The organism is Actinomycetes bacterium, from assembly GCA_035506535.1.
Lineage (GTDB): Bacteria > Actinomycetota > Actinomycetes > DATJPE01 > DATJPE01 > DATJPE01.
Map to the genome: position 1 here is coordinate 1 of DATJPE010000036.1, position 56443 is coordinate 56443.

The window sequence follows — 56443 nt, forward strand, 5'->3', positions numbered from 1 at the left end:
CGCCGCGAAGACCTTCGCCTCGGACACCGCTATGAGGGTGACGACGGATGCGGTGCAGCTCCTCGGTGGGTACGGCTACGTCAAGGACTACCCCGTCGAGCGGATGATGCGCGACGCGAAGATCACCCAGATCTACGAGGGCACCAACCAGATCCTGCGCCTCGTGATGGCCCGCGGCCTCCTGCGCTAGCGCTGATGTCGGCGGACGGTGGCAGGATCCCGAGTCCGTGAGCCGCTTCGCCGGTCTGCTGGGTGTGACCCTGCTCGCCCTGACCGGGTGCACGGTGACGTCCAGCGTCGGGCAGCCCTCGTCGTCGCCAGCGCATGCGCACTCCAGCCGCTCCGCCCCGGTGCGCGTCAGCCGCTCGTCACGCGCCAGCCGCTCGTCGCGGGCCAGCGGCTCGTCACGCGCCAGCCGCTCGTCGCGCCCCGCCGTGGCGCCGGGGGCTGCGTCGGAGGTGGCGAAGGCCCGGGCGATGCTGGCCCGGATCCGGATCGGGTCCCTGTCGTGGGCGACCTACCGGCGCACCGCCGACTTCGGCGAGGCGTGGCTCGACGTCGACGGCGACGGCTGCCGCACGCGCGACGACGTACTGGCCAGGGACCTGACCGTCACCGCGATGCGCAACCGCTGCGTGGTCACGGCCGGCGTCCTGCGCGACCCGTACACGGGAAGACGGATCGAGTTCCACAAGTACGCCGCCGACGAGGTGCAGATCGACCACGTGTTCCCCCTCGCCCTCGCGTGGCGGCTCGGTGCCGCCGGCTGGAGCCGAGGTGAGCGCGTCGCCTTCGCCAACGACCCCGAGGAGCTGCTGGCCGTGGACGGTGCGGCCAACCAGGACAAGGGCGACTCCGGGCCGGACGCCTGGCTGCCGCCGGACCGCGCCTACCGGTGCACCTACGTGATCCGGTTCACGCGCATCGCCTACACCTACGACCTCGAGCTGACCAGATCCATGCGCGACGCGATCGCGCGGCAGCTGGACTCCTGCTCAGGCGTCGTGGGAGACCCGGCCGGCCTGCGGCCCCTGCCGGCCGCGCTCTGGCCCCGTGCCGCCGCTCTCGGCTGACCGGGGCCAGAGCGTGACCCGTGTCAGCTGCAGACGTTGTCGGCGGCGGTACGGGTCTTGATGGTCTGCGCGGGTGTCGCCGACGTGGGCGCCGTGGCCCGGGAGAGCACCGGCCTCGTCACGCCCTTGTAGTCCGAGCCGAGGACGACGAGGACGCTCGCTCCTCGACCGCTGTCCGCGACGAGCTTGGCGCCCGGCAGCGCGGCCTCGACGGTCCTGACCGCCTGGCTGTACCGGGGGTCGTAGTGGATCTCGGTCTGCGTGACGTTGGTGGCCGAGTTGTTGCCCGGTGTCGCCATCGCGAAGCCGACGGCGGCGAGCGCGTTGCTGGCGCTTCGGGCCAGCCCGCTCGTCGTCGTGCCGTTGAGCACCTGCACCTGGATCTGACCCGGCGGCACCGTCGCCTTCGTCCCGGCGGAGCCGACGGTCTTGGGCTTCGCCGGGTTGACCGGCTTGTCCGCCCTGAGGCGGGAGAACAGCAGGTCGGCCTTCGCCGCGTCCCACTTCACCGTCGACCCGAGACCGGGCGCGTCGTAGTTGTTGTTCGCGATCGGGACGGTGACGAACTGAAGGTTCCCCGCGGCGAGGCTGCGCAGCCGGGTGGCGAGGGCCAGCATGTCGGCCTTGCTCAGGTGGTTGTCGACGGTCACCGACGACAGCGCCGCGCCGAGGAACCGGTTGAGCTTCAGGGGGTTCAACAGGATCTGGCGTTGGGTCGCCGCCTTGAACAAAGCGGCGATGAACTGCTGCTGGTGGTCGATGCGCGCGAGGTCCTGGGTGGCGAAGGCGTGCCGGGCGCGTACGTAGGCCATCGCCTCCGTCGAGTCGAGGACGTTCTCGCCCTTCTTGAGGTGCAGGCCGGAGTCCTTGTCGCTGACGGCGGTCGGGCTGCACACGGTCACCGTGCCCACGGCGTCGACCATCTTCACGAAGCCGAGGAAGCTGACCTCGACGTAGTGGTTGATGGTGATACCGGTCGCCAGCTCGATGGTCTTGATGGCCAGCGGGGCCCCGCCGAAGGAGAACGCCGCGTTGAGCTTGTTCTGGGAGGCCGCGTGCCAGTGTCCGCTCGAGTCCTTCCAGCGGGGGATCGTGACCAGTGAGTCACGAGGCAGGCTGACCACGGTCACGCGGTTCCGCGTGGCCGAGATGTGGACCAGCAGCATCGTGTCCGAGCGCTGGCCCGACGCGTTGTCCGCCGTCGCATGCCCGACGTGGAGCTCGTCGATCTGCTTGCGGGTCAGGCCAGCGCGGTTGTCGGAGCCCACGACGAGGAAGTTCTGCGCGACGTCGTTGATCGCGGCGTGCTGCACGGTGACGCCGACGTCCTGATGGTGGATCTTGCCCAGGTAGTGACCGATGCCGACGTAGCCGAGCCCGCTCACCAGCAGGACCATGACCGAGACCACCGCGGCGAGCACCGTCCCCACCCCGACTCCGGGGCGCTTCGGGCCGCCCGGACCGCGGCCGGGTCCGTGCGGGTCGAGCTCCGGAGGCAGCGTGAGCGTGGGGGACTCGCTCATCGGGCTCCTTCGGTCGGGGGCTGGGGCGGCTGAGCATCGCCCGTACGGCGGATCGCGGTCGGACCGTTCCTCCTAGTGTGGACGACCGGCGAGCCTGCGGCGTTGCACGACACCGGCGGGTGTGCAGCAGGTCACACCGGCGAGCGGGGGCGAGGCGCGCCTACCCTTGACGTCGATGAACGCGGACCTGCCCGGCGTCTCGTGCGTGATGCCGGTGCTCAACGAGGCCCGCCACCTCCGGGAGGCGGTGCACGGGGTGCTCGCCCAGGACTACGAGGGTCCCGTCGAGCTGGTGCTCGCGCTCGGCCCGTCGAAGGACGGGACAGACCAGGTTGCCGCCGAGCTGGCCGAGCAGGACCCTCGCGTGCGCTTCGTGCACAACCCGCAGGGGCGCACGCCGGTCGGTCTCAACCTGGCGATCGCCGCCAGCCGCTACGGCATCGTGGTCCGGGTCGACGGCCATGCGGTCCTGCCCAAGGAGTACGTGCGCGTCGCGGTGGAGACCCTGCAGGCCACAGGGGCCGACAACGTCGGCGGGATCATGGCCGCCGAGGGGGTCACCGACTTCGAACGGGCGGTCGCCTGCGCCATGCGCTCCAAGCTCGGTGTCGGCAACGCGCCGTTCCACACCGGTGGCAAGGCCGGTCCCGCGCCGACGGTCTACCTGGGGGTGTTCCGGCGCGAGGCGCTGCAGCGGGTGGGCGGCTACGACGAGGAGTTCACCCGGGCCCAGGACTGGGAGATGAACCATCGCCTTCGCGAGAGCGGCGGCCTGGTGTGGTTCACGCCCGACCTGCAGGTCTCCTACCGGCCTCGCTCCAGCGTCAAGTCGCTGGCTCGTCAGTACCGCGACTACGGCCGCTGGCGTCGTGCGGTGATGCGCCAGCACAGGGACACCGTGTCGCTGCGCTACCTGGCTCCACCACTGGCCCTGCTCGGCTGCGCCGTCGGGCTCGCCCTGGCGCCCCTTCGACCCTGGACCCTGGCTGTCCCCGCGTCCTATGCGGGGCTCGTCGTCGGGGGCGGCCTTGTCGTCTCCCAGGGCGAGCCGGTCCGCGTGCGACTGCGGGTTCCTGTCGCGGTGGCGACGATGCACATGTCGTGGGGCTGGGGCTTCCTCACCAGCCGCGAGCGCACCGGCTGAGCCCCGCGCCGGCCTCGGTCAGGCGAGTGCGGCCAGGAAGCGCGGCGCCTCCTCACGCCAGTCGAGGTGGTCCCGTGCGGCCGCGAGGCCGGCCCGCGACAGGTGCTGGCGCAGGGTGGGGTCGTCGCGCAGACGTCGGACGGCGGTGGCGGCCGCCTCGACGTCGTCGAAGGGGACCACGATCCCGGCGCCCGCCTGCTCGACCAGCGAGCGCGCGACCGGCAACGGGGTGGTGACCACGGGAACGCCCCTGGCCATGTACTCGACGACCTTCGTCGGGAGGGAGTGCCGGTAGTTCGGGAGATCCCGCAGCAGGGACAGCCCCGCGAGCGCCCCCTCGACGCGGGCGAGCGCGACGTCGTTCGGGAGCGGGCCGAGCCAGTCGACGTCGCCGCTCGCCTGGGCCGCCTGCAGCACGGCTCGGGTCTCGGCGTCCCGCGCGGCCCCGATGAGCTCGACGCTGATCGCGTCGGCCTTCAGACGTCGGCCGAGCTCGGCCATCTCAGCGGCACCGCGCTCGAGGGTCAGCGAGCCCACGTAGACCACCCGGTCCGCGCCGGGCGGCGCCGGGTCGGTCACCGGCACGACCGGGAGGTTGCGGACCACCGGGTGCTGGTCGTGGAAGCGCCCGGCGTAGGCCTCCTCGGCGAGCACGAGGCGCACCCGGCGCTCGGCCGTGAGCTCGGCCCAGCGAACGGGGCGCGCCAGTGGCGCGCGCAGCCAGCGGGGCAGCCAGGGCTTGGCGACCAGGGTGGCGGCGGTGTCCTCGTGGACGTCCCACACCCGGACCAGCCCGGGCCGCGGCCGGGGCAGCGCGAGCAGCAGCTCGGGGTCGTGGACGACGATCACGTCGGCGGTGGGCGCGAGGCGGCGCAACGCTCGCCGGGCAGCCAGGAGGGCCCTCACCCGCCGCCGCCCGACGGCTCGTGGTACGTCGACGACCGTGACGGCCTCCGGGACGGAGGCCCGGCCGGTTGCCGACCACGGTGCGACATAGGTGACCGTGTGACCGGCGTCGAGGAGCGCGGCGATCTCACGGTGCAGGATGCGAGCGTCCTGGGGGTCGTGGACGACGGTGGCCACGACGACGTGCATCAGGTCGTCTGCTTCTCGGCGCTCTTGGTGTACAGCTCGGCGACCTCGTGGACGTCCCCGTCGGCGAGGATCTTGCCCTGGTCCATCCAGATCCCTCGGGTGCAGCTCTCGAGGATCGAGGGCAGGGAGTGGCTGACCACGAAGATCGTGCCGGCCTCCTCGCGCAGCCGCTTGATGCGGCCCTCGCTCTTCCTGCGAAACGCCGCGTCACCGGTGGCCAGCGCCTCGTCGACGAGAAGCACCGGTGGCGTGCGCGACGTCGCGATCGCGAAGCGCAGGCGCGCCCCCATGCCGGAGGAGTAGGTGCTGAGCGGGTTGTCGATGAACTCACCGAGCCCGGAGAACTCGACGATCTCGTCGTAGAGGTCGTCGATCTCCTTGTTGCTCAGCCCCATGGCGAGGCCGCCGAGACGGATGTTGCGGGCCCCGGACAGCTCGGGCATCAGGGCTGCGCCGACACCCAACAGCGTCGGCTGCCCGAGGGCGTACACCCGGCCCTGGGTCGGCGGGTGCAGGCCGGCGACGACGCGCAGGAGGGTGGACTTCCCGGAGCCGTTGCGGCCCATCAGCCCGATCGACTCGCCCTGGTAGGCGGTGAAGGTGACACCGCGAACGGCGTGCACCTCCTTCATCCGACCGGGGCCGGACGCGATCAGCCGGCTGCCGCGGGTGGCGGCGCGGGAGCGCTCGGTCTTGACCTTGTAGACGACATGGACGTCGTCGACGATGACCGTCGGCCGGCGCTCCCCGGGCCGGGGCGCGGCCGCGAGACTGGTGGCCGCCTCACGCGTAGCCATAGCGCTCCTCGGCCCGCCAGAAGACGACCGTTCCGATCGCGAGGAACACCGCCGCCCAGACGACCGCCCAGAACAGCACCAGGTTGGAGATCGGGATCGACCCGAGGAACGCGTAGCGCATGATCTGCAGGTACACCGCGCCCGGGTTGTAGTAGGCGAGCACCTGGATGAAGTGCGGGGCGTGCGCGTAGCGCACGTGCACGTTGAAGAAGATGCCCGTGAAGTACATCCACATCCGGAGCACGAACGGCAGCAGGTCGCCGATGTCCCTCCACCGCGAGGTGGCCCACGCGGCCAGCATCGCGGCCCCGGAGCAGAACAGGCCCATGAGGGCCAGGCACGGTGGGGCGAAGACCCACTGCCACCGCACGCCCTCGCCGGTCAGCAGGACCACGACGATGATGACGGGCAGGCTCGAGAAGAACGCGATGGTCTGCCGCAGCACGACCGAGACGGGAAGGATGATCCGCGGGAAGTGCAGGGACCGGACCAGCGCGCGGTTGGCGGTGACCGAGCCTGCCCCACGCCGGATGCTGCGGTTCAGGAACCACCAGCTGAGCATCCCGACGACCAGGAAGCCGAGGAAGTTCTGGCTGTCCCGGTGGGTGCCCAGCAGCAGGCCGAAGGCCAGGTAGTAGACGATGGTCAGCAGGAGCGGGTTGAGCAGCTCCCACAGCGTCCCGAGCCGGTTCTCGGCGGTGGATGCGATGACGCTGGACTTGGCGAGCTCGGTGGCGAAGTGCCGCCGCCCCCAGGCTTCCTTGACGTAGGCCTTCAGCGGGGGGCGCGTGCCGACGGGCTGGAGCCCCCACCGTTCGGCAAGGGCTGCCGGATCCGCGCCGGTGGCGGAGCGCTGGGTCGACATGGTCGTCACAGTCTGGCCACTCCCTCGCCGACAACCTTGCCACGCGTGTCGAACAGGCGCCTGGCGGTCGCGGCAACGAAGTCCAGGTCGTAGGCCGTGTGGTTCTGGAGCAAGACGCTGAGGTCTGCCTTGGCCAGCTCGGTCTCCAGGTCGTCGGCGCGGGTGACGGCCACGCCGTTGACCCGCCATTCCTGGACCAGAGGGTCGTGGAACACCACGTCGGCTCCCTTGGCGAGAAGCTGCGCGGCCACGGGCTTCGCGGGCGACTCCCGCTCGTCGGCGATGTCGGGCTTGTACGTCACCCCGAGCAGTAGCACGCGCGCACCGCGCAGTGCCTTGGACTCCTCGTTGAGCAGGTCCTGCATGCGGCGCACGACGTAGTCGGGCATCCCCGCGTTGATCTCCTGCGCGAGCTCGACGAACCGAAACGGGTAGCCGAGCTTGGCCCGGACGTTGTAGGAGAGATAGTTGGGGTCGATGGGGATGCAGTGGCCACCGACGCCGGGCCCGGGGTAGAACGCCTGGAAGCCGAACGGCTTCGTGCGGGCCGCCTCGATGACGTTCCAGAGGTCGATGTCCAGCTCGTGGCAGAAACGGGCCATCTCGTTGACCAGGGCGATGTTGATGTGCCGGTAGGTGTTCTCCAGCAGCTTGGCGGTCTCGGCCTCACGGGTGCCCTTGGTGGGCACGACCGTGTCGACGAAGCGGCGGTAGAAGGCGACCGCCGCCTCGGTGCACGCGGGCGTCTGGCCACCGACCACCTTGGGGGTGTTCCGCATGCCGTAGACGGGGTTGCCCGGGTCGATGCGCTCGGGGCTGAACGCGAGGTGGAAGTCCCGCCCGGCCACCAGCCCGCTGGCCTCGAGGGCGGGCCGCACCTCCTCGTCGGTGGTGCCCGGGTAGGTCGTCGACTCCAGGACGACGAGCATGCCCCGGTGCAGGTGCGCGGCCAGCGTCCGGACCGCCCCGTGCACCGCGCTGAGGTCGGGCCCGCCATCCTCGGAGAGGGGTGTCGGCACGCAGATCACGGCGACGTCGGCTGAGGCGAGGACGGCCGGGTCGGTCGTGGCGCGGAACCCGCCGGCGAGCATCTCGGCGATGTCGGCGTCGGAGAGGTCGTCGACGTGCGAGTGTCCGGCGTTGAGCCCGTCGACGACGTCGCCGCGGACGTCGTACCCCGCCACCCGCAACCCTCGGCGGGAGGCCTCCTGGGCCAGCGGGAGCCCGACGTAGCCGAGCCCGATGACGACAAGATCCATGAGGGCCTTTCGCTGATCGGTGGCTTGTGGAGCTCCGCGCACGAGCGTCACGAGACCCCGAGCGAGGCGTAGGCGGTCAGGTATCGCCGGACCAGTGCCGACCAGGTGCGCTCCTGCCGGACCGTCGTGCGGGCAGCCCGGCCGAGGCTCTGGCGGCGATCCTCATCGTACACGAGCACACCGAGGGTCTCGGCCCACGACGCCGCGTCCCCGGGGGTCGCGAGGAGCCCCGTCTCGCCCTCGCTGACGATCTCCTCGAGGGCCGGGAGCCGGCTCGCGACCACCGGGCGGCCGGTCGCCATCGCCTCGAGCGGCTTCAGCGGCGTCACCAGCCTGGTGACGCGCGCGTCGATGCGCGGCACGCAGAACACGTCGATCGCGGCGTGGTAGGCGCGGACGGCGGCATGGGGCACCCGACCGGTGAACACCACCCGCTCGCCGAGGCCGAGCTCGACCGCCCGACGCTGCAGGGCGGCCCGCTCGGTGCCGTCGCCGACCACGAGGGCGCGGACCGGTACGCCGGAGTCCGCCAGCAGGCGCACGGCCTCCAGCAGTGTCCCCACCCCCTCGTAGGCCACCAGGTTCGACACGAGCCCGACGAGGACCTCCTCGCGGGAGACGCCCAGTCGCGCGCGCAGCGCGGCCGGGTCCGGCGGCTCGGCCAGGAACGCCTCGTCGACCGCGTTCGGCACGACGAGGACCTTGTCGGCTCCGACGCCTCGCCCGACGATCTCCTCACGCATCACCTGCGCGAGGGTGACCACGAGGTCGGCCCGCAGCATGCAGTCGGTCTCCACCTCGCGCGCCATGCGGTACCGGTCGGTTCCCTCCAGGTGCTCACCGTGGCGCGAGAGCCAGGTCTCCTCGAGGAAGCCCCTGACCTCGTAGACGACCGGGACGCCGAAGCGGTCGCGCAGCTCGAGGGCGACCTGGCCGTTCAGGTGCTTGGTCGCCGCGTGGAGCAGCGCCGGCCGCAGCTCTCGCACGAGCTCGGATGCGGCCGCCGTGTGCGCGCGCAGGTGGACGTCGTCGGGCCACGGGGCCGGACCCCACGGCAGCAGCCGGTGGTAGGGGACCCCCTCCACGACGTCCTGCGCCCGCGCCGTGGGGTGCCCCTGCTCGACAGGGAAACCCAGGCGCGTCGCCACGTGTGCGTCCAGCCCCGCCTCCCGTTGCGCCCTCGCCAGCGCCTGGGTGCGTACGTTGTAGCCGGCGGAGCTCCACGGCAGCGAGTTCGTCACCAGGTGCAGGACGCGGCGCTGGACCGGCGCGTACGTCGGGTCCGGTGACAGCGTCCGGCGGTGGGGTGACAGGACGGCCACCTCGCCGGCGAGCCGGCGGGCCACCCGCCGGTTGCGACGTCCCTGCGACCCTCCGGCGCCGGCGGGCGACCCGGCGAGCTCCACGGCGTCGCGCAGCCGACCCTCCCGCCACGCCACGAGCGCGGCCAGGCGTGGCCGGGCGGGGTCCAGCGCCGGCAGGCCGGCGAGGAGCTGGCCGGCCAGGACCGGTCGGTCCACGGCGACCGCGAAACTGACCAGCCGGCGACGCGTCGCGGGGCTTGCCGTGGCACCCGAGACCAGGGCCATCGCCTCGGAACGGCGGCCGGAATCCCAGAGCAGCACGGCGCGCACCGCGGGCAGCCGGTGCTCGGGCAGGCGTCGGAGCAGCGCGGGTACGGCTCGCGCCTTGACCCGCTCCGGCAGCACCCGCAGACCAAGCAGCGTCGCCGCGATCGGGTCGTCGCGCAGCGACCGCGCGGCGACCGAGCCCGCGAGGGGGAGGTTGCGCGCGAGGCGGACGGACCGCTGCACCCACCCCTCCTCTAGAATCCGGGCGACATCTGAAGCGAGAGGCCAGCATGCCCGACCCCTCGACCCCGACGCGCACCTCGGCCGGACCGGTCGTCCACGTGACCGGGGCCCGACCCAACTTCCCCAAGGCCGCCCCGGTCATCAGTGCCCTCGACAAGCTCGGCGTCGAGCAGCTCCTGGTGCACACCGGTCAGCACTACGACGCCCGGATGTCCGAGGTGTTCTTCCGGCAGCTGGGCCTGCCGGAGCCGGACATCAACCTGGAGGTTGGGTCCGGCACGCATGCCGTCCAGACGGCGGCGATCATGGTCGGCCTTGAGGAGCTGTTCCTCGCTCGGCGCCCCGTCCTGGTCGTCGTCTACGGCGACGTCAACTCCACGGTGGCGGCGGCACTGGTGGCGGCGAAGCTGCTGATCCCGGTCGCACACGTCGAGGCCGGGCTGCGCAGCTTCGACATGACCATGCCCGAGGAGGTCAACCGTCGCCTCACCGACCAGCTCTCCGAGCTGCTCCTGGTCACCAGTGCGGACGCCGTCGGCCACCTCGCGAACGAGGGGCTGGCCGTCGAGCGCATCCACTTCGTCGGCAACCCGATGATCGACACGCTGCTCGCGAACCTCGACCGTTACGACGCCGCGGCGGCGAGGGCCTCGCGCGGACTCGTCGGGCCGTATGCCGTCGCGACGCTGCACCGCCCCTCCAACGTCGACGCCGAGGAGGCGGCCCGCGACCTCGTGGCCGCGCTGCACGGCGTCGCCGACCTCGTGGACCTCGTTCTCCCGCTGCACCCGCGAGGCCGGACCATGCTCGAGAGCGTGGGGCTGCTCGACCACCCCCGGCTGCACGTCGAGGAGCCCCTCGGCTACGTGGAGTTCATGGGTCTCGTGCGTGGCGCGGCGCTGGTGCTCACCGACTCCGGGGGTGTCCAGGAGGAGACGACGGTGCTCGGCGTCCCGTGCCTGACGATGCGACCGAACACCGAGCGGCCGGTGACCATCACGGACGGGACCAACCGACTCGTGCGGCCCGAGAATCTCCTCGAGGCCGCGCGCGAGGTGCTCGCCCGACCGCCGGGGGAGCGGTGGCCGGTGCCCCCGCTGTGGGACGGCCACGCGGGCGAGCGCATCGGCCGGGTCATCGAGCGCTGGCTCGCCGACCGGACGTGACCGCGGACGCCTCGCCCGAGGCGGTGCGCTCGGCGTGGGTCGCGCAACGTCGTCGCTCCGGCCGGCTCGGCCAGCTCCGCCGGGCCGCGGCGCGGGCCCGGGCCGGTGACGTGCGTCAGGCGGTGCCGCGCGCGTTCGCCGCGATCGCCCACCCGGCGCGGCCGGCACCTCGAACCGTCCGGGTGGACGACCTCGTGCTCCCCGTGCTGACCCCCGAGGCGATACCGCCCCGCCGCCGCGACATCGCCGCCACGGTGCTCGACGCTCGCGCGGCCGCCTCGCTGCGCCCCGAGTGGGAACAGCTCGACCTGCTCTCCTCGACGTGGCGCTCGCAGCTGGCCCCTCGGCCCGCGCTCGTGCTCGTCCAGGCCTCCGCCGCCTCGCTCTGGCCCCCGGAGGAGCTGGCCGGCCTTCGCGCGTGGTGCAGTCGCGACGCCATCCCGTTCCTGCTGTGGGCGGACGAGGCGGTGCCCGAGTCCCTGGCCGCCGACCAGGTCGTCGTCCTGGGGCCGTGGGCCCAGCCCAGGCTGCACCGGCCCGTCCTGTGGGGGCCCGGCCGCGTCTACGCCCTCGCCACCGATGACCCGCCGCCGCGCGAGCTCGCCCCGCTGCTGGCGGGCGCGGCGGGCTTGGCGCCGGTGCACCTCGTGCCGGACCGGCACCGCCTTGACGCGCAGGCCAGCGTCGCGGTCCACCTGCACGCCGGGGCGCCGCAGCGACTCGTCGAGCTGGCCGCTGCCGCCACCCCTGTGCTCACGGTGGCCGAGGCGGACGCGGAGCGGATCCTGGGTCGCGATCTGGCCCAGGTCGCGACCACCCCCGAGCAGGCCCACGAGGTGCTGGCCGACCTGCTCTCGGACGCCGACGCGCGCGACCGGCTCGGCCACCGGCTGCACCGCCGGGTCCTCGACACCCACACCGCCGGCCACCGCGTCGAGGAGCTGCTCGAGGCCGCCGGCATCGCGAGCGCCGCGTCGACGCCCGGGGTGAGCGTGCTGCTCGCGACCAACCGGCCAGGGCAGATCGACCACGCCCTGGCGCAGGTGGCCGGCCAGACCTGGCCCAGCCTGCAGCTCGTCGTCGCCCTGCACGGTCCGATCGCCGACCCGGAGCAGGTGGCGGCGCGCGCGCGGGCCGCTGGCGTGGACGACGTGGTGGTGGTGGTCGGGGATGCGACATGTTCGCTGGGTGCCGTCCTCGACCTCGCCCTGGACGCGGCGGACGGCGACGTGGTGGCCAAGGTCGACGACGACAACCTCTACGCCCCGGCCTACCTCACCGACCTCGTGCGCGCCCTGGACTGGTCGGATGCGCACGTCGTGGGCAAGTGGGCCCATCACGTCTGGGTGGAGGGCGAGCGCCGGCTGCTGCTGCGCTTCGCCGGGTCCGAGCACCGGTTCACCGACAAGGTGCAGGGCGGCACCCTGCTCGTCCGCGGGGACGTCGCTCGCAGGCTGCGCTTCGACGACCTGCCCCGTGGCGTGGACACGGCGTTCCTGCGCCGCTGTGACGAGCTGGGCCTTCGGGTGTACTCCGCCGACCGCTGGAACTTCGTGTCGGTCCGCCGTGCCGACCCGAGCGACCACACGTGGCCGGCCACTGCGGAGCAGCTGCAGGCGGGCGACACCGTCGTCGTCGCCTCCGGTGCCGACCTCGACCCGCTGGCCGTCGTCAGCGTGTGACCCCAACCAGGCGCGCTGTCGACCGGGCGCAGCCAGCGACCTGGCGCCGCTGTGGCTAGGAGCAGATGTTCTGGCTGGCGGAGCGACCGCCGAAGCTCGACGTCGGGGAGGGGCTCGCCGAGCTCGTCGGGACGGTGATGGTCACCTTCGAGGCGCCCGTGAAGTCCGGGCCGACCACCAGCTCGACGACCTGCCCCAGGCCGCTGACCTCCTCGGTCGTGGCCCCGGTGGCCGCGGCGAGGGTGCGGGCCGACTCATCGCGCGGGGCCGACCAGCGCACCACTGTCGCGCTCACGTGCTTGGTGTCGCCGACACCGACCACGTTGTAGCCGAGTGCCTTGAGCTCGGCCGCCGCCTTGGCTGCCGCCCCAGCGGTGCCGACGCCGTTGAGGACGCGCACGCTGATCGTCGACGGGGCGGCGACCAGCGGAGAGGCGGTGGGCGACGCCGTCGGAGACGGCGTCGCACTCGAGGCGGCCTTGGCCGCGGCCGCCGTCCCCGGCAGCGGCTCGTCGTTGGCGAGCAGGTCCCAGAGCGTCTGGGCGCTGGACGCCCACTGCAGCCGGTTGTGGTCCGGCGGGTAGGGCACGGTCGGGACCGTGACGAACTGGATCCGGCTCAGCCCGATGGTGCGGACCTGCTCGCCCAGGGAGGCCAGCTTCGACGGGCTGCCCAGTCCCTTGTCGGTGGTGAGCGACTTGGTGGCCGCGTTGAGGAACTCATAGAGCCGAGTCGGCTGGAAGAGCATCTTCGTGCTGGTCACCTGCTGGATCAGGGCGGAGAGGAAGGTCTGCTGGCGCGAGATGCGCTCGAGGTCGCTGCCGTCCCCGATGTGACGGACACGCACGTATCCCAGGGCCTGCAGGCCGTCGAGCTTCTGCTTGCCGGCGGGCAGGTCCAGGTGGATGTTCGGCACGTTGATGGCCTGCGGCAGGCACACGTTGACCCCGCCCAGGGCGGTGACCATGCTGCGGAAGCCCTCGAAGTCCACGACGAGGAAGTGGTCCAGCCGCAGGTGGGTCAGCTGCTCGACGGTGTCCCGCGCGCAGACCGGCCCGCCGATCGTGTACGCCTCGTTGAACATCCCGAGGTGCGCCGGGATGACCGCTCCGTTCGAGCCCTTGCAGTTGGGGATCTGCACCATGGAGTCGCGCGGGATGCTGACACCGACGGCCCACTTCCGGTTCGCCGACAGGTGCAGCACGATCGTGGTGTCCGATCGGCCGGCTCCCTGCTCGCCGCCGATGAAGCCGTTGGTGCCGTTCCTCGTGTCCGAGCCGAGGATCAGGACGTTCAGCGCCGTGTGCTTGACGTGCCGGTCCGCCGACGGGGTGGGGGAGGCCGACGGCCGGACCACGCCGGGCGCCGACTGGTCCGAGATCGTGGTGATGTTGCCCTTGAGGTGGTAGTACGCGTACGCCGCGCCGCCGGAGACGAGCAGGATGAGCACCACCAAGACGGCGAGGCCGGTGCGCACGACGGTGCGTCGCCGACGGTGCGCCGGCGGAGGCGAGGTCGTGGGGGTCGGGAGGTCGGGCGTCCCCTGGCTCTCCTCGGACACGCCTCGGCAGGTCCTCTCATCGGTCGGGGCGCGCGGCGGGCCCCAAGGGCCTGCGGTGGCACAGTCTAGGTCGTCTCAAGGAGAGACGATCGAGCGGCCACAATAGTTGCCTTCGACCCTTACAGATCTCTGTGAGCGGCCCGGTCCGGGGAACTCTCGGTCCCCCGAGCGCTCCTCAGGTCGGCATCAGCCCGACCCATCGCATCAGTTCGGGGCCCAGACGACCGTCGCGCGTTCCTCGGCCGCCAGCTCGGCGAGCCGGCCCGGGTCCGCGGTCCCGGTGACGAGCACGGTGGAGCCGTCGTCGAGCAGCGGCACGAGGGTGATCGCCAGCAGCCCGCGCGTGCGGTGCGCGGGGTGCGCACTGAGCAGGACGGGACGGGCGCCGAGGGCCGCGGTCCAGGTCCGGGCGGCGGCCACCAGGGCGTTCTCGCGCTGGCGCGCCTCCGGGTCGGCGGAGGGTGCGGCCGGCGGGGGGAGCTCGTCCGGCCCCTCGCGCAACGCGGGCGCGAGGTCCGCGAGCGGCCAGGACGGCTCGTCGTCGAAGGGCAGGCCGAGGGGGTGCAGCCGGCTGATGTAGGTCTGCTCGGCCAAGCCCGACGCCCCCGCGTCGGGGCCGACGACGGCGACCGAGGTGGCCGGGGCCGGCTGGTCCGAGACCACCACCTCGTGACCGGCGTGCCACGCACCGAGGGCCAGGGCCCCGACGAGCCAGTGCGTGGGCACGCCGAGCCGGACGCCGCCGCCCGGCTTCGCCGAGGAGAACAGCGACGACGCCTTCGCGACGGTGTTGGCCAGGCTGATGGCCGACAGCTCCACCCGGCTGCCCAGGGCCTCGTCCCGGTGCACGAGGACCGGCCGCGCCGCGCTGCCGGCGACCCGCCCGACGAGCAGGTCGTGCACGAGCTCAGCCAGCGAGTCGGCCACGACGCCACCATGACAGATCTCGCTGCGGTCTGGACACCCTCGCGGGGACGGGGCCCGATTCGTCCGGATCGTCCCGATCCACCTTCCGCGGGCGGCTTAGGCGCGACTAGGGTCCGGCCGATACCCCTCCTGGGTCCGTGACCACGTCGGGTGAGTGTGGCCGGCCCTGACCGCCACCCGCCGGGCCGACGCCCACGCCGGAAAGGGAGCCGTTCCCCCGTGCCCCCCGTACTGCGCCAGCTCACCTCCGCACTCGTGCTCACTCTGCTCGCGACGGTCGCCGTCGTGGCCCTGCCGACGGTGACCGCCTCAGCCGCCGACCCGCACCCGGTCGCCCCCAGGATCCACACCATCGCCCTCGTCGGGGTGGACGCCACCGCGCTGAGCGCGGCGCGGCGTGCCCCCGCCGCGGTCGCGGACTCGACGGCGGCGTGGACCCGCGACTCCGAGGAGGCACCGGCGGTGCTCACCGGCCAGCTGCGGACCCCGGCGTTCAGCGCCGTCGGTGTGACCTGGCGAAGGCCGGCCGGCGCGGCACCGGACCTGCGGGTCGCCGTGCGCACCTTCGACGGGTCGTGGCAGCCGTGGACCACGCTGGAGGCGGACGCCGACGTGCCGTCCGCGTCAGGAAACGGCCGGGCCGGGACCGACCCCTACTTCGCCGGTCCCTCGACCGGCGTCCAGGTCCGCGTCGACCTCGTGAGCGGGCGCCTGCCCGCCGACCTCCGGGTGGACCTCATCGACCCGGGGACGTCGGCCGCCGACGCGCACCTGGACGCGACCGCGCCGTCGACGGCCGCGGCCGCCACGTCCATGCCGCAGATCGTCACGCGGGCCCAGTGGGGGGCCGATGAGTCGCTGCGCAGCGGCTCCCCGGTCTACGACAGCACGGTGAAGATGGCCTTCATCCACCACACGGCGTCCTCGAACTCCTACACGAAGGCGCAGGCCCCGGCGGCGGTCCGCTCGATCTACGCCTACGACACCGAGGGCCTCGGCTGGTCCGACATCGCCTACAACGTCATCGTCGACAAGTACGGCCAGATCTTCGAGGGGCGCGCCGGCGGCCTGGCCCGGGCGGTCCGCTCGGCGGCCACCGGTGGCTTCAACCCCTCCACGTTCTCGGTGTCGGCGCTGGGCACGTACACCTCGGTCGCCCCCAGCGCCGCGATGCTGCGCAGCATGGAGCGGATCCTCGCCTGGAAGCTGGGGCTCTACCACGTCGACCCGCAGGGCAAGGTCACCCTCGTCGCCTCGAGCGGCGCGGGGACCACCTCCCGGTTCCCCGACGGCACCGCGCACACCTTCAACGCCATCTCCGGGCATCGAGACGCCGGTCTGACGCAGTGCCCGGGCAACATGCTCTACGCCAAGCTGCCGGCGATCCGGTCTGCGGTCGCCAAGATGATGGGGGCGGCGATCCTGTCCCCGCACATGTCCGGATACGTCCTCGCGAAGGGTTCGGCGAAGCCGGTCACCCTCACGGCGAAGGCGTTGGCGGCCCAGCACTGGCAGCTGCAGGTCGCGAACCCGGCCGGGCACCCGGTCCGGACGATCACCGGAACGGCAGCGGCGGGCGGTGCGATCAGCGCGGCCTGGGACGGTACGGCCACCGACGGCGAGCGGGTCCCCGCCGGGGTCTACTCGCTCAGCCTGACGAGCTGGACCTCTGACGCCGCGGCGGTCCCGTTCCTGGCCAAGGTGGCCGTCGACCCCGACCCCGACACCTTCGAGCCGGGCGTGGACGGCTCGACCGTCAAGCTGCAGGGGCTCGGGTACGGCCACGGGCGGGGGATGTCCCAGTTCGGCGCCGCCGGCGCGGCGATCAAGGGCCTGACGGCAGCCCAGATCCTGGCCTTCTACTACCCGGGGACCACCCTGGAGACCGCGCCGAGCACCACTCGGGTGCGCGTCGACCTGCTCGGCCGGGTGCGCAGGGTCGCCGGGGCTCCCGACGTGCGCGTCAAGGCCAGCCCCGGGCTGTTCGTCTCGGACGCCACCAGGGTGGCCGCGCTGCCCTCGAAGCTCGGCGGCGCGAAGGTCACCGTCTGGCGGGCACGCCTGAACTCCCACGGTCACCTCGACCTCTACGGGGTGCATGGGAGCACGTCCACCCCGCTCAAGGGATGGACCGGGCTGAGCGGTGCGCTGCGCTTCACGTCCACGCCCGGGAAGGCGTTCACCGCGCCGCCGGGCGCGCCCTCGACCAGCCGGGTCTCGGTGTACGACACGGCCGGCAGGCTGCGGACCTACCGGGGGACCATCGAGGCCACTCCCGACGCCTCGGGCACCTCCCTGGCCGCGGTCTCCGACGTCCGCCTCGACGACTACGTGCGCTCGGTCGTCTCCGCCGAGCTGCCCGGTGGCTGGGAGCCGGCGGCCTACCAGGCGCAGGCGGTCGCCGCGCGCAGCTACGCCCTCTACAAGAGCCAGCACGCTCCGGCGTCCGCCCGGTGGGACCTGGTCGACAGCACCGCGGACCAGGTCTACGGCGGGTACTCGGGAGAGACCTCCCCCGAGGCGGCGGGCTCGACCGCGACCGCCGGTGAGTACCTCGCCTACCGGGGGAAGGCAGCCTTCGCGCAGTACTCCTCCGCCGACGGCGGCTGGACCGAGGCGGGCAGCCAGCCCTACCTGGTCGCCAAGGCCGACCCCTACGACGCGGTCCTCACCGGCAGCGCCAACTGGGGCCACTCGTGGTCGGGGAGCGTGCGCGCCTCCTCGGTCCAGGCCGCCTGGCCCTCCGTCGGCGCCCTGACGTCGGTCACCGCCTCGGCCCGCGACGGGCACGGGAGCTGGGGCGGTCGGGTCACGCAGGTGACGGTCGTCGGCCGCAAGGGCCAGGTGACGGTCTCCGGAGTGGCCTTCCGCACCGCACTCGGCCTGCGCAGCGACTGGTGGCGCGTCGTGCCGACGCCGGCGCAGCCGCCGTACCCGCAGGTGTCGTCGCCGGTGACGCCGGTACCACCGTCGACCCGCTCGGTGTCGACGGTGCCGACCGCGGTCACCGTGGTGCCGCGGGACCGCAGCGCGCTGCTGAGGTGGGCCCCCCCGGCGAGCTCCGGCAACTCCGCGATCACCGAGTACCAGGTCAGGCTCAACCCGGGCGCCCGGTCCTACCGTGCCGGGCCGACGGCCCGCTCGCTCGTGCTGCCAGCGCTGATCAACGGGTCGACGTACACGGTCACCATCGGGGCTCGCAACGCCCTCGGCCTCTCGGCGACGGTGACCGTGCGCGTCACACCAGGCTCGGCCTGGTCGACGTACGTGCCACTGCCCACACCGACCCTGGCGACCGTCCGGCTGAAGCCCGGCGTGGCGACCCAGGTGCGCGTGAGCGGCACCCAGGGCATCCCCAGCACGCTGGTGGGCTCTGTCTGGCTCCTCGTGTCGACCGGCCGGGCGGCAGCGGCCAGCACGGTGACGCTCGCCCCGTCGGGGCAGGCGGCGGTCGCACCGATCCTGGACCTCGCGCCGGGTTCCTCGGGGGTCGCGTCGACGGTCGTCGCGCCGGGCCGCAACGGGTCGGTGACGCTGGTCTCGCCCCGCGCGCTCAACGTCAGGGTGCGGGCCCTCGGGTACGCCACGCAGGCGGGGGCGGTCGGGCAGCGGCTGGTCACCCTCACCCCCACACCGGTCCGGGGCGGTACGGCTAGCGCCGCCTCGCCGCTCTCGCTCCCCGTCGCCTCCGCGGGCGTCCCGTCGAGCGCGACAGGGGTCCTGCTCGCCCTCACCGCCCGCGCCTCGGCGAGCACCACGCTGCAGGTCGCCGGTTCGGCCGGCGGGCCGTTCGTCCCCCGTCTCGTGCTGCCGGCGGGAGCGACGCAGTCAGCGACGGTGTTCGCGCCGCTGACCGGCGGGGCCGCCGAGGTGGCGGCCGGCGGGTCGGCCACCGTGTCCGCGGTGGTGCTGGGCTACTACCTGCCCGACGACGGTCGCCAGGCGCTGGGTCGCTTCCGCTCCCTCGCGCAACCGGTCCGCGTCGTCGACACCACGGGAGGCTCCGGGCTGGTCGCAGGGAAGGTCCGGCACCTGTCCCTGCTCGGACAGGGGGGACTGCCGGTGAATCGTGTGCGCGCCCTCCTGCTGCAGGTCGACGTCCTGACGCCGACGAGCGTCGGCTTCCTGAGCGTCGGCGGGCACGGCGACAAGGCCACTCGCGTGCTCGCCTACCAGGCCGGCCACGACGCCCGCACCCTGGTCGTGGTCCGACCGGGGACCGGCGACCTGGTGGACCTGATCGCCTCCCGGGGGCGCGCCGACGTGGCGGTCGAGGCGCTCGGCTGGTGGGCCGGATAGGGCCGCTCGTCGGCCCGGCCCCTACCCTCGGGGCATGGAGGCCGTCCTGCTCGTCGGGGGGCTCGGGACGCGGCTGCGGCCGCTGACCCTGCGCTGCCCGAAACCGATGCTGCCCGTCGCCGGGGTCCCGTTCGTGGCCCACCAGCTCGCGCTGGCGGCCGAGGCGGGCGTGACCCGGGTCGTGCTCGCGACGGCGTACCGGCCGGAGGTGTTCGCTCGGCTCGGTGACGGTTCGGCGTGGGGCGTCGAGCTCGTCCTCGTCACCGAGGAGGAGCCGCTCGGGACCGGGGGAGCCATCGCGAACGCGGGCACCCGCCTCGAGAGCGGGGCCGAGGACCCCGTGGTGATCCTCAACGGCGACGTGCTGTCCGGCCATGACCTGCGCGCCCAGCTGCGGATGCACCGGGACGTCGGTGCCGACGTCACGCTGCACCTCGTCGAGGTCGAGGACGCGCGCCCGTTCGGGTCGGTGCCGACGGACGCGACGGGCCGGGTCACCGCCTTCCTCGAGAAGTCCGAGAACCCGCCGACCAACCGGATCAACGCCGGCTGCTACGTGTTCCGTCGGTCCGTCGTGGCCGCCATCCCTTCGGGCCGGGTCGTCTCGGTCGAGCGGGAGACCTTCCCCGGGCTGCTGGCCGGCGGAGCCGTGGTGCAGGGCTACGTCGAGACGGCGTACTGGCTCGACCTCGGCACGCCGGCCGCCCTCGTCCGCGGCTCCTGCGACGTCGTCCGCGGCGTCCTGCACTCACCGGCCCGGCCAGGCCCGGCCGGTGAGTCGCTGGTGCTGGAGGGTGCGCGCGTCGCGCCCGGCGCGAGGATCACCGGCGGGAGCGTCGTCGGTCCCGGCGCCGTCGTCGAGGGCGACGCGATTGTCGACGGCTGCGTCGTCGCCTCCGGTGCCGTCGTGCGGTCGGGTGTGCGCGCCTGTCGGTCCGTCGTCGGGGTCGACGCGGTGGTCGGCGAGCGGACGCGGCTCGAGGACGCGGTCGTCGGTGACGGGGCCTTCGTCGGGGCCGACTGCGAGCTGGTCGCCGGTGCACGGGTCTGGGCCGACGTCCACCTGCCGGACAAGGCCGTCCGCGTCTCCAGCGACGCCTGAGCGTGGGTGCCGCGACGCTCGAGGGACTCTCCCGCACCTGGTCGCCGGGACGTCCGGTCGACCTTGCCGCCACGCTGGGTCCGCTGCGGCGCGGGAGCGGCGACCCGACGTTCCGGGTGGCGAGCGACGGGCTCTGGCGGGCCGTCCGGACACCCGACGGCCCCGGAACCCAACGCCTCGCCGTGCTGGCCGACGCGGTGTCGGCCACGGCCTGGGGTCCGGGTGCCCGGTGGCTGCTCGACACCCTGCCCCGCCTGCTCGGCGCCGACGACGACATCGCCGACTGGGAGGCCCGCGTGCGGGCCGACGACGCGCACCCGCTGATCCGCCGGACCTGGCGCTCCCGCCCCGGCTGGCGGGTGCCGCGCAGCGGGCGGGTGTGGGAGTCCCTCGTCCCGGCGATCCTCGAGCAGAAGGTCACCGGGCTGGAGGCGCGCCACGCGTTCCGCCGCCTGGTCCTGCGCTTCGGCACCCCCGCACCCGGGCCGGCGGGGGTACTTCCCGCCGCGCTCACGGTCCCTCCCGACCCGCGTACGTGGGGCCTGATCCCCTCCTGGGAGTGGCACCGGGCCAGGGTCGGCCCGGAGCGCTCCCGGACGGTGGTCGCGGCGGCGGCGCGGGCGGCCGCCCTCGAGCGGACCCTCGCCCTGCCGCACGTCGAGGCGGAGCGGGCGCTGCGCTCGCTGCCCGGCGTGGGGGTCTGGACCGCGGCGGAGGTGCGCCAGCGGGCGTACGGCGACCCGGACGCGGTGTCCCTCGGGGACGCCCACCTCGCCCAGCAGGTCGTCTACGCGCTCACCGGCGAGATGGACGGGGACGACGCCCGCCTGCTGGAGCTGCTGCAGCCGTACGCCGGGCACCGCTACCGCGTGGTGCGGATGGTCGAGCTGTCCGGGGTGTCCCGCCCCCGCCGTGGCCCGCGCTACGCCCCGCTCGACCACCGCGGGCGCTGAGGCGCGACCGCCTCGGGCACCCCTCCCTAGCGCAGCAGGGTGAACGGCTCGGGGTCGGGGGCTGGCCGCTCGGCGGGGGGTTCGGCGGGGCGGCCCACCGCGACCGCGCCCATCGGATCCCACGCCGGGTCGAGGTCGAGCACCTCGCGGACCACGTCGCGGCAGAACATCGTGCTGGACACCCAGGCCGACCCCAGCCCCTCGGCCGAGAGCGTCACGAGGAGGTTCTCGACGCCCGCTCCCATGGCCGCGACGAACAGCTCCCGCTCGGCCTGGGCGCGCCGTGGGTCGGGATAGGGGTGGAGGCGTTCCGGGACGAGGCAGGGGATGACGAGGTACGGCGCCCGGCGCAGGACCTCGCCACGCCTGAGCCGTCGCCCGACCTGCTCCTCGGTGAAGCCGTCAGCGCGCAGGTCGAGCGCCCACTGCTCCGCCATCGCGTCGAACAACCGTTGCCGCGTCGAGGAATTCTCGACCAGCACGAACCGCCAGGGCTGCGTGTGGTGAGGCGCCGGGGCGGTCACCGCGGCGGCCACCGCGCGCAGCACGTCGGCGCGGTCCACCGGCTCGTCGGTGAAGAAGCGGACGGTGCGTCGGGCCAGCAGGGTCTCCCGGTGGCCGTACCTGAACATGTCCTCCGCCGGCGGCCGCACGTACGCCGCCGCGCCCGGGCCGTCGGGTGCGCCGACCACCCCCGGCAGGCCGCGCACGACGGCGGCCGGGATGCCGGCGAGCTTGCCCTTGACCAGCTCGGCCGCGGCCGCGACCTCGTCGGCCAGCGCGGTCACGGTGACCCCGAGCTCGTGGCCGAAGGCGTCGCGCATCCCACGATGGTCGGCCAGGGGTGCCAGTCCGGCGACGCCGACGGCGACGTCGGTGAGGCCGTAGCGCCACGGCCGGCCGAAGGTGTCCGACACGACGACGGCGACATCGACGCCAGGGCTGTCGCGCAGCGCGGCGCGCACCCGGCGGGCGGAGGCGTCGGGGTCCTCCGGGAGAAGCACGACGCTGCCCTCGGGGGTGTTGCTCGCGTCGACCCCGGCGGCGGCGAGCACGAAGCCGTGCCTGGTCTCGACGATGCGCGTGTCTCCCCTTCGCGCGAGGACGCGAACGGTCTCCTCGTCGATCGCCGACTCCCGGTCCGGGCGCAGCCGTCCCTCGGCCTTGCCGACGACCTTGCTCGTCAAGACGAGCACGTCCCCGTCGCGCAGGTCCGAGAAGGCGGCCGAGACGAGCGCGGCCAGGTCGTCCCCCGGCCCGACCTCCGGCAGACCCAGGACGGGCAGGACGGTCAGCTCGACCGCCGGAGTCGTCACGTCGCCACCTCCGGGGCCAGCTCCAGGGCCAGGTCGAAGGCGGCCCGGGCGAGGGCTCGGGTGGCCTCCGCAGAGCTCATGAGCAGTGGCCGCGCCCGCAGCGTGATGCTCGGCGCCACGACGGTGCCGGCGTCCTGCTCGGCCACCAGCCAGCCGTCGAGGAACGGCTCGTACAGCCGGGCCACCACCTCCGCCGACGTCGGCAGGCCGAGGGCCGCCAGGCAGGCGTCGGCCATGCCGTGCACCGGGGCGGTCCCGATGATCGGGGACACGCCCACGACCGGCGCGGGCGCGCCGAGGAGGGCATCGCGCACCCCCGGCACGGCGACGACCGGACCGATGGAGACGACCGGGTTCGACGGCGGCAGCAGGATGACCTGGGCGCGCTCGATCGCCTCCAGCACCCCGGGAGCCGGCCGGGCGTCCTCGATCCCGACGGGCGCGATGGCCGAGGCGGGCTCGGCGGCGCGCAGGCGTACCCACCACTCCTGGAAGTGCACGGCCCGCCGATCCTCGCCGGAGCCGATCGTCACGTGCGTCTCGACCCGGTCGTCGCTCATGGGCAGGAGGCGGACGCCCGGTTGCCACCGGCTGCACAGGGCCTCAGTGACCGCCGACAGCGGGTAGCCCTGGTCGAGCATCCGGGTCCGCACGATGTGGGTGGCCAGGTCCCGGTCGCCCAGCCCGAACCACTGCGGCTCGGCCCCGTAGGCGGCGAGCTCCTCCTTGACCACGAAGCTCTCCGACCCCCGCCCCCAGCCGCGGTCCTCGTCGATGCCCCCGCCGAGGGTGTACATGACGCTGTCGAGGTCCGGGCAGACCCGCAGCCCGAACAGCGTGATGTCGTCGGCGGTGTTGACCACGACGGTGATCTCGGCCGGGTCGGGCCCCTGCGGGCCGTACGTCGGATCGGCCGCGAGGTCGTCGCGCAGGCCGCGCAGGAAGCGGGCGCCGCCGACTCCGCCCGCCAGCGCCGTGATCCGCACCCGGTCATGCTGTCAGGCGCGGAAAGCGCTCGGAATGGCGCACCTGTGGATATCCCGCTGGACATCCGTCCAGGGGAACCCGCACTTGACGCGCGTCCGTCGACGCGCATGTAATTCCACTCATGTCGTTTCGGGCCTCGGTCCTCCTGCCCGTTCCTGGGGCGCGGACCTGGGCCCGGGGACCTGGGTCGAGGAGGGTCGCGCGATGAGCGTGGTCGAGCTGATGATCTCCCCGCGGAGCCGGTCGATCGCCGGGACGTCCGAGGACGCTGCCCCGGAGGAGGAGGCGGCGCTCGACGGCAGGGTCGCCTACCTCGGGCCCGAGGAGCTCGGCGCGGTCGAACCCGACGAGGGCGTGCTCGGCTGGCAGGAGCGGGCGCTGTGCGCGCAGACCGACCCGGAGGCGTTCTTCCCCGAAAAGGGCGGCTCCACGCGCGAGGCCAAGAAGGTCTGCCTCTCGTGCGAGGTCCGGGCGCAGTGCCTGGAGTACGCGCTCGCGCACGACGAGCGGTTCGGCATCTGGGGCGGCCTGTCGGAGCGGGAACGCCGCCGGCTCAAGAAGCAGGCGGTCTGAGCCACCTCGCGTAGGGTGGGCCGCCGCCGGAGCGACCGGCCGCGAGCCCCCACCACGTGACGTGACCCAGATCCCCCAGAACACCGCGAGCGCGCCGGCGTCGGACTCCCTCGACCCGCTCGTCCCGGGCGCGCTCCTCGACGACGAGGTCCTCGAGGACCTCCGTCGAGCGGAGCGGCTGGAGGCGCAGCGCCTGGAGGGCCGGCTCACCCGCCACGACGTGACGGCGGTCCTGGTCAGCCACAACGGCGCGCGCTGGCTGCCGTACGTGCTCACCGCCCTGGCCGATCTCACGCTGGCGCCCCAGCGGGTGGTCGCGGTCGACACCGGGTCCACCGACGCCAGCCGCCGCCTCCTCGCCGACTCACTGACCGAGGCGGGGCTCATCGACGCCGGCCCGTCGACGCCGTTCGGGGCCGCGGTCGGCGAGGCCGTCCTTGCCTACGCCGGCGCGCCGGGGCTGCCCAGCCCCGAGGTCGACGCCCCGCGCGTCGGGTGGGTCTGGGTGCTCCACGACGACTGCGCTCCCGAGGCCGACGCGCTGCGGCACCTGCTGCTCGTCGCCGAGCGCAATCCGCGGGCCGGGGTGATCGGGCCCAAGGTCAGGGGGTGGCACGAGGGCCGGCGACTGCTCGAGCTCGGGGTCAGCGTGGGGCGGGGTGGCCGCCGGGAGACCTGGCTCGAGCGCGACGAGACCGACCAGGGCCAGCACGACCACCGCCGCGAGGTCCTGGCGGCGGGTTCGGCGGGGATGCTCGTGAGACGAGACGTCTGGGACGAGCTCGGCGGCTTCGACCCGGCCTTCCCCATGTTCCGCGAGGACGTGGACCTATGCTGGCGGGCCTGGCGGGCCGGCCACGAGGTCGTCGTCGCGCCGGACGCCGTGGTCCACCACGTGGAGGCGGCGGCCCGCGGTCGCCGGCACGGCGAGGCGAGCTTCGCGGAGCGGCCGCACCGGGCCGACCGGCGCTCGGCCCTCCTGCTCCTCCTGGGGAACCTGCCCGGGCGGCTGCTGCCCTGGACCTACCTGAGGCTCTTCCTCGGGTCCCTGCTGCGTGCCCTCGGCCTCGTCCTCGCCAAGGCGCCCGGCGAGGGGCTCGACGAGCTCGTCGCGATGGCGGCCGTCCTGGCCCGCCCGGACCGGGTCGTGCGGGTGCGGTCGCGGCGCAGAGGCTTGCGCGCCCGTCCCTGGGCGGAGATCAGGCCCCTGCTCGCACCGACCGGCCTGCATGTCCGCCAGGGGGTGGAGGCCGCCTTCGGCCTGCTGAGCCTTGGCGGCACTGCGGGCTCCGGCAGCGCCTTGGAGACCGGCCCCTCGGCGGACGGCGAGGAGCTGGTCGAGGCCGGGTCGGGTCCCTCCGCGCTGCGCCGCCTGTTCTCCCGCACCGGGACCTGGCTCGCCCTCGGCCTGCTGGCGGTCACTCTGGCTGCCGAACGCCGCCTGCTCACCGGCGGCGCGCTCCAGGGCGGCGCCCTGCTCCCGTCACCCGCCCGCGCCGCCGAGCTGTGGACGCGCTACGAGCAGGCCTGGCACGAGGTCGGTGTGGGGTCCTCGACGGCAGCGCCGCCGTACCTGGCCGTCCTGGTCGCCCCGTCCTGGTTGGTGTTCGGCCACGTCGGCTTCACCGTCTCGGTGCTGCTGCTCCTCGCGGTCCCGCTGGCGGGGCTGAGCGGGTACGTCCTCGCGAAGCGGCTCACCCAGCGTCGGCTGGTCGCCGTCTGGGCGGCGGCGACGTACGCGCTGCTGCCCCCGCTGACCGCCGCCGTCGCCGCCGGCCGGCTCGGGACGGCCGTGCTGGGCTGGCTGCTGCCCCTCCTGGTGCTCTCGGTGCTGGCAGCCCTGCGCGGCGGCAGCCGCTGGCCCCGCACCTGGGCCGCTGTGCTGCTGCTGACCGTGGGCGCAGCCTTCGTGCCGCTGCTGTGGGTCGCGAGCCTGCTGATCGCGGTAGCGGTGCTGCTCGTGGGCGCGATGCGGCGTGGCGTGCGCTCCCTCTGGCGTGGCCGGGCGGCGACCTCCCGGCTGCTCGTCTTGGTGCTCGTGCCACCGCTGCTGCTGCTGCCCTGGTCGGCGACCCTGGCGGCCCACCCGACGCGGCTGTTCCTGGAGGCGGGAGCACCCTCCCCCGGCACGGTCGACCCGACCCTGCCCGCCTGGGCCCTCGACCTGGTCCAGCCGGGAGGGCCGGTCGCGGGGCCGCGATGGCTGTTCGCCGCGCTGGTGCTCGCCGCGCTCGCCTCCCTGCTTCGGCCCGACCGGCGGCGCCCGGTCGTGCTGGCCTGGGGGGTGGCCCTGGTCGGCCTCGGGCTGGCCGTGGCGGCCCTCGTCGTGCGGGCCCACGACGCCGACGGCGCCGCGACGGTGATCCCCTGGCCCGGGGGCGCGACGCTCATCCTCGGCGGCGGACTGGTGGCGGCAGCCGTCGTCGGTGGCGATGGCCTGCGGGAACGGCTCGCGGCGCGCACCTTCGGCTGGCGGCAACCACTCACGGTGCTCCTGGCCCTGGCGGCCGTGCTGACGACCCTGGCCGCAGGGGTGGCCTGGGTCTCGCGTGGGGCCGGCGACCCCCTCACCCGCGGGCCTGCCGAGCTGCTGCCCCCGTACGTCTCGGCTACCAACGCCGGCCCGCGGCACCCGACCGCTCTCGTCCTCGAGGCCGGAGCCGATGGGCAGGTGGCGTACTTCCTCGAGCGCGCCGAGGGCCCCCGGCTGGCCGACGCGGAGCTGGCCCCCTCGGCCGGCGCAGCGGGCGGACTCGACGAGCTCGTCTCCTCTCTCGCCGCGGGCGTGGAGAACAACGACTCGTCCCAGCGGCTGCTCCGCTACGGCGTCGCGTCGATCGTGGTGCTGCGCCCCATGCCGGCGACGGTGGTCACCGCGCTGGACGAGACGCCGGGACTGGAGCGGCTGGCGTCCACCCACCACGCCGCGGTGTGGCGGGTCGCGGGACAGGCAGGGCGCGCGCTCCTGGTCACCCCCGGCGCTCCCGCGTCGAGCCTGCTGCTGAGCACGTCGACGCCGGAGGGACTCACGGCGAGCGTGCCCGACGGCCCCGCCGGTCGGTCCGTCGTGCTCGTGGAGGCGGCGGACCCCCACTGGCGGGCCACCCTGGACGGGGTGGCGCTGCGGCCCGTCGACGCGGGGTGGGCCCAGGGCTTCGCGCTCCCCGAGGGCGGCGGGAGCCTCGTCGTCGGCTACGACGCCTCCTCGAGGAACCGGGCGCTGGTGCTCCAGGGCCTCGGCGTCCTCGTCGTGCTCGTGCTGGCCTTGCCGGCGCGGCGGCGGCGCGAGGAGCCCGACGACGACCTGCCCCCGGAGCCGCTGCACGCGGCGCGACCCACCGGGGTGGCCCCGTGAGCCCCCGTGGCCGGGGCCTCGCCCTGCTGGGCGGCGCGGTGGCCCTCGCGACGGCGATGACGGCCTACGGCGCCACCGCGCGGCCGGCCCCGCCGACACCGGCGACGCCCACGACGGTCCCGGTGGCCGCCTCCGTTCGGGTCTGCCCGACGACTCCGCCCGTGACCGCCCCGGTGTCGGTGACCCACCTCGCCGCGGCGACGCTGCCTCGCCCCCTCCTTCCGGCGCCGGTGTCGGCGGGCACGGCGGTCCTGACCCCGCTGTCCGGGTCCCGGAAGCCGTTGGTGGCCCTCGACGCCCCCGGGGCTCAGGGCAGCGTCGCGTCCACCGCCCACGCCGGGGTGAGCGTGCCGTCGGTGCTGCGCGCCCAGGGGTCCCTCGCCCCCGGCGCGGCGGTCAGCCAGGTGCGCTACGTGCGCACCGGCCCGCAGCGCAGCCTCACCGGGGAGCTGTGCCCCGCTCCGACCGGCAACGCCTGGTTCGTCGGGGGCTCGGGTGCGACGGGCCGGCTCACCACCCTCGAGCTGGACAACCCCGACGCGACGCCAGCGGTCGCGGACGTCCTGGTGTACGGCGAGCACGGCGAGGTGCCGGCCCCCGCCGGTCGCGGCGTCACCGTGGCGCCGCACGGGCACACGACGCTGCGGGTCGACATCCTCGCGCCCGGCCTGGCCCGGGTGGCGCTGCACGTCATGGTCCGCGCCGGGCGGCTGGCCATGACCGTCACGGACGCCCAGACGGCGGGCCTGCTCCCGCGCGGGGCCGATGTCGTCCCGCAGACGGCGGGCCCGGCGCGTCGGCTCGTGATCGCCGGTGTGCCCTCAGGCCTGCGGGGCAGCCGCAGCCTGGAGATCCTGGCGCCGGGGGACCAGGACGCCCTCGTCCGCGTGCAGGTGATCACGCGCCAGGGCCGGTTCACCCCCGACGAGCTGGCCGCCCTCGACGTCCCCGCGCACACGCTCACCCAGGCCCAGCTGATCTCCCAGGTCGGCAACGGCTCGGCCGGGCTGCTCATCACCTCCGACGTCCCCGTCGTGGCGGCGGTCCGCAACGTGCTGGGCGCGAAGGGGGCCGCGCCCGACGTGACGTACTCGGTGGCCTCGCGCGCCCTCAGCGGGCCGGTCCTCTCGCCGGGCATGTACAGCGGCCGGCGCTGGGTGAGCCGGCTGTTCCTCACGGCTGCGTCGACGACCGGGGCGGTGCGGGTGACGCTGCTGCGCCCGGACGGGACGAGCCGGGCCACGACCGTCTCGGTCACGGGCGGGACCTCCCTCGAGCTCGTCCTCGGCGGCGCCGACCAGTTCGCCGCGACGGTGGCCCCCGTCGCCGGCACGGGGCCGGTCCAGGCCGCGGCCTGGCTGGAGTACGACGACCCGCTCGGCCAGGTGGCCACCCAGTGGCCGCTGGTCTCCAGTCCGCTCACGGACACCCTCCCCCCGGTGAGCCAGGATCCCGCCGTCGGCGTGCCGGACGGCTGATCCGGCCGCATCGGGTGCCCGTCACCTCGGCGCCTCAGTCCTCGCCGAGGGCGTCCGGGTCGACCTCCTCCGGCTCCATGCCCAGGAGGTCGGCGACGAGGCCGACCACGACCTGGTGGACGAGGTCGGCACGCGGGCGGACCGGCCGGGCCCGCGTCTCGATCGGTCGCCGGTAGACGACCAGGCGGGCGGCCCTGGACCGTGTCCCCGGCTCCGAGCGGCCCAGCGGTATCGGTCCGCCGGCGTCCCTCGGCTCGTCCGGCGGCACGTCCTCGACGAGCACCTCCACCCCGAAGAGCTGGTCGCCGAGGCGCTCGGACAGCCGGTCGAACGCGTCGACGACGAGGTCGTCGAAGTGCTGCGAGCGGGTACGTCCGAGCGGGGCCCCCCGGGGAGCCAGCGGCCCCCGGACCCCCCGGTCGTGGCGGTCCCGACGACGTCGTCTCGAGGCCCCGCCGGCTGCGCCCACCGCTTCAGCGTAGGACGCGGCCGGCCCCCGCGCGGCGTGGCGACACCGCCGTGGGGCGCTGGGTGGGTACGGTCCGCGCGTGAGCCTGATCCGACGCTGCTCCCGCACCGCGTGCGGGCGCCCAGCGGTGGCGACGCTCACCTATGTCTACGCGGACTCGACGGCGGTGCTGGGCCCGCTGGCGACCTATGCCGAGCCGCACTGCTACGACCTCTGCCACGAGCACAGCAGCCGGTTGACCGCTCCTCGCGGGTGGGAGGTGCTGCGCCTGGCGAGCGACCCGGAGTCCTTCCTTCCCTCCCGTGACGACCTCGAGGCCCTCGCCGCCGCGGTGCGCGAAGCCGCCGGCCCCCCCGAGCCGCCCGAGCCGGTCGCACCCCGGCACGAGCTGGGCCGGCGCGGGCACCTGCGGGTACTCGCCTCCGACGAGTCGTGAGTGCCCCGCTCAAGGACCCCGCCGTCGGCGCCGATAGCCGTCGGGTCGCCGATGTCACCCGGACGGAGCAGCCCATGGCCAGCCGCAGCGCCTCCCTCGCCGCCCACGGGGATGCCCCGGCGCCCCGGCGGCGGCGCTCTGCCCGGGCGCCTCGGGTCCCCCTGGAGCCGGTACCCCTCGGGTCGCTCACCCAAAGCGGCGCCCGTGAGGGCGTGCGCTGCCGGGCATGCGGCAGCGAGCGCGTCACCGCGCTGGCGATGACTCTCACCGACGGCACCCCGGTCCAGTTCCAGTCCTGCCACCGCTGCGAGCAGCGCACCTGGCTCGGGGCCGACGGTTCGGTGCTGCCGGTCGACCGGGTCCTCGACAAGACACGCAAGCTGCGCTGACCGCGGTCGCGCGGCCCGCCGCTGCCCGGCGGCCGGGATCACGCTCCCGCTAGGCTCCCCGCCGTGCGTGACCTGAGCCGGATCGTGAAGGCATACGACGTCCGCGGGGTCGTGCCGGACGAGCTCGACGAGGACCTCGCGCGGGCGGTCGGGGGGGCGTTCGTGCACGTCGTGGCTGCCGAACGGGTCGTGGTCGGGCACGACATGCGCCCGTCCTCACCCGCCCTGGTCGACGCGTTCGCGCAGGGGGCGAGCGCCGCCGGCGCTGACGTGATCCGGATCGGGCTGGTGAGCACCGACGCCCTCTACTTCGCCAGCGGCCACCTCGATGCGCCGGGAGCGATGTTCACGGCGAGCCACAACCCGGCTCGCTACAACGGCATCAAGCTCTGCCGCGCCGGTGCCGCGCCCGTGGGCCAGGACAGCGGGCTCGCCGACATCCGCCGCCTCATCGAGGCCGACGCGGTGCCGGCGCCGAGCGCCCGGCCGGGGAGGGTGTCCGACACCGATGTGCTGCCCGGCTATGCCGACTACCTGCACGGGCTGGTCCCGCTGGCCGACATCCGCCCCTTGACCGTCGTCGTCGACGCCGGCAACGGCATGGGCGGGCTCACCGTGCCCCTCGTCCTCGCCGACCTGCCGGTCCGCGTGGTGCCGCTGTACTTCGAGCTGGACGGGACCTTCCCCCACCACGAGGCCAACCCGATCGAGCCCGAGAACCTGCGCGACCTGCAGAAGGCGGTGCTCGACCACGGTGCCGACCTCGGCCTGGCCTTCGACGGCGACGCCGACCGCTGCTTCGTCGTCGACGAGCGTGGACTGGTCGTGAACCCCTCGACCCTGACCGCGCTGATCGCCGTCCGCGAGCTCGAGAAGGCCCCGGGCTCGGTGATCATCCACAACCTCATCACGAGCCGCTCGGTCCCGGAGGTGGTGCGCGAGCACGGCGGGACACCGATCCGTACGCGCGTCGGCCACTCCTTCATCAAGGCGGTCATGGCCGAGACCGGGGCGGTGTTCGGGGGCGAGCACTCGGGGCACTTCTACTTCCGCGACTTCTGGCGTGCCGACTCGGGCATGCTCGCCGCCCTGCACACCCTCGCGGCGCTGGGACGGACCCCTCCGGGGACCGTGCTCTCGGACCTGCTCGAGCCTTACGACCGCTACGTCGCCTCGGGCGAGATCAACTCCTCCGTGGCCGACCCGGCGGCGGTGACGGCCCGGGTCGAGGCGGCGTACGCCGCGCCCGGGGTCGAGACCGACCACCTCGACGGGCTGACCGTGTCCACGCCGGAGTGGTGGTTCAACCTGCGACCGTCGAACACCGAGCCGCTGCTGCGGCTCAACGCCGAGGCGCGCGACCGCGCCACGATGGAACGCATCCGCGACGAGGTCCTCGCCGTGGTCCGGGAGGGTTCGTGAGCGACACACCGTTCGGGCTGGCGCCGTTCCTGCTGGAGATCCTGGTCTGCCCCGCCGACCACCATCCGGTGGCGGCGGATGAGGCAGCCGGCGTGCTGCGGTGCACGTTCTGCGAGACCACCTACCCCGTGCGGGACGGCATCCCGATCATGCTGATCGACGAGGCGACCCCTGGCCCGTCGGGGGTCGGCAACCCGGTGAGACCTGGATGACCCTGCTGCTCGACGAGGCGCTGCTCGACGACCCGGACGCCCTCGCCGCCGCCGACCGGGGCGGGACCCTCGTGGCGCTGGCCGGTGCGGGTGCCCAGCTGCGCCTGGCGCTCACCGCGGCCCAGGAGGCGGGGGTGGAGCGCATCGCCGAGGACGGGCGGCCCCGATCGGTCGTCGTGGCCGCCCTCGGGTCGACCGCGCTCGTCGGGGACCTGCTCAGCGCCTTCGCCGGTCCGGGGTCCCCGGTCCCGGTGCAGGCCGTCCACGCCCGCACCCTCCCCGGCTGGGTGGGGCCGGTCGACCTCGTCGTGGCGGTGTCCTTGTCCGGGGCCGCCGAGGGGCCGCTCGCGGTGGCGGCGGAGGCCGCCCGCCGGGGCAGTCGGCTGCTCACCGTCGGCGCGCCCGAGTCCCCCCTCGCCGATGTGAGCGCTCGCGCCCACGGCATCCACGTGCCGGTCGCCCGCGGCCTGCGGTCCTCGCGCTCCTCGTTGTGGTCGTTGGCGGTCCCGGTGCTGGCCGGGGCAGCGGCGCTCGGACTCCTCGACGTGCCGTCCGCGGCGTTTGAGGAGGCGGCGGGAGTCCTCGATGACGTCGCGGAGCGCGCCCGCCCCTCGTCGGAGGCGTTCGTGAACCCGGCGAAGAGCCTCGCCCTGGACCTGGCCGGCACCATCCCGCTCGTGCTCGGGGAGGGCGACCTCGCGGGGGTGGCCGCGTCGCGCGCGGCGTACCAGCTGGCCCGCTACGCCCGCCACCCGGCCGTCTCCGGGGTGCTGCCCGACGCGGCTGCGGAGATCGTCGCGAGCTTCGACGGCCCGTTCGTCCGCCAGGCCGACGACATCTTCGCCGACCCGTTCGAGGGCGGGGCCACCTCGCTGCGACTGCTGCTCCTGCGCGACGACACCGCCGACGACGAGACCCGCCAGGTCAGTGACGTGGTGCGTGACACCGCGGTCGCCGGGGGGGTGCGGGTGAACGAGGTCGAGGCCGAGGGCTCGCACGACCTGGCCCGCGTCGCCGGCCTGCTGGCGCTCACCGACTTCGCGGCCGTCTATCTCGCCCTCGGGGCGGGGCTCGACCCGCTCACCTCGCCGCACGTGACCGACCTGCGCGACGCGCTGCGTGGCGGCCCCGGCCGATGAGCGCCGAGTCCGGCAAGCGGGCGATCATCGCCGCGCTCGGGGCGAACCTCGGCATCGCCGTCACCAAGTTCGGCGCCTACGCGGTGAGCGGCTCGACGTCGATGCTGGCGGAGGGCATCCACTCGGTGGCGGACTCGGGCAACCAGGTGCTGCTGCTCGTGGGGCGGCACCGCGCCCGTCAAGAGGCCAGCGAGGAGCATCCGTTCGGGTACGGGCGACTGCGCTACCTGTACGGCTTCCTCGTCGCCGTCGTGCTCTTCGTCGTCGGTGGCCTGTTCTCGGTGTACGAGGGCGTCCACAAGGTGCTCCACCCGGAGCCGCTGGACCACCCCATCGTGCCCTTCGTGGTGCTGTTCGTCGCGATCGCGCTGGAGTCCTTCTCCCTGCGGACCGCGATGTCCGAGGCACGGCCGGCGCGCGGCCGGGACACGTGGTGGCAGTTCATCCGGCGGGCCAAGAGCCCCGAGCTGCCGGTCGTCCTCATGGAGGACAGCGCGGCGCTGATCGGCCTGCTGCTCGCCCTGGTGGGGGTGAGCCTGGCGGTGCTCAGCGGCGACGGGCGCTGGGACGGCCTCGGGTCGATCGCGGTGGGCCTGCTGCTGATCGCGGTGGCGGTCGTCCTCGGCGTCGAGACGCAGTCGATGCTCGTCGGCGAGGGAGCCCGCCCCGACGTGGTGGCCGCCATCCGCGGCGCGCTCGAGGCCGAGCCGTCGGTCGCCCGGGTGATCCACCTGCGCACCCTGCACCTGGCGCCCGACGAGCTGCTGGTGGCTGCCAAGATCGCGGTCCGCCACGACGACACCGGGGCCGGCATCGCCCACGCCATCGACGCGGCGGAGCGGCGGGTTCGCGCGGTCGCCCCGATCGCCACGCTGATCTACCTCGAACCCGACCTCGACCGCGGGGTCACCCCGTGACCGGCAGGCCGGCGCGCCCCGAGACGCCGCAGCTGCTGGACACTGTCGTCCAGCACTACGCCTGGGGATCGCGGACACTGATCCCCGCCCTGCTGGGGCTCCCAGCGCCGGCCGCGGAGCCCTGGGCGGAGCTGTGGGTCGGTGCGCATCCCGGCGGCCCCTCCACGCTGCCCGACGGTCGCAGCCTCGCCGAGGTCGAGCCCGAGCTGCCCTACCTGCTCAAGCTGCTCAGCGCGGTCGAGCCGCTGTCCTTGCAGGCCCACCCGGACGCCGAGCAGGCACGGGCCGGCTTCGCCGAGGAGGAGGCGGCGGGGATCGCGTTCGAGGCGCCGCAGCGGGTGTTCAAGGACCCCAACGCCAAGCCCGAGCTCATCGTGGCACTGACCCCCTTCGACGCGATGTGCGGCTTCCGGGACCCCGCCGAGGCCCGGCGGCTGGTGGCCGGGCTGAGCTGCCCCGAGCTGCGGGCCATGCTCGAAGCGCTCGACCAGGAGGACTCCCGCGCCGCGCTGACGACGGCGTTCACCCTCGAGATGCTCGGTCTGAGCGGGGCGGACCGGACCGGGCGCGTCCTCGCCTCGGTGGCCGGGGCCGCGGCACGGCTGGCCGCCGACCCCGACACCGACCCGGACGACTCGGTGGTCTATGGCTGGCTGGCCCGTCTTGCAGTGACCCACCGCGGCGACGCGAGCGCGCTCGCTCCCCTCCTGCTCAACGTGGTCCATCTGGAGCCCGGCAGCGGCGTCTTCTTGCCGGCGGGGCACCTGCACGCCTATCTCGCGGGCGCCGGCGTGGAGATCATGGGCAACTCCGACAACGTGGTTCGCGGTGGTCTGACCCCCAAGCACGTCGACGTGCCTCGGCTGCTGCAGATCGTGCGCTTCGACCCTCAGCCGGTCCCGGTCATCCGGCCGCGGCGGGTCGCGGACGGGGTGGACGTCTACGACGTACCCGTGTCGCAGTTCTCGCTGCACCGGGTGCATGCCCTCGGCGCTCCGGTGACCCTCGCGCTGGGCGGACCGCGTCTGGTGCTCTGCGTGGCCGGCGTGGTCGAGGTGTGGGACGCGGCCGGCAGCGTGTCGCTGTCCCCAGGGCGCGCGGCCTACGTCTCCCCGAGCAGCGACCAGCTGGTCATCGGCGGAGAGGGAACCGCGTTCGTGGCGGCGCCGGGCCGTCCCGGCCCGGGGTAGACGCCCGGCGCCGCTCGGGCCTGGCGGTGTCGGGCCGTCACGCCGGGCAACAGGGGGCCCCCGAACGGAGGACCCGCGGCGCCGTGATGTGCGGGGGCGACCGCCCGGATGCGACACTGAGGGGTCCACGCATCCCGGTCAGGAGTCCCACGCCGCATGAGCACCCCAGACTTCAAGGTCGCCGACCTTTCCCTCGCCGAGTTCGGGCGAAACGAGATCCGCCTCGCCGAGCACGAGATGCCCGGCCTGATGGCGATGCGAGCCGAGTTCGGCGAGTCCAAGCCGCTGGCCGGCGCGCGCATCACCGGCTCGCTGCACATGACGGTCCAGACGGCCGTGCTCATCGAGACCCTCGTCGCCCTCGGCGCCGAGGTGCGCTGGGCCTCGTGCAACATCTTCTCGACCCAGGACCACGCCGCCGCCGCGGTCGTCGTAGGGCCGACCGGTACCCCGGACGCCCCCGCGGGCGTCCCGGTCTTCGCCTGGAAGGGGGAGACCCTGGAGCAGTACTGGTGGTGCACCGAGCAGGCGTTGCGCTGGCCCGGCGGCGGCGGCCCCAACATGCTGCTCGACGACGGCGGCGACGCGACCCTGCTGGTGCACAAGGGCCGGGAGTACGAGATCGCCGGGGCCGTCCCCGACCCCGAGAGCGCCGACACCGAGGAGTTCTCCGTCGTCCTGCGGCTGCTCCAGCGCTCCCTCGCCGAGGACGTGAGCCGCTGGACCGGTGTGTCGGAGGGCATCAAGGGCGTCACCGAGGAGACCACCACGGGGGTCCACCGCCTCTACGAGATGGCCCGCGCCGGGACGCTTCGCTTCCCGGCCATCAACGTCAACGACTCGGTCACCAAGAGCAAGTTCGACAACAAGTACGGCTGCCGGCACTCCCTCGTCGACGGGATCAACCGGGCCACCGACGTGCTCATCGGCGGCAAGGTCGCCCTGGTCGCCGGTTACGGCGACGTCGGCAAGGGCTGCGCCGACTCGCTGCGGGGACAGGGCGCGCGGGTCGTCGTGGCCGAGGTCGACCCCATCTGCGCGCTGCAGGCGGCCATGGACGGCTTCCAGGTCGCCACCGTCGAGGACGTCATCGACTCCGCGGACATCTTCATCACCGCGACCGGCTGCGTGGATGTCATCACGGCGGAGCAGATGGCCCGCATGAAGCACCAGGCGATCGTCGGGAACATCGGGCACTTCGACAACGAGATCGACATGGCCGGTCTCGCCCGCTACCCGGGTGTCGAGCGCGTGCAGATCAAGCCGCAGGTGGACGAGTGGCGCTTCGCCGACGGCCACTCGATCATCGTCTTGTCAGAGGGCAGGCTGCTCAACCTCGGGAACGCGACGGGCCACCCGAGCTTCGTCATGTCCAACTCCTTCACCAACCAGGTGCTCGCCCAGATCGAGCTCTTCACGAGGACCGAGGACTACCCGGTGGGCGTCTACACGCTGCCCAAGCACCTGGACGAGAAGGTCGCCCGGCTGCACCTGGACGCCCTCGGTGTCCACCTCACCGAGCTGACCAAGGCGCAGGCCGACTACCTCGGCGTTCCGGTCGAGGGGCCGTACAAGTCCGATCACTACCGCTACTGATCCTCGCGTGGCCGATTTCCGGGAGCAGCCCGCCCTGGAGGCACCGGACCCCCCGGCGCAGGACCCGCGCCGGTGGGGGCTGGGCGACTGCCTGATCACGGTCGGGCTCTGGTTCTTCTTCATCGCGGTGGCCCTGGAGATCCTGCCGCCGGTCGACGGCACCGAGCCGGTGAACGTCCGTGCCTGGAGCGCCGTCGGGCTGATCGCGCTGCCGTGGCTTGGCCTCGCCGGCTGGCCGCTGCTCGCCACCCGGCTGAAGGGGCGCGGCCCGGTCGAGGACCTGCGACTGCGACTCACCTGGCGCGATGCCGGTTTCGGTGTGCTGGGCGGGGTCGCCGGGCTCCTCGTCGCCTCGGCGGTCGCCGCCGTGCAGGAGAACCTGACCGGCCACGGCATCTCGTCCTCGGCGGGCAACGCGTTCGACTCGCTGAAGGGCGCCAACCCGCTGCCGCTGCTCGTCTTCGCCCTCCTCGCCGGCGTCGGCGCGCCGATCGTGGAGGAGATCGGGTTCCGGGGACTGTTCTTCGGGGCCCTGGAGAAGCGCGGCATGCGCCCGGTGTGGTGCGTGCTGGTCACCGCCGTGGCGTTCACGCTCTTTCACGCCGAGGCGACGCGCATCCTGGTCCTGCTGCCCATCGCCGTCGCGCTCGGTGTCGTGCGGGCCTGGACCGGCTCGACCGGTGCCAGCATCGTCGCGCACATGACGAACAACGTCCCAGCGGCCATCGGGATGGCGATCTCAGCGGTGCGCTGAGCCCTACGCCGGAGGGCCGAAGCCCTGCGGGGAGGTCGCCCTCGGGCCGGGGCCGGCCGTCGGGGGCGCTGGCAGCCGCAGCTCGGCCCGGCGCCGCCGCTCGGTGAGCACCGCCGACAGGATCGCCTCCTGCGGGGTGCCCCACGGCGGCGGCGGGGCCACTCGTGCGAGCACCTCGCTGGTGAGCTGGTGCGAGAGGTGCGCCCGCGCGTCCGGTCGAAGGTCGCCCGCCCTCGCCAGGAACGCTCGGATCGACAGCGCGAGGTCGTCGCCCACCGCGGACAGGTCAGCGGTACGAGCCCAGTCCTCGAGGGCGGCACCGAGTTGGGGCCGGGCGGCTGCGCGGCTGCGCGGCATCCGCTCCCGGACCACGACCGTGCCCGCCGCGAGGTCGCCCAGGCGCTTGCCCCGGGAGCTCAGCATGCTGGAGGTGATCGCGGGGATGCCGGCCAGCATCCAGATCTCGACCACCGCGAACAGGGCACGGACCAAGGACTGGCGGACATGGCAGGCCCCGCCGTCGTCGCGGACGACGCGAAGCCCCACCGCGAGCTTGCCGAGACTGCGGCCGCCGGTCAGGGTCTCCCACACCAGCGGGTACCCGACGAGGATCAGGACGAGCAGGGCCACCCCCAGCCCCTCGACCGTGGCCGAGTCGCTGCCGTGCGAGGCGAGGAGCCCCAGCAGCCAGCCGGCGGCGGCGATGAGCATGAGCTGGACCGCGATGTCGACGGTGATCGCCATGGCCCGGCTCGGCAGCTGGGCGAGCCGGACGTCCAGCGGCACCGCCTCGCCGGTGACCATCGGCGTGCCCCAGGTCTGCGCTGCGCTCACGGCTCCATCCTGCCCGGGTATGTGAGGGGAGGTCGTTAGCCTGCTGGCGTGGACCTCGACGCCTACGTGGCCGCGCACCGGGGGGAATGGGCGCGGCTGCGTCAGCTGAGCGGGGGCGGCCGCCTCTCCGGCGAGGAGGCCGACGAGCTCGTCGAGCTCTACCAGCGGGTTGCCACCCACCTGTCCGTGATCCGCTCCCAGGCGCCCGACCCGGCCCTCGTCTCCGAGCTGTCCTCGCTGGTGGCCCGCGCGCGGGCCCGGGTGACCGGGGCGTCCGCGCCGTCGTGGCGGATGGTGAGCACCTTCTTCGGGGAGACCTTCCCGGCGGCGGTCTGGCGCGCTCGGTGGTGGGTCGTCGGCGTGGCGCTGTCGTTCCTCGGCGTGTCCGTCGTGCTCGCCTGGTGGATCGCCGCCCATCCGCAGGTCCAGGCGAGCATCGCCAGCCCCGAGCAGATCCGGCAGCTCGTCGACCACGAGTTCCGCGACTACTACTCCTCGCACCCGGCGGGCGACTTCGCGTTCCAGGTCTGGACGAACAACGCCTGGGTGGCCGCGCAGTGCATCGTCTTCGGCGCCTTCCTGGGGATCCCCGTGGTCTGGCTGCAACTGCAGAACGCGCTGAACCTCGCCGTCGACGCGGGCCTGATGGCGGCGCACGGCAAGCTCGACATCTTCCTCGGGCTGGTCCTGCCGCACGGGCTGCTGGAGCTCACCGCCGTCTGGGTCGCCGGCGGGGTCGGCCTGCGGCTCGGCTGGACGCTCATCGACCCGGGGCCGCGCACGCGCTCCCGGGCCTTCGCCGAGGAGGGTCGCGCCGCCGGTGTGGTGGCGCTCGGGCTGGTGGCTGTGCTGCTCGTGTCCGGGCTGCTCGAGGCCTTCGTCACACCCAGCCCGCTGCCCACCGCGGCGCGGGTGGGGATCGGTGTCGCGGTCTGGGTGCTCTTCCTCGCCTGGATCGTCGGGTACGGCCGCCGGGCTCGATCCCTGGGGGCGAGCGGGGATCTCGCGGCGGAGTACCGCGAGGACGTCGCCCCGGTGGCCGGCTGAGCCGGGCTCACAACCGCCCGGCCGCCTTCAGCGCGAGATAGGTGTCGCAGAGGGCGGGTGGCAGGGCGTCCGGCTCGGCGTCGACCACGGCCACGCCCAGGCGGGCGAGCTCGGCCCGCACCCGCGCGCGCTCCGCGCGCAGGCGAGCGGCTGCGGCTGCGTCGTAGACGGCGCCCACGTCACCACGCTCGGCCGCCATCTCCCCGACCCGCGGGTCGGCCACGGACGCGAGCAGGACCCGGTGGCGGCTGGTGAGCAAGGGCAGGACCGGCAGCAGGCCCTCGCGCAGCGGCGCGGGCTCGAGCGGGGTCAGCAGCACGACGAGGGCCCGGCGCGGAACCTGGTGCAGGACGTCGACGACCGCACCGGACCAGTTCGTCTCCACCAGGCTGGGCTCGAGACCCGCCATGGCCGTGACGAGTCGGGCGAGCAGCTCGGTGCTGGCGGCCCCGGCGACGCGGGCGCGCCGCGCGCGGTCGTGCGCCAGCAGGTCCACCCGATCCCCGGCGCGCGAGGCGAGGGCCGCGAGCAGCAGCGCGGCGTCGAGAGCGGCGTCCAGCCGGGGCGCGTCCCCGACCCGTCCGGCCGAGGTCCGGCCGGTGTCGAGGACCAGCAGGACGTGCCGGTCGCGTTCCGGGCGCCAGGTGCGGACCATGACGTCGGCCGCTCGGGCGGTCGCCCGCCAGTCGATGGAGCGTACGTCGTCGCCGACGACGTACTCGCGCAGCGAGTCGAACTCGCTGCCCTGGCCCCGCTGCAGCACGAGGGTGCGCCCGTCGAGCTCGCGCAGCCGCGCCAGCTTCGACGGCAGGTGCTTGCGCGAGGAGAACGGCGGGAGGACGCGCAACCGCCACGGGACGCGGTGCGAGCCCTGGCGGGCGGCCAGCCCGAGGGGACCCGTGGATCGCACGGTCACCCGGTCGGCCAGGCGGTCGCCCCGTCGCGTCGGGGTCAGCACCGTGACCGCCCCACGCCGCTCGCCCGGGGGCAGCGTCATCCGGTGGCGTTGGGTCAGCGCGCCGGCCGAGGGCGGCCAGGCGTCTCGTACCCGTGCCCGGACCGGGCGCCGCGAGGGGTTGGCGAGCAGCAGCTCGACCTCGGCGGTCTCGCCGAGGCGGACCGCGTCGTCCCCGCGTCGGCTCACGCGCAGCGGACGTACGGGTCCCGCGAGCGCCAGGTCGATGAGCACCCCGACGGCGAGCAGCGCGTTCACCGCCAGCACGGTCCCGACCGGAGGGCTGTGCAGGGCGCCGACCAGCAGCATGACGAGCACAGCCCCGGCCGCGGCGGCCAGGGCGAGGCGGCCGGTCAGCGCCACGCGGACCGGCCCGACGAGCCGTCCGGCCGGGTCCCGCTCATCGCGGTACGGGCACCGTAGCGAGCACGGAGTCGACCACGCCGTCGGCGCTGACGCCCTCCATCTCGGCCTCGGCCCGCAGCCGCAGCCGATGGCGCAGGGCCGGGTGGGCGAGCGCCTTGACGTCGTCGGGCGTCACGAAGTCCCGGCCCGACAGCCAGGCCCAGGCACGCGCCGACGCCAGCAGCGCCGTCGCGCCTCGGGGCGACACGCCGAGGGACAGCGAGGGCGAGCTGCGGGTGGCGCGGCAGACGTCGACGACGTACCCGACGACCTGCGGGTCGACCCGCACGCCGAACACCGCGGCCCGGGCGGCGTGCAGGTCTGCGGCTCCCGCGACCGCGCGGATGCCGGCCGCGGCGAGGTCGCGGGGGTCGAACCCCGCCGCATGGCGCGACACCACACCGACCTCCTCCTCGCGGGTGGGCAGCGGGACGGTCAGCTTGAGCAGGAACCGGTCGAGCTGGGCCTCCGGAAGTGGGTAGGTGCCCTCGTACTCCACCGGGTTCTGGGTCGCCGCGACGACGAACGGGTCGGGCAGCGGCCGCGGCCGGCCGTCGACCGAGACCTGCCGCTCCTCCATGGCCTCCAGCAGCGACGCCTGGGTCTTCGGCGGCGTCCGGTTGATCTCGTCGGCGAGCAGCAGGTTGGTGAACACCGGGCCCTCGCGGAAGGAGAACTCCGCGGTCCGCGCGTCGTAGACGAGCGACCCGGTGACGTCTCCTGGCATCAGGTCAGGGGTGAACTGGATACGTCGGGCCTGCAGGTCCAGGGCTGCGGCCAGGGCGCGCACGAGCAGCGTCTTCGCGACGCCGGGTACGCCCTCCAGCAGCACGTGCCCCCTGACGAGCAGGGCCACCACCAGTCCGCTGACCACACCGTCTTGCCCCACGACGGCCTTGGCGACCTCCGTTCGCAGAGCCTGAAGGGCTAGTCGCGGATCCGGGTGCGCATCGGTCACGAGCGCCGTACCTCCTCCTCGATGCGGTCCAGCTCGTCGGCGAGCGCGACCAGCGTCGGGTCGTCCGCGGGCACCCCACCGTAGAGGAGGGCCCCCACCGCCCGCGGGTCCCGCCCGGTGCGTTCGGCGACGGCAGCGACCAGCTCGGCGGGGTCGGCCCCCGGTCCGATGCCGACGAGTGGCGCGATGCGCCCGGCACAGGCGCGGCGCAGCTCGCTCGCCGCGCGCCCGCGGGCGCGGGCCCGGCGGTAGAGCCGCGCCCGCCCCTCGGTCACCTCCGCCGAGCGGACGACGACGGGCAGCGGCTCCTCGACCACGGGGCCCAGCCGACGGGCGCGCCAGAGGGCCAGCAGGACGACCGCGATCACGAGCTGGACCAGCGTCGGTGCCACCCAGTGCGGAAGCAGGTCGGTCAACGTCCGGTGCGGGGTGCTCGCCGAGTCCTCGAGGGAGGGCATCTCCCACAGCAGGACCCGACGGACTCCGAGCAGGTTCATGCTCAGCGCGGCGTTGCCGTGCTCGGCCAGGTGGTCGTTGCGCAGGGCCTGTGGCGAACCGAGGAGGCTCACCGTGCGGCCACCCGGCTCCTGGACCGTGACCAGGCTGGCGTCATAGCAGGAGGTGGCGCCGGGGGCCGCGTACGTGACGCCGCCAGCGCTCGCCGATCCGGCCGCCTGCGCCGCGTCGAGCCCGCACGCGGGGTCTCGCGTGCGCACCGCGATCTGGTTCCCCAGGCTCGCGCCGGGCAGGAAGGCGTCGAGGACGGTCGGGACGCTGGTCGCGAGCAGGACCAGGTCGGCGCCCGTGGAGCGCAGCCGGTCGGCCTGCTGTGAGCTGAGCAGGTCGGGCTGGACGACGAGGACAGTCGTTCCCGGACGCGCCAAGGCTGCCGTCTGGGCCACCCCCTGGGTGCGGCGGACGGTGACGCCCTGGTCGTGCAGGAGGTGGGCGAGGGCCCGGCTGCCGCCCTGCGAGGGCGAGTCGGGGTCCAGGGTGCCGCTCGACAGGCTCGACCCGATCAGCGCGAGCGTGGTCCCGGCGATGGCCACGAGGGCACCCGCGGCGATCACCGTCCGCCAGCGTCGCCACCACTGGCCCGCGGTCTGCGTGGCGTCGGTCGGCTCCTGCACGAGCGTCATCGAGGCACCGCGACCGGCGGTTGCGGCGGCTCCGCCCTGGCATGGCGGGCCTGCTCGTCCAGGTCGGCCACGGTGGCGTACGCCGAGGCGTCGGCGGCGTGCCCGCCGTAGGTCACCTCGTCGAAGGTTCGTGCGCACCCCATGAGGGCAGCGGCGAGGCCGGGGAGCGCCGCGCCCGACGCGCGCGCCGCTTCGTCCGCGGTCCAGCCCGGCCGGCGCTCGATGACGGTGCGCTGCTCGAGCCCGCGCACCACAGCTCGGAAGCGCTCCTGGACGGCCAGCGTCCAGTCACCGGCCGCCGCCGCCCGCTCCGCGGCGGCGCGCATCTCCTCGGCCGAGCGAAGATCCGCGCCGCGTAGCGCGAACGGCCGTCGAGCGTGGCTTCGCGCGGGAGCCCCGCGCCGCCACAGCACGAGCGCCACGATGGAGCCGACCACCACGACCAGGACGAGGATGCCCCAAGGGCCGCCGGGCGTGACCGCGACGGCGAACTGGATGAGCCGGGCCAGCTCCTTGCCCAGCCAGGTGCGGGCCCGGTCGTAGATGGTGGGCTCGTCTCGGTGGTAGATCGGCGCCAGCAGCTCGCGCACCGCCGCCGCGCGCGCCTCGTCCCGGCCGACGTGCACCGGGACGTCTGTAGGGAGTGCGGCGAGCAGGGGGCTCACATCCGCGGGGTGGCGCCGACCGCGCGTGCCAGCGCGATGTCGAGGCCCTCGCGACGCATCCGCAGGTCGATGTAGAGCAGCGCCGTCACCGACGCCGAGAACGTCGCCGTCACGACCATCGCCGCCACCAGCCCGATGCCTCCGACGACCAGGGCTCCGACGAGCGCGGCGGTCCCGCCGAAGACGGCGCCGAGGAGGCCGCCGGCGGCGGCGAAGACGATGGCGACGACGAAGGTGACGAGGGCGGTCAGCAGGCTCGTCACGATGAGGATGCCCACGACACGCCAGAAGCTGCCCGAGACGAGCGACGTCGACCGGCCGAAGGCCTTGCGGATCCCGATGCCCTCGAGGACGAGCGCGGGCGCTCCGAGCGCCCAGAGCGCCTGGAGCGCCAGGCCTGGCAGGACGCAGCAGAGGATGCCGAGGGCGATGCCCAGGCTGGACAGCAAGGTGTAGCCGAGCAGGCGCCAGAACCGTGGCCGCACGCGTGACCAGGTCTGCGCGAAGGTCGCCTGGCGACCCAGCACGGACTCGCTCACGCTGACGACGACCAGGCCGCCGAGCAGGGTCTGCGCGCAGACCGTGACCAGATCGAGGACGAGCTGGCCCAGACTGCTCACGAGGTTGCCGGCCAGCAGGAGCGTGTTCTGCGCCACGGGGCCTGACGACCTGGAGGACAGGGCGAACCCGGCACCGAAGATGACCCCGGTCCCGACGAGGATCGCCACGACGCCGACGCTCGCCCACAGCAGCATGCGGGGATTGCTCCGGATCGCCTGCACGGCCCCGTCGAGGATCTCCGAGAAGACCAAGGGGCGCAGCGGGATGATGCCCGGCTTCGGCGCCGCGTAGCCGTACGGGGACGGCGGGTACGGGGCGACATAGCCCGGGTACTGGCCCGGGCTGGGAGGTGGGACCGCGCCCGGCGGCGGGGGCGGCGTCGCGTACTGGGGGGTCGCGTCCTCGGCTGGCCGGGGAGGTGGTGGGGTCGCGCTCCCACCCGGCGGGACGGCGTAGGACCCTCCCCCGGCCGGCGGCTGCTCCGGTGACCAGCTCGGCGGAGGCGGCGGCGAGGGCTCGGCGTCGGGCTCCTCGGCGCCCGCCTGGTCGGTCACTGCTCCCCCCGGGGTCGTGGTCGGCTGCGGCGGATGCGGGCCATGCTCCCACGACCCGACCGCCGCAGGGGTGAGGCGGGACGGGAACTGCGACACCCGGCGGCACGTTGGTGCGACGATGAACACCATGAGGGGTCGCGTGCTGGTCGTCGACGACGACACGGCGCTCGCCGAGATGCTCGGGATCGTGCTGCGCGGGGAGGGTTTCGACCCGGTCTTCTGCGGTGACGGCTCGCGGGCGATGAACGTCTTCCGGGACACCCGGCCGGACCTGGTCCTGCTCGACCTCATGCTCCCCGGCCGCGACGGCATCTCGGTTTGCCGGCAGATCCGCTCGGAGTCCGGTGTCCCCATCGTCATGCTCACCGCCAAGACCGACACCCTCGACGTGGTGCACGGCCTCGAGTCGGGTGCCGACGACTACGTCCTCAAGCCGTTCAAGCCCAAGGAGCTGGTCGCGCGGGTACGTGCCCGGCTGCGGCGCGACCAGGCCGAGGCCCCCGAGTCGCTCGCCATCGGCGACCTCGTCATCGACGTCGCCGGGCACGTCGTGCGTCGTGGCGACCAGGTGATCAACCTGACGCCGCTGGAGTTCGACCTGCTCGTGGCGCTCGCGCGCAAGCCGTGGCAGGTGTTCACCCGCGAGGTGCTCCTCGAGCAGGTGTGGGGCTACCGGCACGCGGCCGACACGCGCCTGGTCAACGTCCACGTGCAGCGTCTGCGGTCCAAGATCGAGCGTGACCCCGACAAGCCCGAGATCGTCGTGACCGTTCGCGGCGTCGGATACAAGGCGGGGGTCCCGACCGCGTCGTGAGCAGCGCCGGACTGACTCCTGGCGCCGTGGCCGCGGCCGACCGGGCCCGGTCCGCGGCTCGCTCGGTCCTGCGCGTCCTCACCGCACCCTTCGCCGGTCTGCTGCGGCTCTGGCGCCGCTCGCTTCATGTCCGGGTCGTATCGACCACCGTCGCGCTGTGCGTCGTGGTCCTGCTCGTCATCGCCCAGTTCCTCCTCTCGCGGGTCACCGAGGGCCTGCTCGACGCCAAGCAGCGATCGGCCCTCGACGAGGCTCATTCGGGCCAGACCGACGCCGAGGACTACATCGCCTCGGCCCAGAAGGCAACGGACCCGGTGGGCAGCAAGGAGCTGCTCTACGGCGTGGCCAGCCTGCTCGCCAGCCGCGCCGGCAGCCCGCCGATCTACGAGCTGGCGCTGGTGAACTCAGGCAGCGGGGCGTCGGACTCCCTCGACTTCGTCACCAACGCGGTCGACCAGGTCAGCATCCCGACCCGCCTGCGCGCGACCGTCGAGCGAACCGGCCTCGAGTCCTCGACCTACACCCGGATGCAGTACGACAACGGGCAGCGCTCGGTGCCGGCGTTCGTCGTGGGGCTGCCGCTGTCCAGCCCTGGCGTCGACGGCGACTACGAGCTCTACTACCTGTTCCCGCTGAACCAGGAGCAGGACACCCTCGCCATCGTCGAGCGCACGATGGCGGCGGCGGGCATCGCCCTGCTGCTGCTCGTCGGTGGGATCGCGTGGATCGTCACCCGCCAGGTGGTGACACCCGTCCGCATGGCGGCTCGCACGGCCGAACGCTTCTCCGCCGGACGTCTCGAGGAACGCATGGCCGTGCGGGGGGAGGACGACCTGGCCAAGCTGGCGGGATCGTTCAACCAGATGGCGAGCTCGCTGCAGCGCCAGATCAGCCAGCTCGAGGACCTGTCCCGGATCCAGCGCCGGTTCGTCTCCGACGTCTCCCACGAGCTGCGTACCCCGCTCACCACGGTCCGCATGGCCGCGGACGTGCTCCACGAGGCGCGCGCCGAGTTCGACCAGGCCACCGCCCGCTCCGCCGAGCTGCTCCAGGCGCAGCTGGACCGCTTCGAGGAGCTGCTGACCGACCTGCTGGAGATCAGCCGCTTCGATGCCGGCGCCGCCGTGCTCGACGCGGAGCCGACCGACCTCGTGCAGCTGGCGCGCCGGGTGCTCGACGGCGCGGAGCCGCTCGCCGCCGCGAAGGGCTCCGCTCTGCTGCTCAACGCGCCGAAGGCGGCTGTGGTCGCCGAGATCGACGGCCGGCGGGTCGCGCGGGTGCTCCGCAACCTGGTCGTCAACGCGATCGAGCACGGCGAGGGCCGCCCGGTCGCGGTCACCGTCGCCGGGGACGACCGGGCGGTGGCAGTGGCTGTGCGCGACCACGGGGTGGGGCTGCGCCCGGGGGAGAGCGGCCTGGTGTTCAACCGGTTCTGGCGGGCGGACCCGGCGCGAGCACGTACCACGGGAGGCACCGGGCTCGGGCTCGCGATCGCCCTCGAGGACGCGCACCTGCACGGCGGCTGGCTGCAGGCCTGGGGCGAGCCGGGGGACGGGTGCAACTTCCGCCTGACCCTGCCCCGCAAGGCGCGCGCGGAGATCGACGACTCGCCCCTCCCGCTGCAGCCTTCCGACGCCCGCCAAGGCCGGGTGGTCCCGCTCGTCGCGGCGGCGCGCATGCCGTGGAGCGGCGATGCGTGAGCGTCTCGGGCCGGTGCTCGGGCTCGCCTGCCTCGCCCTGCTCGTCACCGGTTGCGTCTCGATCCCCGACTCGGGGTCCGTGACGACGCGTACGGCCGAGGCCCACGCGCAGCACCCGCAGGGCTACATCCACGCCTTCGCGCCCCTGGCCCGGCCGGGGCTGACGGCGGCGCAGGTCGTCCAGGGCTTCCTGCTCGCCCAGGTCGACCCCGACCACACGGCGGCGCTGAGCTACCTCACCGACGAGGAGGCGTCGCGGTGGAACCCCGACGCCCGCGTGGTCGTCCTGGGCAACGACAACCCGCCACGCGTCGCCGCGGCCGGCGGCGGGGAGTACCGGTTCAGCGCACCTCAGGCGGGGGTGATCTCCGGGCAGGGCGACTACACGGCCACCCCACGGGCCCAGGCCCAGGGCAGCGTGACGGTGCGTCGCGTGGGCTCCGAGTGGCGGATCTCGGAGGCCCCCGACGGGCTGTACCTCAGCCCCGACGACTTCGCGCGCAACTACGCCGTCTACGACACCTATTTCATCGACCCTGCCTCGCAGCGGCTGGTCCCGAACCCGGTCTACATCCCGGTGAGCGCCACGGCCAGCACGAGCCTGGTCGAGGCCCTCCTCGACGGCCCGTCCGCGTGGCTGTCACCGGCGGTGCGCACCGCGTTCCCGCCCGGCACCCGCCTGGCCCTCCCGTCCGCGCCGGTCCGCCTCGGCGTCGTCCAGGTCGACCTCACCACCCAGGTGCTGCTCGCCTCGCCGGCCGACCGCCGGCTGCTGGGTGCCCAGCTGGCCTGGACCCTCGGTCAGCTCGACGGGGTCAAGGGCGTCCGCGTGAGCGTGGGCGGGGTACCCCTGCCCGAGCTGGAGGGACAGGTCGACCGGGGGGCCTACTCCTCCCTCGACCCGGCCGGCGGCACGATCGGCCCGGCGGTGGCGGTCGTGTCGGGGCGGGTGACGACCCTGGGCAAGAGCCCGGTGCCGGTCCCCGGCGCGATGGGCGACCCCTCGACGCCGCTCGTGGACCCCGCGGTGTCCCTGGACGGGAGCCGGGTCGCCGCGCTGAACCCCGCCGCCACGCGCCTGTTCGTCGCCGACGCACGGGCGGGCTCGCCCATGCGAGTCGCCATCAGCGGGCAGTCGCTGACGGCACCCTCGTTCGACCCGTCGGGTGAGGTGTGGACCGCCGGCACGACCCCGGCCGGCCCGGTGGTCTGGGTGGTGTCGGGGGACACCGTCCGCCAGGTCGAGACGCCTGGTCTGGGCCGGCGCCAGGTCCGGGCGCTGCGGATCGCGCGGGACGGCGTACGGGTGGCAGTCGTCCTCGAACACGGTGGGCGCGGGGCGCTCTACCTCGGCCGGATCGTGCGGACGGGCACCGATGTACGCCTCGACGGACTGCATCGCATCGAGTCCTCGCTGCTCGACGTGGCGGACGTGGCGTGGGCGGGTGCGGACTCGATCCTCGCGCTGTCGGCGGACACCCTGCAGCCCTACCTCGTCCAGCCGTTCGGGGTGGTTGTCCCGACGGGGGCGCCGCTGCGCGGGGCCACCAACGTGACGGCGGCGCCCCAGCAGCCGGTGCTGGCCTCGACGAGCAACGGGCGCATCTACACCACGGACAGCACCGACACCTGGCTGGCCCTTCGCGGGGTGCGTCCGGGGACCGGGCGCGACCCGTCCTACCCGGGCTGACCTTCGGATCTGCACAGGCCGGCCAGGTCCCCAGATCCATCGCGCGCATCGGGGCGCGGCCTCAGCGGCGGGCAACCTGGCGGCGTGCTGAGGAGCGCGGTCGAGGCGGGGCAGGCGCTGCTGGACCTCGTGCTGCCGCGGTCGTGCGCGGGGTGCTCGCTCGCGGGACCCCTGCTGTGCCCGAGGTGTGCCGCGCCCTTGCGGCGGGCGGCGGAGCCGACCCAGCCCCGACCGTGCCCCGCCGGCTTCCCACCGACCTGGGCGGTCAGCGCCTACGACGGCCCGGTCCGGGCTGCCGTCCTCGCCCACAAGGAGCACGGCCGGCTCGCGCTCGCGCGTCCCCTCGGGGAGGCGCTGGCCCGCTCCGTCGCCGGGGCTGTGGACTCCGCGCCGGGGCCGGTCGTGCTCGTTCCCGTCCCCTCGAGGGCGGCCGCCACGCGGCAGCGAGGCCACGACCCCGTCCTCCGGATGGCTCGGGTGGCCGCCGCGTGGCTGCGGGAGCAGGGAGTCGATGCGCGCGTGTCCCCGCTCCTGCGCGCGCGACGGCGGCTGGCCGACCAGGCGGGGCTGTCGGCCGGGGCTCGGACGGTGAACCTCGGCGGCGCCCATCGCGTCCGCCCGAGGGTCCGTCTGCCGGGCGACCACGACTGCGTGGTCCTGGTGGACGACGTGGTGACGACGGGCGCGAGCCTCACCGAGGCGACACGTGCGCTACTGACGGCGGGAGTGCCCGTCCATGCCGCCGCCGTGGTCGCCGCCACCCAGCGGCGCCGGCCCGGTTGAGGGGGCCCGGTCGAGTCGCCCCCTTGCTGAGTCGCGGGCCCTTGTGCCCTGGCCGCTCTCTCGCGCCCTCGACTAGCGTCGACCCACGCGACCTCGAGCCTCACCACGCCATCGGCCAGAGGTCGCGAGTGGTCCCAGGGTGGCGAAGCAGTCGAGGAGGCGCGCGTTGGTCGACATCGTGGTGAGGGGCCGGGGCGTCGAGGTCTCGGACCGCTTCCGGGAGCGCGTGGGCGAGAAGTTGGCCAAGGTCGAGCGCCTGGACCACAAGGTGCAGCTGGTCGACGTGGAGGTGTCGAAGGAGGCCAACCCGAGGCTGGCGGACCGCGCGTACCGGGTCGAGCTGACCATCCGCAGCCGCGGCCCCGTGGTCCGCGCCGAAGCGGCGTCGGACGACAAGTACTCCGCGCTCGACGTCGCCTGCGGGAAGCTCGAGTCCCGCCTTCGCCGGCTGGCCGACCGCCGCCGCAGCCACCACGGCACGTCGCACGCCGCCAGCGCGGCGGTCGTCCATGACGAGGGCCATGACGAGGGCCAGGGCGCCGCGTCCGAGGCGCCCGACCCCTGGGCCGCCCCCGACGTCCTCCCCCCGCTGGTGCGCGAGAAGGTCCATGAGGCCAAGCCGATGACCCTCGACGAGGCATTGGAGGCCATGGAGCTGGTGGGCCACGACTTCTACCTGTTCGTCGACGCCGAGAGCTACGACCCCTCCGTCGTCTACCGGCGCAGCAGGGGGTACGACTACGGGGTGATCCGGCTGCGCGTCGCGGGCTGAGCCTGCGGCCACGGCTGGCCCGCTCGGGTGGGAGGCACCTAGCCCGTCCGGGCCGGTCACTCCTGGCCCGTTCCGTCCTCGCCTGTCATCATGGGGTGGACACGCAGGCCGGCGTCCCTGGGCGCCGGCGCAGGTGCCCGGGTCGGAGGGGGCGGGGTGGACACGGGTCTCACGCTGGTCCAGGACAGTCGGCCGGTGGTCGTCCACGAGTCCGCCGGACCCGGCGAGGGTTCCGCGGCCGACGACGGACCGACGGTCCGGGTGCTCGTGGTGGACGACCACGCGCTCTTCCGTCGCGGGCTTCGCAGCGTGCTTGAGGCCGAGCCTGGCGTCGTCGTGGTCGGTGAGGCCGCGGACGGCGTCGAGGCGGTCGAGCAGGTCGAGGCCCTAGCGCCCGACGTCGTCATGCTCGATGTCCGCATGCCCCGGCTGGACGGTATCGATGCCTGCGCGCGCATCAAGGAGGCGCGACCGGCGACCAGGGTGGTCATGCTCTCGGTGAGCGAGGACGACGCGGACCTGTACGCCGCCATCCGGGCGGGCGCCTCTGGCTACCTGCTCAAGGAGGTCGGTGTCGAGGAGGTCGTCGACTGCGTGCGCGCGGTCTCCCGCGGTCAGTCGCTGGTCAGCCCACGCCTGGCCGGCAAGCTGATGGACGAGTTCGCCGCCCTCGCCCGCCGAACCGCCGACGCGCCGCGGGCGTCGACCGCGCCCAGGCTCACCGAGCGCGAGCTCGAGGTGCTGGGGCTGGTCGCCGAGGGGCTGAACAACGGCGAGATCGCCAAGCGGCTGTTCATCAGTCAGAACACGGTGAAGAACCACGTGCGCAACATCCTGGAGAAGCTCCAGCTGCACTCCCGCATGGAGGCCGTCATGTACGCCGTCCGCGAGAAGATCCTCGACCTCGGCTAGCGCATCAGGTCCACCCGACGTGGACGCTGCCCGCCGAGCTCTGCGCGGTGATCGAGCGCGCAGCCTTCGGGTCGGTCGCGATGTCGACGGTGGCGCTGCCCGCGGAGCTGTGCGCGTCCACCGCGTACGCCGTCCCGTCGTCGGGGACCGCCACGGTGACCGAACCCGCGGAGCTGGTGGCGGTGACGGTGCTCGGCGGGGCGCTGAAGCGGAGGTCGAGGCTGCCGGCGCTCGACGAGGCAGTCACGCTCGCCGCGCGCAGCCCGTCGCCGAAGACCCCGCCGGCGGAGGAGTGCGCGACGACGGTCCCACTGACGCCGACCAGGTCGATCCCGCCGCCGCTGCTCGACAGGTCGAGCGCGGTGCCCGCGGGGACGACCAGGGCCACCGACGTCGAGCCGGAGATGCCGCCGAGGGTGAGGGCCGAGCAGTGCGAGCGCACCACGAGCCGGCCGCCGACGCGGTCGGCGGTCACGGTGGGCCGGTCGAAGGTCATCCACGACTTCGTGGTGAGGCTGATCGAGGTCTGCGGCCCCTCGGTGACCCGGATGCCGCCGCAAGGCTGGTGCACCTCGACGGTGCCCGCCGCGGCGAGGCTCTCGTGCGTGGTCTGCGAGCGCAGCCAAAGCAGGCTGGCCAGCGTCAGCGAGCCGGATGCGATGGCGAGCACGGCGAGCAGGAGCCCAGCCAGGACGACGAGCGGGGCTCCCGGGCCGTGCTGGCGCGGTGGCCGCCCCGCCGGGGCCGGCGGCGTCAGGGTGGCCGTCACGGCGCGCCCTCCAGGTAGCGCAGCACCGCGAGGACGCGGCGGTGGTCGTCCTCAGCCGGGAGCAGTCCGAGCTTGCTGAAGATGCTGCTGACGTGCTTCTCGACCGCGCCGTCGCCGACCACCAGCGCGGCCGCGATGGCCGCGTTCGAGCGGCCCTCGGCCATCAGCTGCAGCACCTCGCGCTCGCGGCGGGTCAGGGTCTGCAGCGGGTCGCGGCGACGCGAGCGGGCCAGCAGCTGCGAGACCACCTCCGGGTCGAGGGCCGTGCCGCCCTCGGCGACCCGGCGCACGTCGGCGAGGAAGTCGCCCACGTCGGCCACCCGGTCCTTGAGCAAGTAGCCGACCCGGCTGGAGTCCCCGGCCAGCAGCTCGGAGGCATAGCGCTCCTCCACGTACTGCGAAAGGACGAGGACGGCAATGTGCGGCCACGACGACCGGATGACCAGCGCCGCGCGCAGGCCTTCGTCGGTGTGTGTCGGCGGCATCCGTACGTCGGTGACGACCACGTCGGGGGAGAGGTCCTCGACGGCGGAGAGCAGGTCCTGCGAGTCCGCGACGGCAGCCACCACCTCGTGGCCGTCCTCGGACAGCAGTCGGGCGAGGCCCTCGCGCAGGAGGGCGAAGTCCTCGGCGATCACGACACGCACGGCAGCTCCACGAAGACGACCGTCCCACCACCGGATGGGCTGGTGACGACGAGACGCCCGTCGACGGCGGCGACTCGGTCGCTGAGGCCGGCCAGCCCCGAGCCCGGAGCGGCGGCCGCACCGCCGCGCCCGTCGTCCGACACCCAGACCAGCAGCTGCGTCGGCGTCCGCCGCACGCTGACCGTCGCGCGGGTCGCGCGGGCATGCCGGGCGACGTTGGTCAGGGCCTCGGCCACCACGAAGTACGCCACCGCCTCGATCGTCGCGGGGGCGCGGGCCGAGGACAGCGCGGGGTCGACGTCGACGACCACGGGCACGGGGGAGCGCGCCGCGAGCGCTGACAGGGCGGGGTCGAGGCCGCGGTCGGTCAGGACGGCGGGGTGCACGCCGCGGATCACGTTGCGCAGCTCCACGATCGCCCGCTTCGCCTCGTCGTGCGCGGTGTCGAGCAGCTCCGCCACACCCTCCGGGTCGGTGTCGAGGCGGCGCCGGGCCAGGCCGATGTTCATAGCGAGGGAGACGAGCTGCGGCTGCACACCGTCGTGCAGGTCCCGCTCGATCCGGCGGCGCTCCTCGTCCGCGGCACCGACGACGGCCGCCCGGGTCTCCGTGAGCGTGCTGACCTGGGCGCGCAGCAGGTCCGACTCGGACGGGCCGAGCAGCGCCCGCGCCAGCCCCACGTCGGCCGCGGCCGTGACCCGCGCGACGGCGCCGGCGAGGAACAGCAGCCCGACGCCGATGACGCCGGCCGCGATGCACCCGGCGACCCCCCGCGGGTCGAAGTCGCCCCACTGGATCGCCGGGCCGTCCGGGATGCGGTGCGCGTAGATCGGGAAGGTGACGGTGGCGAACGCCAGGCACCAGGTCGAGATGACCACGGCGAACCAGAGCGGCCCGAGGACCAGGCCGATCAGCCCGTGCGCGAGGTCCTTCCACGGGCCGCTGGTCGCGAGGGTCCGCATCAGCCGGCGCCACCGCGGCGTCCCGGGGTCGCTGCGCGGCCACGGCCGCGACGGGATGTCCACGTCGAGGACGGCGAAGATCCGCGCCCGGTTCATCCGGCCGAAGAGGTGGCCCGCGGCGAGCGTGCCCAGAGCGACGAGGAAGCCGACGCCGATGATCGACAGGCCGACGCTGACCGCGATGCCGGTGACCAGCACGGTGCCGACGAACACGCCGACGACCAGGTCGAGCGCCGCGTTCGCGGTGGCTCGCCACGTGGTCAGTGACCACGGCATCGACTGCATCGGGGCTCGCTTCCTCGGTCGCGTACGGATCGGCGGGCTTCACGCTACGGACGCGACGCTGGCCCGGGCCATGCGGACCGCCACCGTGTCGCGGTGGGGTTCCCCCCCGTACGGATCCGGGTGGTCGCACCGCTGACCGCCCGGGCCGTCGGTCGAGAGCCTGGTGGCCGTTCACCTGGAACCGCCATTGGAGGCTGTCATGCAACGCGCCGGCGCTGCACTCGGAATCGCCCGCTGGTCCGCCCGTCACCCCTGGCGAGCCATCGCGGGCTGGCTCGTCTTCATCGCCCTCTGCCTCGTCGCAGGCGGGGCGATCGGGACCCGCTCGCTCGCCGACTCCGACTCGGGGTCCGGACAGTCGGGGACCGCCGACAAGGTGGTCGCCGCCGCCGGGTACCCCAGCCGCATCACCGAGAACGTGCTCGTGCAGCCGCGGCAGGGGCGCGACGGCGCCCAGGTCGCCGTGGCCGTGCGGGAGCTGCGCGCGTCACTGCGGTCGTTGTCCGCCGTGCAGGAGGTCGAGGCGCCCCAGGTCTCCGCCGACGGACGGACGACCCTGCTCCCGGTGGTGATGTCGGCCGGCGGGCGGACCGGGGACGCGGCGACGACGTACGCCATCGCGCACCTGGCACCCGTCGAGGCCGCGGTCGGCGCCGTCGCGAAGCAGCACCCGACGCTGCGCGTCGAGCAGGCCGGGGACGCCTCGCTCGAGGACGCGGTCGACAAGCAGGTCGGCACGGACTTCCACCGCGCCGAGGTCCTCAGCATCCCGCTGACGCTCCTCATCCTGGTCGTCGCCTTCGGCGCGCTCGCCGCGGCGGGGGTGCCGGTGCTGCTCGCACTGTCAGCGGTCGCCTCGGCGCTCGGCCTGTCGGCGTTCACCTCCCACGTCGTCCCCAACGCGAACGCCCTGTCGTCGGTCGTGCTGCTGATCGGCATGGCCGTCGGCGTGGACTACTCGTTGTTCTACCTGCGCCGGGAGCGCGAGGAGCGCGCGGCCGGCCGGTCGTCCATCGACGCGGTCGAGATCGCCGCGGCGACCTCGGGCCGGGCGATCCTGGTGTCCGGTGTCTCCGTGCTCATCGCGATGTGCGGCATGCTGCTCGCCGGCAATGTGGTGTTCATCTCGATGGGCATCGGCATGATCCTCGTGACCGCTGTCGCGGTGCTGGGGTCGCTGACCGTCCTGCCGGCCCTGCTCGCCAAGCTCGGCCACCGCGTCGACCGGCCGCGGGTGCCGCTCGTGCACCGGCTGCGCAGCCGCGACGGGTCCGGCCGGTTCTGGCCGGCCGTCCTGCGGGTGGTGCTGGCGCGTCCGTCGGCCTCCCTCGCCGTCGGCGCCACCGTGCTGCTGGCTCTCGCCGTACCGGCCCTGGGCATGCAGCTGCGCACCAGCGGTCCGGAGGACCTGCCCCGGTCGATCCCGCGCCTCACCACGTATGACCGGATCGTCGCCGCGTTCCCGCAGGAGGGCACCGTGCACCAGGTGGTCGTCTCCAGCGACCGTCCGCTCGACCGCGCCGCGGTGGGTTCGGCGGTGCGGATGCTGGAGCGCTCCACCGCCGCCCAGCCGCGCCTGTTCTCGGCCGAGACATCGACGCCGGACTTCTCGCCGGACCGCACGGTGGCGACGTTCGACGTCGCCGTCCCCTACGACCAGGCGGACCCGCGGGCCCGCCAGGGCCTGCACGAGCTGCGCTCGACGCTGCTGCCCGCCGCGTTCGGGGACCTGCCGGGCACGCACGTGGCCGTCACCGGCCAGATCGCCGGGGACGCCGACTTCTCGGCCCAGCTGCGCGGGCACCTGCCGCTGGTGATGGGTTTCGTCCTGCTGCTGACGTTCCTCGTTCTGGTGCTCGCGTTCCGGTCGGTCGTCGTCGCGGGAACGGCGGTGCTGCTGAACCTGCTGTCGGTCAGCGCTGCCTACGGCCTGCTCGTGCTGGTGTTCCAGCACACCTGGGCCGAGGGGCTGCTGGGGTTCCACTCCAACGGCGCCGTCATCTCGTGGCTGCCGCTGTTCCTGTTCGTCGTGCTGTTCGGGCTGTCGATGGACTACCACATCTTCGTCGTCTCGCGGATCCGCGAGGCGGCGCTGCGAGGGCTCCCGACGCGGGCGGCCGTGGCCGAGGGCGTGACCCGTTCCGCGGGTGTCGTCACGAGCGCGGCGGTGGTGATGGTGGCGGTGTTCGGCATCTTCGCCACCCTGTCGCTGCTCGACTTCAAGCAGCTCGGTGTCGGGCTGGCGGCGGCGGTGCTCATCGACGCGACGCTGGTCCGAGCGGTGCTGCTGCCGTCGGCGATGGCCGTGCTCGGGCGATGGAACTGGTGGCTGCCCCGCTCCTGGGAGCGGCTGCCGCACCTGGAGGGCGCCGGCACGCCGGCACCGGGGGCCGCGACCGGGCCGCAGCCGGTGGCCGCACCGGTCCCGGCCCTGGTCGACCGGTGAAGCGGTGTCGGGCGCGTCCGGCAGGATGCCGGGCGTGCCCGACACCGTCGCG

The 56443-nt window shown here is 74.2% G+C and carries 48 protein-coding genes; 28 read left to right on the plus strand and 20 right to left on the minus strand.

Features of this window, described 5'->3' with window-relative positions; translation table 11 throughout:
• The coding region (locus VMI11_06045) for an acyl-CoA dehydrogenase family protein (GenBank protein ID HTY71971.1) at positions 1–190 on the plus strand (190 nt) is incomplete at its 5' end.
• 37 nt (positions 191–227) lie between these two features.
• Positions 228–1073: an HNH endonuclease family protein gene (locus tag VMI11_06050; GenBank protein HTY71972.1), complete on the plus strand. Its 846-nt coding sequence runs from the start codon at positions 228–230 to the stop codon at positions 1071–1073.
• Between the two features lie 23 nt (positions 1074–1096).
• Here the strand turns inward: VMI11_06050 and VMI11_06055 are convergent, their stop codons facing one another.
• Entirely contained in the window at positions 1097–2596 is a 1500-nt protein-coding gene (locus VMI11_06055) for an LCP family protein (protein HTY71973.1), read from the minus strand.
• Positions 2597–2771: 175 nt separating this feature from the next.
• Here VMI11_06055 and VMI11_06060 point away from each other — a divergent pair, with 175 nt between their 5' ends.
• A complete protein-coding gene (locus tag VMI11_06060; protein ID HTY71974.1) occupies positions 2772–3740 on the plus strand; it encodes a glycosyltransferase family 2 protein in 969 nt (322 codons plus the stop codon).
• 18 nt (positions 3741–3758) lie between these two features.
• On the opposite strand, the gene VMI11_06065 is transcribed toward VMI11_06060, so the two are convergent.
• The 5 genes from VMI11_06065 to VMI11_06085 are packed head-to-tail and all read right to left on the minus strand — an operon-like array spanning position 3759 to position 9570.
• Positions 3759–4835 carry a glycosyltransferase family 4 protein gene (locus tag VMI11_06065; GenBank protein HTY71975.1) on the minus strand — a complete coding sequence of 359 codons (1077 nt, stop codon included), beginning with the start codon at positions 4833–4835 and terminating at the stop codon, positions 3759–3761.
• Positions 4835–5632, minus strand: coding sequence for an ABC transporter ATP-binding protein (locus tag VMI11_06070; protein HTY71976.1), 798 nt, complete (start codon positions 5630–5632; stop codon positions 4835–4837). The genes VMI11_06065 and VMI11_06070 overlap by 1 nt, the downstream gene beginning before the upstream one ends.
• Positions 5619–6497 carry an ABC transporter permease gene (locus VMI11_06075; GenBank protein ID HTY71977.1) on the minus strand — a complete coding sequence of 293 codons (879 nt, stop codon included), beginning with the start codon at positions 6495–6497 and terminating at the stop codon, positions 5619–5621. The genes VMI11_06070 and VMI11_06075 overlap by 14 nt, the downstream gene beginning before the upstream one ends.
• A 5-nt stretch (positions 6498–6502) precedes the next feature.
• Positions 6503–7756, minus strand: a complete 1254-nt coding sequence (locus VMI11_06080; protein HTY71978.1) for a nucleotide sugar dehydrogenase — start codon at positions 7754–7756, stop codon at positions 6503–6505.
• 47 nt (positions 7757–7803) lie between these two features.
• Positions 7804–9570, minus strand: coding sequence for a glycosyltransferase family 4 protein (locus VMI11_06085; protein HTY71979.1), 1767 nt, complete (start codon positions 9568–9570; stop codon positions 7804–7806).
• Between the two features lie 47 nt (positions 9571–9617).
• On the opposite strand from VMI11_06085, the gene wecB reads away from it, so the two are divergent.
• On the plus strand, positions 9618–10736 hold the full coding sequence (gene wecB / locus VMI11_06090) for a UDP-N-acetylglucosamine 2-epimerase (non-hydrolyzing) (protein ID HTY71980.1): 1119 nt from the start codon (positions 9618–9620) through the stop codon (positions 10734–10736).
• The gene (locus tag VMI11_06095; protein ID HTY71981.1) at positions 10733–12418 is read left to right on the plus strand and encodes a glycosyltransferase; all 1686 of its coding nucleotides are present in this window, start codon (positions 10733–10735) and stop codon (positions 12416–12418) included. The genes wecB and VMI11_06095 overlap by 4 nt, the downstream gene beginning before the upstream one ends.
• Positions 12419–12473: 55 nt before the next feature.
• On the opposite strand, the gene VMI11_06100 is transcribed toward VMI11_06095, so the two are convergent.
• Both VMI11_06100 and VMI11_06105 read right to left on the minus strand, forming a co-directional pair.
• Positions 12474–13979: an LCP family protein gene (locus VMI11_06100; GenBank protein ID HTY71982.1), complete on the minus strand. Its 1506-nt coding sequence runs from the start codon at positions 13977–13979 to the stop codon at positions 12474–12476.
• Positions 13980–14183: 204 nt separating this feature from the next.
• Positions 14184–14906 (minus strand): TIGR03089 family protein, encoded by a 723-nt coding sequence (locus VMI11_06105; GenBank protein ID HTY71983.1) that lies wholly within the window; start codon positions 14904–14906, stop codon positions 14184–14186.
• Between the two features lie 219 nt (positions 14907–15125).
• Here VMI11_06105 and VMI11_06110 point away from each other — a divergent pair, with 219 nt between their 5' ends.
• The 3 genes from VMI11_06110 to VMI11_06120 are packed head-to-tail and all read left to right on the plus strand — an operon-like array spanning position 15126 to position 21260.
• Positions 15126–19205, plus strand: a complete 4080-nt coding sequence (locus tag VMI11_06110) for a SpoIID/LytB domain-containing protein (GenBank protein ID HTY71984.1) — start codon at positions 15126–15128, stop codon at positions 19203–19205.
• 34 nt (positions 19206–19239) lie between these two features.
• Positions 19240–20307: an NDP-sugar synthase gene (locus tag VMI11_06115; protein ID HTY71985.1), complete on the plus strand. Its 1068-nt coding sequence runs from the start codon at positions 19240–19242 to the stop codon at positions 20305–20307.
• A 2-nt stretch (positions 20308–20309) separates the two neighbouring features.
• On the plus strand, positions 20310–21260 hold the full coding sequence (locus tag VMI11_06120; protein ID HTY71986.1) for a DNA-3-methyladenine glycosylase 2 family protein: 951 nt from the start codon (positions 20310–20312) through the stop codon (positions 21258–21260).
• 26 nt (positions 21261–21286) lie between these two features.
• On the opposite strand, the gene VMI11_06125 is transcribed toward VMI11_06120, so the two are convergent.
• A complete protein-coding gene (locus tag VMI11_06125; protein ID HTY71987.1) occupies positions 21287–22576 on the minus strand; it encodes a coenzyme F420-0:L-glutamate ligase in 1290 nt (429 codons plus the stop codon).
• A complete protein-coding gene (gene cofD, locus VMI11_06130) occupies positions 22573–23562 on the minus strand; it encodes a 2-phospho-L-lactate transferase (protein HTY71988.1) in 990 nt (329 codons plus the stop codon). The genes VMI11_06125 and cofD overlap by 4 nt, the downstream gene beginning before the upstream one ends.
• Before the next feature lie 355 nt (positions 23563–23917).
• Between cofD and VMI11_06135 the strand changes: the two genes are divergently transcribed.
• The 3 genes from VMI11_06135 (at position 23918) to VMI11_06145 (ending at position 28969) form a co-directional block, all read left to right on the plus strand.
• Positions 23918–24136, plus strand: a complete 219-nt coding sequence (locus tag VMI11_06135) for a WhiB family transcriptional regulator (GenBank protein HTY71989.1) — start codon at positions 23918–23920, stop codon at positions 24134–24136.
• Between the two features lie 61 nt (positions 24137–24197).
• Positions 24198–27491: a glycosyltransferase family 2 protein gene (locus VMI11_06140; GenBank protein ID HTY71990.1), complete on the plus strand. Its 3294-nt coding sequence runs from the start codon at positions 24198–24200 to the stop codon at positions 27489–27491.
• Entirely contained in the window at positions 27488–28969 is a 1482-nt protein-coding gene (locus VMI11_06145; protein HTY71991.1) for a DUF5719 family protein, read from the plus strand. Before VMI11_06140 ends, VMI11_06145 begins: the two co-directional genes overlap by 4 nt.
• 34 nt (positions 28970–29003) lie before the next feature.
• Here the strand turns inward: VMI11_06145 and VMI11_06150 are convergent, their stop codons facing one another.
• Positions 29004–29438, minus strand: a complete 435-nt coding sequence (locus tag VMI11_06150) for a metallopeptidase family protein (protein HTY71992.1) — start codon at positions 29436–29438, stop codon at positions 29004–29006.
• Between the two features lie 79 nt (positions 29439–29517).
• On the opposite strand from VMI11_06150, the gene VMI11_06155 reads away from it, so the two are divergent.
• From VMI11_06155 to VMI11_06195, 9 genes are all read left to right on the plus strand, one after another.
• Complete coding sequence (locus tag VMI11_06155) at positions 29518–29874, plus strand: DUF3499 domain-containing protein (protein ID HTY71993.1); 357 nt, start codon at positions 29518–29520, stop codon at positions 29872–29874.
• A 74-nt stretch (positions 29875–29948) separates the two neighbouring features.
• Entirely contained in the window at positions 29949–30263 is a 315-nt protein-coding gene (locus VMI11_06160) for a hypothetical protein (GenBank protein ID HTY71994.1), read from the plus strand.
• 63 nt (positions 30264–30326) lie between these two features.
• The gene (locus tag VMI11_06165; GenBank protein HTY71995.1) at positions 30327–31685 is read left to right on the plus strand and encodes a phosphomannomutase/phosphoglucomutase; all 1359 of its coding nucleotides are present in this window, start codon (positions 30327–30329) and stop codon (positions 31683–31685) included.
• A complete protein-coding gene (locus tag VMI11_06170; GenBank protein HTY71996.1) occupies positions 31682–31897 on the plus strand; it encodes a Trm112 family protein in 216 nt (71 codons plus the stop codon). The genes VMI11_06165 and VMI11_06170 overlap by 4 nt, the downstream gene beginning before the upstream one ends.
• Positions 31894–33036 carry an SIS domain-containing protein gene (locus VMI11_06175; protein ID HTY71997.1) on the plus strand — a complete coding sequence of 381 codons (1143 nt, stop codon included), beginning with the start codon at positions 31894–31896 and terminating at the stop codon, positions 33034–33036. Before VMI11_06170 ends, VMI11_06175 begins: the two co-directional genes overlap by 4 nt.
• Complete coding sequence (locus tag VMI11_06180; GenBank protein HTY71998.1) at positions 33033–33953, plus strand: cation diffusion facilitator family transporter; 921 nt, start codon at positions 33033–33035, stop codon at positions 33951–33953. Before VMI11_06175 ends, VMI11_06180 begins: the two co-directional genes overlap by 4 nt.
• Positions 33950–35143, plus strand: coding sequence for a mannose-6-phosphate isomerase, class I (manA, locus tag VMI11_06185; protein HTY71999.1), 1194 nt, complete (start codon positions 33950–33952; stop codon positions 35141–35143). The genes VMI11_06180 and manA overlap by 4 nt, the downstream gene beginning before the upstream one ends.
• Before the next feature lie 156 nt (positions 35144–35299).
• Positions 35300–36739 (plus strand): adenosylhomocysteinase, encoded by a 1440-nt coding sequence (gene ahcY / locus VMI11_06190; GenBank protein HTY72000.1) that lies wholly within the window; start codon positions 35300–35302, stop codon positions 36737–36739.
• 7 nt (positions 36740–36746) lie between these two features.
• Positions 36747–37493: a type II CAAX endopeptidase family protein gene (locus VMI11_06195; GenBank protein HTY72001.1), complete on the plus strand. Its 747-nt coding sequence runs from the start codon at positions 36747–36749 to the stop codon at positions 37491–37493.
• 3 nt (positions 37494–37496) lie between these two features.
• Here the strand turns inward: VMI11_06195 and VMI11_06200 are convergent, their stop codons facing one another.
• Positions 37497–38327, minus strand: a complete 831-nt coding sequence (locus VMI11_06200) for an RDD family protein (GenBank protein HTY72002.1) — start codon at positions 38325–38327, stop codon at positions 37497–37499.
• A gap of 48 nt (positions 38328–38375) precedes the next feature.
• Here VMI11_06200 and VMI11_06205 point away from each other — a divergent pair, with 48 nt between their 5' ends.
• Positions 38376–39374, plus strand: coding sequence for a stage II sporulation protein M (locus tag VMI11_06205; protein ID HTY72003.1), 999 nt, complete (start codon positions 38376–38378; stop codon positions 39372–39374).
• A 7-nt stretch (positions 39375–39381) separates the two neighbouring features.
• Here the strand turns inward: VMI11_06205 and VMI11_06210 are convergent, their stop codons facing one another.
• From VMI11_06210 to VMI11_06230, 5 genes are read right to left on the minus strand one after another with little or no spacing between them, the layout of a single operon-like run.
• Positions 39382–40692, minus strand: a complete 1311-nt coding sequence (locus VMI11_06210) for a DUF58 domain-containing protein (GenBank protein HTY72004.1) — start codon at positions 40690–40692, stop codon at positions 39382–39384.
• A 37-nt stretch (positions 40693–40729) separates the two neighbouring features.
• Entirely contained in the window at positions 40730–41692 is a 963-nt protein-coding gene (locus tag VMI11_06215; GenBank protein HTY72005.1) for a MoxR family ATPase, read from the minus strand.
• Positions 41689–42831, minus strand: a complete 1143-nt coding sequence (locus VMI11_06220) for a DUF4350 domain-containing protein (GenBank protein ID HTY72006.1) — start codon at positions 42829–42831, stop codon at positions 41689–41691. Before VMI11_06220 ends, VMI11_06215 begins: the two co-directional genes overlap by 4 nt.
• A complete protein-coding gene (locus VMI11_06225) occupies positions 42828–43457 on the minus strand; it encodes a DUF4129 domain-containing protein (protein ID HTY72007.1) in 630 nt (209 codons plus the stop codon). Before VMI11_06225 ends, VMI11_06220 begins: the two co-directional genes overlap by 4 nt.
• 35 nt (positions 43458–43492) lie before the next feature.
• Entirely contained in the window at positions 43493–44611 is a 1119-nt protein-coding gene (locus VMI11_06230) for a hypothetical protein (protein ID HTY72008.1), read from the minus strand.
• Between the two features lie 127 nt (positions 44612–44738).
• On the opposite strand from VMI11_06230, the gene mtrA reads away from it, so the two are divergent.
• The 6 genes from mtrA to VMI11_06260 all read left to right on the plus strand — a co-directional run bounded on the left by mtrA (position 44739) and on the right by VMI11_06260 (position 51282).
• A complete protein-coding gene (gene mtrA, locus VMI11_06235; protein ID HTY72009.1) occupies positions 44739–45425 on the plus strand; it encodes an MtrAB system response regulator MtrA in 687 nt (228 codons plus the stop codon).
• Complete coding sequence (gene mtrB, locus VMI11_06240; protein ID HTY72010.1) at positions 45422–47125, plus strand: MtrAB system histidine kinase MtrB; 1704 nt, start codon at positions 45422–45424, stop codon at positions 47123–47125. Before mtrA ends, mtrB begins: the two co-directional genes overlap by 4 nt.
• Complete coding sequence (locus VMI11_06245) at positions 47118–48815, plus strand: LpqB family beta-propeller domain-containing protein (GenBank protein HTY72011.1); 1698 nt, start codon at positions 47118–47120, stop codon at positions 48813–48815. Before mtrB ends, VMI11_06245 begins: the two co-directional genes overlap by 8 nt.
• A gap of 84 nt (positions 48816–48899) precedes the next feature.
• The gene (locus VMI11_06250) at positions 48900–49598 is read left to right on the plus strand and encodes a phosphoribosyltransferase family protein (protein ID HTY72012.1); all 699 of its coding nucleotides are present in this window, start codon (positions 48900–48902) and stop codon (positions 49596–49598) included.
• Between the two features lie 166 nt (positions 49599–49764).
• A complete protein-coding gene (gene raiA, locus VMI11_06255) occupies positions 49765–50370 on the plus strand; it encodes a ribosome-associated translation inhibitor RaiA (protein ID HTY72013.1) in 606 nt (201 codons plus the stop codon).
• Positions 50371–50526: 156 nt separating this feature from the next.
• Positions 50527–51282, plus strand: a complete 756-nt coding sequence (locus tag VMI11_06260; GenBank protein HTY72014.1) for a response regulator transcription factor — start codon at positions 50527–50529, stop codon at positions 51280–51282.
• A 4-nt stretch (positions 51283–51286) separates the two neighbouring features.
• Here VMI11_06260 and VMI11_06265 read toward each other — a convergent pair whose 3' ends face one another.
• The 3 genes from VMI11_06265 to VMI11_06275 are packed head-to-tail and all read right to left on the minus strand — an operon-like array spanning position 51287 to position 53945.
• Positions 51287–52051 carry a DUF4097 family beta strand repeat-containing protein gene (locus VMI11_06265; GenBank protein HTY72015.1) on the minus strand — a complete coding sequence of 255 codons (765 nt, stop codon included), beginning with the start codon at positions 52049–52051 and terminating at the stop codon, positions 51287–51289.
• Positions 52048–52698, minus strand: coding sequence for a response regulator transcription factor (locus VMI11_06270; GenBank protein ID HTY72016.1), 651 nt, complete (start codon positions 52696–52698; stop codon positions 52048–52050). Before VMI11_06270 ends, VMI11_06265 begins: the two co-directional genes overlap by 4 nt.
• A complete protein-coding gene (locus VMI11_06275; GenBank protein ID HTY72017.1) occupies positions 52686–53945 on the minus strand; it encodes a sensor domain-containing protein in 1260 nt (419 codons plus the stop codon). Before VMI11_06275 ends, VMI11_06270 begins: the two co-directional genes overlap by 13 nt.
• A 199-nt stretch (positions 53946–54144) precedes the next feature.
• Between VMI11_06275 and VMI11_06280 the strand changes: the two genes are divergently transcribed.
• Positions 54145–56391: an MMPL family transporter gene (locus VMI11_06280; protein HTY72018.1), complete on the plus strand. Its 2247-nt coding sequence runs from the start codon at positions 54145–54147 to the stop codon at positions 56389–56391.
• Positions 56392–56443 lie beyond the last annotated feature (52 nt).

What these genes read in the sequence shown, in the direction of transcription:
- wecB (HTY71980.1), top strand. Translation starts at nt 9,618, where the DNA reads ATGCCCGACCCCTCGACCCCGACGCGCACCTCGGCCGGACCGGTCGTC.
- VMI11_06160 (HTY71994.1), top strand. Translation starts at nt 29,949, where the DNA reads ATGGCCAGCCGCAGCGCCTCCCTCGCCGCCCACGGGGATGCCCCGGCG.
- VMI11_06280 (HTY72018.1), top strand. Translation starts at nt 54,145, where the DNA reads ATGCAACGCGCCGGCGCTGCACTCGGAATCGCCCGCTGGTCCGCCCGT.
- mtrA (HTY72009.1), top strand. Translation starts at nt 44,739, where the DNA reads ATGAGGGGTCGCGTGCTGGTCGTCGACGACGACACGGCGCTCGCCGAG.
- VMI11_06060 (HTY71974.1), top strand. Translation starts at nt 2,772, where the DNA reads ATGAACGCGGACCTGCCCGGCGTCTCGTGCGTGATGCCGGTGCTCAAC.
- VMI11_06065 (HTY71975.1), bottom strand. Translation starts at nt 4,835, where the DNA reads ATGCACGTCGTCGTGGCCACCGTCGTCCACGACCCCCAGGACGCTCGC.
- VMI11_06070 (HTY71976.1), bottom strand. Translation starts at nt 5,632, where the DNA reads ATGGCTACGCGTGAGGCGGCCACCAGTCTCGCGGCCGCGCCCCGGCCC.
- VMI11_06245 (HTY72011.1), top strand. Translation starts at nt 47,118, where the DNA reads ATGCGTGAGCGTCTCGGGCCGGTGCTCGGGCTCGCCTGCCTCGCCCTG.
- VMI11_06055 (HTY71973.1), bottom strand. Translation starts at nt 2,596, where the DNA reads ATGAGCGAGTCCCCCACGCTCACGCTGCCTCCGGAGCTCGACCCGCAC.
- VMI11_06175 (HTY71997.1), top strand. Translation starts at nt 31,894, where the DNA reads ATGACCCTGCTGCTCGACGAGGCGCTGCTCGACGACCCGGACGCCCTC.
- VMI11_06275 (HTY72017.1), bottom strand. Translation starts at nt 53,945, where the DNA reads ATGCAGTCGATGCCGTGGTCACTGACCACGTGGCGAGCCACCGCGAAC.
- VMI11_06115 (HTY71985.1), top strand. Translation starts at nt 19,240, where the DNA reads ATGGAGGCCGTCCTGCTCGTCGGGGGGCTCGGGACGCGGCTGCGGCCG.
- VMI11_06180 (HTY71998.1), top strand. Translation starts at nt 33,033, where the DNA reads ATGAGCGCCGAGTCCGGCAAGCGGGCGATCATCGCCGCGCTCGGGGCG.
- VMI11_06220 (HTY72006.1), bottom strand. Translation starts at nt 42,831, where the DNA reads ATGACGCTCGTGCAGGAGCCGACCGACGCCACGCAGACCGCGGGCCAG.
- ahcY (HTY72000.1), top strand. Translation starts at nt 35,300, where the DNA reads ATGAGCACCCCAGACTTCAAGGTCGCCGACCTTTCCCTCGCCGAGTTC.
- VMI11_06080 (HTY71978.1), bottom strand. Translation starts at nt 7,756, where the DNA reads ATGGATCTTGTCGTCATCGGGCTCGGCTACGTCGGGCTCCCGCTGGCC.
- VMI11_06075 (HTY71977.1), bottom strand. Translation starts at nt 6,497, where the DNA reads ATGTCGACCCAGCGCTCCGCCACCGGCGCGGATCCGGCAGCCCTTGCC.